This window comes from Brevundimonas sp. (assembly GCF_035627055.1).
In the GTDB taxonomy this organism is placed as follows: domain Bacteria; phylum Pseudomonadota; class Alphaproteobacteria; order Caulobacterales; family Caulobacteraceae; genus Brevundimonas.
Genome location: NZ_DASPMM010000018.1, coordinates 108,849 through 162,652 on the forward strand (window position 1 = coordinate 108,849; position 53,804 = coordinate 162,652).

At 70.3% G+C, this 53,804-nt stretch carries 58 protein-coding genes (1 of these 58 only partly in view); 27 read left to right on the plus strand and 31 right to left on the minus strand.

Annotation, left to right across the window (positions count from 1 at the left end):
* Positions 1–179, minus strand: partial view of an SRPBCC family protein gene (locus tag VEA98_RS08770; RefSeq protein WP_324813105.1) — the start only. It extends 391 nt beyond the left edge of the window; the window shows 179 of its 570 coding nt (coding positions 1–179); the start codon lies at positions 177–179; the stop codon falls past the left edge of the window.
* Positions 180–284: 105 nt separating this feature from the next.
* Here VEA98_RS08770 and VEA98_RS08775 point away from each other — a divergent pair, with 105 nt between their 5' ends.
* The 6 genes from VEA98_RS08775 (at position 285) to VEA98_RS08800 (ending at position 6,812) form a co-directional block, all read left to right on the plus strand.
* The gene (locus VEA98_RS08775; protein WP_324813108.1) at positions 285–1,091 is read left to right on the plus strand and encodes an SDR family NAD(P)-dependent oxidoreductase; all 807 of its coding nucleotides are present in this window, start codon (positions 285–287) and stop codon (positions 1,089–1,091) included.
* 130 nt (positions 1,092–1,221) lie between these two features.
* Entirely contained in the window at positions 1,222–1,491 is a 270-nt protein-coding gene (gene rpsT, locus VEA98_RS08780) for a 30S ribosomal protein S20 (protein WP_324813111.1), read from the plus strand.
* A 435-nt stretch (positions 1,492–1,926) separates the two neighbouring features.
* On the plus strand, positions 1,927–3,372 hold the full coding sequence (gene dnaA / locus VEA98_RS08785; protein WP_414642170.1) for a chromosomal replication initiator protein DnaA: 1,446 nt from the start codon (positions 1,927–1,929) through the stop codon (positions 3,370–3,372).
* Between the two features lie 482 nt (positions 3,373–3,854).
* Positions 3,855–4,973 (plus strand): DNA polymerase III subunit beta, encoded by a 1,119-nt coding sequence (gene dnaN / locus VEA98_RS08790; protein ID WP_324813115.1) that lies wholly within the window; start codon positions 3,855–3,857, stop codon positions 4,971–4,973.
* Positions 4,974–5,070: 97 nt separating this feature from the next.
* Positions 5,071–6,204 carry a DNA replication/repair protein RecF gene (gene recF, locus VEA98_RS08795; RefSeq protein ID WP_324813117.1) on the plus strand — a complete coding sequence of 378 codons (1,134 nt, stop codon included), beginning with the start codon at positions 5,071–5,073 and terminating at the stop codon, positions 6,202–6,204.
* Positions 6,205–6,431: 227 nt separating this feature from the next.
* On the plus strand, positions 6,432–6,812 hold the full coding sequence (locus tag VEA98_RS08800) for a GIY-YIG nuclease family protein (RefSeq protein WP_324813120.1): 381 nt from the start codon (positions 6,432–6,434) through the stop codon (positions 6,810–6,812).
* Between the two features lie 164 nt (positions 6,813–6,976).
* On the opposite strand, the gene prfA is transcribed toward VEA98_RS08800, so the two are convergent.
* Complete coding sequence (gene prfA / locus VEA98_RS08805) at positions 6,977–8,044, minus strand: peptide chain release factor 1 (RefSeq protein WP_324813122.1); 1,068 nt, start codon at positions 8,042–8,044, stop codon at positions 6,977–6,979.
* A gap of 136 nt (positions 8,045–8,180) precedes the next feature.
* Here prfA and VEA98_RS08810 point away from each other — a divergent pair, with 136 nt between their 5' ends.
* Positions 8,181–8,960 carry a sulfite exporter TauE/SafE family protein gene (locus VEA98_RS08810; RefSeq protein ID WP_324813125.1) on the plus strand — a complete coding sequence of 260 codons (780 nt, stop codon included), beginning with the start codon at positions 8,181–8,183 and terminating at the stop codon, positions 8,958–8,960.
* 3 nt (positions 8,961–8,963) lie between these two features.
* On the opposite strand, the gene VEA98_RS08815 is transcribed toward VEA98_RS08810, so the two are convergent.
* The gene (locus VEA98_RS08815; protein ID WP_324813127.1) at positions 8,964–9,563 is read right to left on the minus strand and encodes a glutathione S-transferase family protein; all 600 of its coding nucleotides are present in this window, start codon (positions 9,561–9,563) and stop codon (positions 8,964–8,966) included.
* Positions 9,564–9,694: 131 nt separating this feature from the next.
* On the opposite strand from VEA98_RS08815, the gene VEA98_RS08820 reads away from it, so the two are divergent.
* Positions 9,695–10,183 carry a hypothetical protein gene (locus tag VEA98_RS08820; RefSeq protein ID WP_324813131.1) on the plus strand — a complete coding sequence of 163 codons (489 nt, stop codon included), beginning with the start codon at positions 9,695–9,697 and terminating at the stop codon, positions 10,181–10,183.
* A 53-nt stretch (positions 10,184–10,236) separates the two neighbouring features.
* On the opposite strand, the gene VEA98_RS08825 is transcribed toward VEA98_RS08820, so the two are convergent.
* From VEA98_RS08825 to VEA98_RS08845, 5 genes are all read right to left on the minus strand, one after another.
* On the minus strand, positions 10,237–10,821 hold the full coding sequence (locus VEA98_RS08825) for a YajG family lipoprotein (protein ID WP_324813134.1): 585 nt from the start codon (positions 10,819–10,821) through the stop codon (positions 10,237–10,239).
* Positions 10,822–10,916: 95 nt separating this feature from the next.
* Positions 10,917–12,062 carry a flavodoxin-dependent (E)-4-hydroxy-3-methylbut-2-enyl-diphosphate synthase gene (ispG, locus tag VEA98_RS08830; RefSeq protein ID WP_324813136.1) on the minus strand — a complete coding sequence of 382 codons (1,146 nt, stop codon included), beginning with the start codon at positions 12,060–12,062 and terminating at the stop codon, positions 10,917–10,919.
* A 57-nt stretch (positions 12,063–12,119) separates the two neighbouring features.
* A complete protein-coding gene (locus VEA98_RS08835; RefSeq protein ID WP_324813138.1) occupies positions 12,120–13,256 on the minus strand; it encodes a helix-turn-helix transcriptional regulator in 1,137 nt (378 codons plus the stop codon).
* 161 nt (positions 13,257–13,417) lie between these two features.
* Positions 13,418–15,622: a phosphoenolpyruvate--protein phosphotransferase gene (gene ptsP, locus VEA98_RS08840; RefSeq protein WP_414642163.1), complete on the minus strand. Its 2,205-nt coding sequence runs from the start codon at positions 15,620–15,622 to the stop codon at positions 13,418–13,420.
* Positions 15,623–15,735: 113 nt separating this feature from the next.
* Positions 15,736–17,025: an aspartate kinase gene (locus VEA98_RS08845; RefSeq protein ID WP_324813143.1), complete on the minus strand. Its 1,290-nt coding sequence runs from the start codon at positions 17,023–17,025 to the stop codon at positions 15,736–15,738.
* 55 nt (positions 17,026–17,080) lie between these two features.
* Here VEA98_RS08845 and ubiG point away from each other — a divergent pair, with 55 nt between their 5' ends.
* Together ubiG and VEA98_RS08855 are read left to right on the plus strand one after the other, a co-directional pair.
* On the plus strand, positions 17,081–17,884 hold the full coding sequence (ubiG, locus tag VEA98_RS08850) for a bifunctional 2-polyprenyl-6-hydroxyphenol methylase/3-demethylubiquinol 3-O-methyltransferase UbiG (RefSeq protein WP_324813145.1): 804 nt from the start codon (positions 17,081–17,083) through the stop codon (positions 17,882–17,884).
* Positions 17,885–17,994: 110 nt separating this feature from the next.
* Positions 17,995–18,210 (plus strand): hypothetical protein, encoded by a 216-nt coding sequence (locus tag VEA98_RS08855; RefSeq protein WP_324813147.1) that lies wholly within the window; start codon positions 17,995–17,997, stop codon positions 18,208–18,210.
* A 7-nt stretch (positions 18,211–18,217) separates the two neighbouring features.
* On the opposite strand, the gene VEA98_RS08860 is transcribed toward VEA98_RS08855, so the two are convergent.
* The 6 genes from VEA98_RS08860 to VEA98_RS08885 all read right to left on the minus strand — a co-directional run bounded on the left by VEA98_RS08860 (position 18,218) and on the right by VEA98_RS08885 (position 21,935).
* Positions 18,218–18,670 (minus strand): DUF6265 family protein, encoded by a 453-nt coding sequence (locus VEA98_RS08860; RefSeq protein WP_324813150.1) that lies wholly within the window; start codon positions 18,668–18,670, stop codon positions 18,218–18,220.
* 30 nt (positions 18,671–18,700) lie between these two features.
* Complete coding sequence (locus tag VEA98_RS08865; protein WP_324813153.1) at positions 18,701–19,519, minus strand: helix-turn-helix domain-containing protein; 819 nt, start codon at positions 19,517–19,519, stop codon at positions 18,701–18,703.
* A 7-nt stretch (positions 19,520–19,526) separates the two neighbouring features.
* Positions 19,527–19,958 carry a DUF1178 family protein gene (locus tag VEA98_RS08870; RefSeq protein ID WP_324813155.1) on the minus strand — a complete coding sequence of 144 codons (432 nt, stop codon included), beginning with the start codon at positions 19,956–19,958 and terminating at the stop codon, positions 19,527–19,529.
* Positions 19,955–20,803 carry a carbon-nitrogen hydrolase family protein gene (locus tag VEA98_RS08875; protein ID WP_324813157.1) on the minus strand — a complete coding sequence of 283 codons (849 nt, stop codon included), beginning with the start codon at positions 20,801–20,803 and terminating at the stop codon, positions 19,955–19,957. The genes VEA98_RS08870 and VEA98_RS08875 overlap by 4 nt, the downstream gene beginning before the upstream one ends.
* Positions 20,803–21,060 (minus strand): glutaredoxin 3, encoded by a 258-nt coding sequence (gene grxC / locus VEA98_RS08880; RefSeq protein WP_324813159.1) that lies wholly within the window; start codon positions 21,058–21,060, stop codon positions 20,803–20,805. Before grxC ends, VEA98_RS08875 begins: the two co-directional genes overlap by 1 nt.
* Positions 21,061–21,128: 68 nt before the next feature.
* Complete coding sequence (locus VEA98_RS08885) at positions 21,129–21,935, minus strand: ComF family protein (protein WP_324813161.1); 807 nt, start codon at positions 21,933–21,935, stop codon at positions 21,129–21,131.
* Between VEA98_RS08885 and VEA98_RS08890 the strand changes: the two genes are divergently transcribed.
* A complete protein-coding gene (locus tag VEA98_RS08890) occupies positions 21,934–22,821 on the plus strand; it encodes a methyltransferase domain-containing protein (RefSeq protein ID WP_324813164.1) in 888 nt (295 codons plus the stop codon). The two genes, VEA98_RS08885 and VEA98_RS08890, sit on opposite strands and share 2 nt — an antisense overlap.
* Positions 22,822–22,839: 18 nt before the next feature.
* Here the strand turns inward: VEA98_RS08890 and VEA98_RS08895 are convergent, their stop codons facing one another.
* From VEA98_RS08895 to VEA98_RS08920, 6 genes are read right to left on the minus strand one after another with little or no spacing between them, the layout of a single operon-like run.
* A complete protein-coding gene (locus tag VEA98_RS08895; protein WP_324813166.1) occupies positions 22,840–23,022 on the minus strand; it encodes a Flp family type IVb pilin in 183 nt (60 codons plus the stop codon).
* Between the two features lie 18 nt (positions 23,023–23,040).
* The gene (locus VEA98_RS08900) at positions 23,041–23,448 is read right to left on the minus strand and encodes a (deoxy)nucleoside triphosphate pyrophosphohydrolase (protein ID WP_324813167.1); all 408 of its coding nucleotides are present in this window, start codon (positions 23,446–23,448) and stop codon (positions 23,041–23,043) included.
* The gene (locus VEA98_RS08905) at positions 23,445–23,714 is read right to left on the minus strand and encodes a type II toxin-antitoxin system RelE/ParE family toxin (protein WP_324813169.1); all 270 of its coding nucleotides are present in this window, start codon (positions 23,712–23,714) and stop codon (positions 23,445–23,447) included. The genes VEA98_RS08900 and VEA98_RS08905 overlap by 4 nt, the downstream gene beginning before the upstream one ends.
* Positions 23,711–23,944 carry a hypothetical protein gene (locus VEA98_RS08910; RefSeq protein WP_324813171.1) on the minus strand — a complete coding sequence of 78 codons (234 nt, stop codon included), beginning with the start codon at positions 23,942–23,944 and terminating at the stop codon, positions 23,711–23,713. Before VEA98_RS08910 ends, VEA98_RS08905 begins: the two co-directional genes overlap by 4 nt.
* Positions 23,945–23,963: 19 nt before the next feature.
* The gene (argJ, locus tag VEA98_RS08915) at positions 23,964–25,346 is read right to left on the minus strand and encodes a bifunctional glutamate N-acetyltransferase/amino-acid acetyltransferase ArgJ (RefSeq protein WP_324813173.1); all 1,383 of its coding nucleotides are present in this window, start codon (positions 25,344–25,346) and stop codon (positions 23,964–23,966) included.
* On the minus strand, positions 25,343–26,353 hold the full coding sequence (locus VEA98_RS08920; RefSeq protein ID WP_324813174.1) for a peptidylprolyl isomerase: 1,011 nt from the start codon (positions 26,351–26,353) through the stop codon (positions 25,343–25,345). Before VEA98_RS08920 ends, argJ begins: the two co-directional genes overlap by 4 nt.
* Positions 26,354–26,595: 242 nt before the next feature.
* On the opposite strand from VEA98_RS08920, the gene secA reads away from it, so the two are divergent.
* Together secA and VEA98_RS08930 are read left to right on the plus strand one after the other, a co-directional pair.
* Entirely contained in the window at positions 26,596–29,490 is a 2,895-nt protein-coding gene (gene secA / locus VEA98_RS08925) for a preprotein translocase subunit SecA (RefSeq protein ID WP_324813176.1), read from the plus strand.
* Positions 29,491–29,565: 75 nt separating this feature from the next.
* Positions 29,566–30,732 carry an aminotransferase class V-fold PLP-dependent enzyme gene (locus VEA98_RS08930; RefSeq protein ID WP_324813178.1) on the plus strand — a complete coding sequence of 389 codons (1,167 nt, stop codon included), beginning with the start codon at positions 29,566–29,568 and terminating at the stop codon, positions 30,730–30,732.
* A gap of 7 nt (positions 30,733–30,739) precedes the next feature.
* Here the strand turns inward: VEA98_RS08930 and VEA98_RS08935 are convergent, their stop codons facing one another.
* The 5 genes from VEA98_RS08935 to VEA98_RS08955 all read right to left on the minus strand — a co-directional run bounded on the left by VEA98_RS08935 (position 30,740) and on the right by VEA98_RS08955 (position 35,787).
* Positions 30,740–31,633 carry a hypothetical protein gene (locus tag VEA98_RS08935; RefSeq protein WP_324813179.1) on the minus strand — a complete coding sequence of 298 codons (894 nt, stop codon included), beginning with the start codon at positions 31,631–31,633 and terminating at the stop codon, positions 30,740–30,742.
* Between the two features lie 84 nt (positions 31,634–31,717).
* A complete protein-coding gene (locus tag VEA98_RS08940; protein WP_324813181.1) occupies positions 31,718–32,701 on the minus strand; it encodes a hypothetical protein in 984 nt (327 codons plus the stop codon).
* A 63-nt stretch (positions 32,702–32,764) separates the two neighbouring features.
* On the minus strand, positions 32,765–34,267 hold the full coding sequence (locus tag VEA98_RS08945; RefSeq protein ID WP_324813183.1) for a CoA-acylating methylmalonate-semialdehyde dehydrogenase: 1,503 nt from the start codon (positions 34,265–34,267) through the stop codon (positions 32,765–32,767).
* Between the two features lie 94 nt (positions 34,268–34,361).
* A complete protein-coding gene (locus tag VEA98_RS08950; RefSeq protein ID WP_324813641.1) occupies positions 34,362–35,252 on the minus strand; it encodes an alpha/beta hydrolase in 891 nt (296 codons plus the stop codon).
* 49 nt (positions 35,253–35,301) lie between these two features.
* Complete coding sequence (locus VEA98_RS08955) at positions 35,302–35,787, minus strand: Fur family transcriptional regulator (RefSeq protein WP_324813185.1); 486 nt, start codon at positions 35,785–35,787, stop codon at positions 35,302–35,304.
* Positions 35,788–35,867: 80 nt separating this feature from the next.
* On the opposite strand from VEA98_RS08955, the gene VEA98_RS08960 reads away from it, so the two are divergent.
* The gene (locus tag VEA98_RS08960) at positions 35,868–37,907 is read left to right on the plus strand and encodes a TonB-dependent receptor domain-containing protein (RefSeq protein ID WP_324813187.1); all 2,040 of its coding nucleotides are present in this window, start codon (positions 35,868–35,870) and stop codon (positions 37,905–37,907) included.
* A 97-nt stretch (positions 37,908–38,004) separates the two neighbouring features.
* Positions 38,005–38,799, plus strand: a complete 795-nt coding sequence (locus VEA98_RS08965) for a SapC family protein (protein WP_324813189.1) — start codon at positions 38,005–38,007, stop codon at positions 38,797–38,799.
* Between the two features lie 84 nt (positions 38,800–38,883).
* Here VEA98_RS08965 and VEA98_RS08970 read toward each other — a convergent pair whose 3' ends face one another.
* Positions 38,884–39,291, minus strand: coding sequence for an acyl dehydratase (locus tag VEA98_RS08970; RefSeq protein ID WP_324813192.1), 408 nt, complete (start codon positions 39,289–39,291; stop codon positions 38,884–38,886).
* A 10-nt stretch (positions 39,292–39,301) separates the two neighbouring features.
* On the minus strand, positions 39,302–40,324 hold the full coding sequence (locus VEA98_RS08975; RefSeq protein ID WP_324813194.1) for an NADP-dependent oxidoreductase: 1,023 nt from the start codon (positions 40,322–40,324) through the stop codon (positions 39,302–39,304).
* A 320-nt stretch (positions 40,325–40,644) separates the two neighbouring features.
* On the opposite strand from VEA98_RS08975, the gene VEA98_RS08980 reads away from it, so the two are divergent.
* Positions 40,645–41,028 (plus strand): hypothetical protein, encoded by a 384-nt coding sequence (locus VEA98_RS08980; RefSeq protein WP_324813196.1) that lies wholly within the window; start codon positions 40,645–40,647, stop codon positions 41,026–41,028.
* A 70-nt stretch (positions 41,029–41,098) separates the two neighbouring features.
* On the opposite strand, the gene VEA98_RS08985 is transcribed toward VEA98_RS08980, so the two are convergent.
* Entirely contained in the window at positions 41,099–41,893 is a 795-nt protein-coding gene (locus VEA98_RS08985) for a response regulator (RefSeq protein WP_324813198.1), read from the minus strand.
* 199 nt (positions 41,894–42,092) lie between these two features.
* Between VEA98_RS08985 and VEA98_RS08990 the strand changes: the two genes are divergently transcribed.
* The 6 genes from VEA98_RS08990 (at position 42,093) to VEA98_RS09015 (ending at position 48,180) form a co-directional block, all read left to right on the plus strand.
* Complete coding sequence (locus tag VEA98_RS08990) at positions 42,093–42,293, plus strand: NepR family anti-sigma factor (RefSeq protein ID WP_324813644.1); 201 nt, start codon at positions 42,093–42,095, stop codon at positions 42,291–42,293.
* A complete protein-coding gene (locus tag VEA98_RS08995; RefSeq protein WP_324774601.1) occupies positions 42,290–42,898 on the plus strand; it encodes a sigma-70 family RNA polymerase sigma factor in 609 nt (202 codons plus the stop codon). Before VEA98_RS08990 ends, VEA98_RS08995 begins: the two co-directional genes overlap by 4 nt.
* Before the next feature lies 1 nt (position 42,899).
* On the plus strand, positions 42,900–44,675 hold the full coding sequence (locus VEA98_RS09000) for a sensor histidine kinase (RefSeq protein WP_324813201.1): 1,776 nt from the start codon (positions 42,900–42,902) through the stop codon (positions 44,673–44,675).
* A 37-nt stretch (positions 44,676–44,712) separates the two neighbouring features.
* On the plus strand, positions 44,713–44,850 hold the full coding sequence (locus VEA98_RS09005; protein ID WP_324813204.1) for an entericidin A/B family lipoprotein: 138 nt from the start codon (positions 44,713–44,715) through the stop codon (positions 44,848–44,850).
* Positions 44,851–45,029: 179 nt separating this feature from the next.
* Positions 45,030–46,688, plus strand: coding sequence for an MFS transporter (locus VEA98_RS09010; protein WP_324813206.1), 1,659 nt, complete (start codon positions 45,030–45,032; stop codon positions 46,686–46,688).
* Positions 46,689–46,725: 37 nt separating this feature from the next.
* Entirely contained in the window at positions 46,726–48,180 is a 1,455-nt protein-coding gene (locus VEA98_RS09015) for an NAD-dependent succinate-semialdehyde dehydrogenase (protein ID WP_324813208.1), read from the plus strand.
* A 3-nt stretch (positions 48,181–48,183) separates the two neighbouring features.
* Here VEA98_RS09015 and VEA98_RS09020 read toward each other — a convergent pair whose 3' ends face one another.
* Positions 48,184–48,507 (minus strand): ArsR/SmtB family transcription factor, encoded by a 324-nt coding sequence (locus tag VEA98_RS09020; protein ID WP_324813210.1) that lies wholly within the window; start codon positions 48,505–48,507, stop codon positions 48,184–48,186.
* Between the two features lie 46 nt (positions 48,508–48,553).
* Between VEA98_RS09020 and VEA98_RS09025 the strand changes: the two genes are divergently transcribed.
* On the plus strand, positions 48,554–49,030 hold the full coding sequence (locus tag VEA98_RS09025; protein WP_324813213.1) for an SRPBCC family protein: 477 nt from the start codon (positions 48,554–48,556) through the stop codon (positions 49,028–49,030).
* 124 nt (positions 49,031–49,154) lie between these two features.
* Here VEA98_RS09025 and VEA98_RS09030 read toward each other — a convergent pair whose 3' ends face one another.
* Positions 49,155–49,622, minus strand: a complete 468-nt coding sequence (locus VEA98_RS09030; protein WP_324813648.1) for an Lrp/AsnC family transcriptional regulator — start codon at positions 49,620–49,622, stop codon at positions 49,155–49,157.
* Between the two features lie 155 nt (positions 49,623–49,777).
* On the opposite strand from VEA98_RS09030, the gene ald reads away from it, so the two are divergent.
* A complete protein-coding gene (gene ald, locus VEA98_RS09035; RefSeq protein ID WP_324813215.1) occupies positions 49,778–50,896 on the plus strand; it encodes an alanine dehydrogenase in 1,119 nt (372 codons plus the stop codon).
* Positions 50,897–50,902: 6 nt separating this feature from the next.
* On the opposite strand, the gene VEA98_RS09040 is transcribed toward ald, so the two are convergent.
* Positions 50,903–51,310, minus strand: a complete 408-nt coding sequence (locus VEA98_RS09040; protein WP_324813217.1) for a hypothetical protein — start codon at positions 51,308–51,310, stop codon at positions 50,903–50,905.
* An 84-nt stretch (positions 51,311–51,394) separates the two neighbouring features.
* Between VEA98_RS09040 and obgE the strand changes: the two genes are divergently transcribed.
* From obgE to VEA98_RS09055, 3 genes are read left to right on the plus strand one after another with little or no spacing between them, the layout of a single operon-like run.
* Positions 51,395–52,453 (plus strand): GTPase ObgE, encoded by a 1,059-nt coding sequence (gene obgE / locus VEA98_RS09045; RefSeq protein WP_324813219.1) that lies wholly within the window; start codon positions 51,395–51,397, stop codon positions 52,451–52,453.
* Positions 52,454–52,502: 49 nt separating this feature from the next.
* A complete protein-coding gene (locus tag VEA98_RS09050) occupies positions 52,503–53,498 on the plus strand; it encodes a DUF6624 domain-containing protein (protein ID WP_324813222.1) in 996 nt (331 codons plus the stop codon).
* Positions 53,499–53,549: 51 nt separating this feature from the next.
* Positions 53,550–53,738 (plus strand): hypothetical protein, encoded by a 189-nt coding sequence (locus VEA98_RS09055; RefSeq protein ID WP_324813224.1) that lies wholly within the window; start codon positions 53,550–53,552, stop codon positions 53,736–53,738.
* Positions 53,739–53,804: the final 66 nt, after the last annotated feature.

The window sequence follows — 53,804 nt, forward strand, 5'->3', positions numbered from 1 at the left end:
TTCTCCATGAAGGTCGGCAGGTTCCGGAAGTCGCGCCAGAAGTCGTACAGCTCCTGTCGCGGGCGGTTGATCATCACAGCGCGGACGCTGGCGGCCTCGTGCTCGCCCTCGACCCGGTCCTTGTCGGTGAAGGCGGTGGATTCGACCTCGGCGTCGGTCGACATCGGCTGTTCGGACATGACGGCTCCTTTCGGTCAGCCAACCCGTCGATGTCGGCCTTCGTTCCCGGGAACACCGCCCCGGCCGCGCGGTTATGCCGGCGATCACCAGCCGGGAGCCTGTCCATGACCGACCTGTCCGCCACCGCCGCCGAAGGCGTCCGTCCGCTTGCCGTCGTCACCGGCGCCTCCTCGGGCATAGGTTACGAACTGGCCCGGCTGCTCGCGGAGGACGGCTACGATCTGGTCGTCGCCGCCGACACGCCTCTGGCCGAGGCGGTGCAGACCTTCGAAAGCCTGGGGGCGAGGGTCGATGCGGTTCAGGCCGACCTGGCCACGGAGGGCGGCGTGACGACCCTGCATGAGCGGATCGGCGGCCGGCCGGTGGACGTTCTCGCCGCCAATGCCGGGCATGGGCTCGGCCATGCCTTCCTGGATCAGGACTTCGAGGACATCCTGTCTGTCATCAACACCAACGTCACCGGCACGCTGCGGCTGGTCTGGCTGGTCGGGCGGGAGATGCGGGAACGCGGACGGGGTCGGATCCTGTTCACCGGCTCGATCGCCGGCCTGATGCCGGGCACCTTCCAGGCGGTCTACAACGGCTCCAAGGCCTTCGTGGACAGCTTCTCCTTCGCCCTGCGCAACGAGCTGAAGGACACCGGCGTCAGCGTCACGGTGCTGATGCCTGGGCCGACCGACACCGAGTTCTTCGAGCGGGCCGGACTGGAGGACACCATGGTCGGCCAGGGCAAGAAGATGGACGCGGCCAGGGTCGCGAAGATCGGCTATGAGGCGATGAAGCGCGGCGACGGCGACGTGGTGGCCGGCATGGGCAACAAGCTGCAGGCGGCCATGGCCGCCGTGACGCCCGAGAGCGCCCTGGCCGAGATGCACCGCAAGCAGGCCGAGCCGGGATCGGGCAAGAGCTGAGCGGACCGGGGGGCGGCGGTGGATTCTTCGCCTTGAACCCCCCGCCCCTTTCGGCTATAGCCGCGCGCTCTTGAGATTTTCGCGCCGTGGACGTGTGCTCCGCGGCGTTTTCCGTTCGAAGGTTTGACTGATGGCCAACAACCCCGGCGCCAAGAAAGCGATCCGCAAGATCGCCGCCCGCACCGAAGTGAACAAGGCGCGCCGCACGCGCGTCCGCACCTTCCTGCGCAAATTCCAGGAAGCCGTCACCGGTGGTGACGCCGGCGCCGCCAAGGCCGCTTTCGTCGAGGCGCAATCCGAGCTGATGCGCGCCGTGACCAAGGGCGTGGTTCACAAGAACACCGGCTCGCGCAAGGTGTCGCGGCTGGCCGCCCAGCTGAAGAAAATGTCGGCCGCCTGATCTTTCGGCGCGGCCAGGCCTTTCCCCGGCTTGGCTCGACAAAATAGAGTGATTTCAACGGCGAGGGCGCAACCGCTCCCTCGCCGTTTGCACGTGCGCCGCTAACCTTCGCCGGGTGAAATCGTACTCGCCTCGGTGGCGAAACCGGGGATTCCGTTGACTGTGTTTGGCTTTATCGGAGTCAAACAATTTAACTGCATTCGGCGAATCGAATCAGCGTTGACGCCCCCCTCTCCCGGCGTAAGTTTGAGGGGCTAACGCACTTCCATCCCCACACGGATGAACACGGCGCGGGACCAGTTTCGCGTCGGCGTGAGATGTCTGATCGAGAGTACGACCCCACCCGGGCGGCGCCCAGCCGCACCGGACAGGAGAAGTCGTCCGCGATCCAGGCCGCTCGAAGGGCGTCGGTTGATGGAACTTCTACACGGGTGGCTGAACATGGCGGGGGGCGCGCAAATGGCGGGGATGACCGATCCGGATCGTATCTGGACCGAGGCGGCGGGTCGCCTGCGCAGCGAGATCGGCGAAGGGGCCTTCAGCTCCTACATCGCCCCCTCGGCGGTGCGGGCGGATGGCGCCGGCCAGCTGATCCTCGTCACCCCGACCGCCTATGCCCGCGACTGGGTGCGCAAGAACGCCCTGCGCCGCATGAATGAGCTGTGGCTGGGTCTCGACGGCCTGTCGCGCCGCCTCGAGGTGCGCTGCCGGGCCGAGATGGGCTCCGTCGCCCCGGCCTCGCAGGTCGCCGCGGGCCGCGCCGAGGCCCCCGCCGCCAATGTCGTGCCCATGCCGATGGCCACGGTGGCCCCGGTGGCCGACGGGGCCCGCGCGGTGCGCGCCGCCGGACTCCAGGAGCGGCTGACCTTCGACAGCTTCGTCGAAGGCCAGGGCAACGCCTTCGCTCTCGCCATCGCCCGCCAGGCGGCCTGCTGGGCCGACGGCCACTTCAATCCGATCTTCTTCTGCGGCCCCTACGGCTACGGCAAGACGCACCTGCTGAACGCCATCGCCTGGGAGGCCCAGCGCCTGCGCCCCGACGCCAAGGTGGTCTATCTGACCGCCGAGCGCTTCCTGTCGACCTTCGTGCGCGCCATGCAGGACCGCTCGACCGCGGCCTTCAAGGAAAGCCTGCGCGGCGCCGACATGCTGCTGATCGACGACGTCCAGTTCGTCGGCGGCAAGGCGAGCACCCAGGACGAGCTGCTGGCCACGCTGACCAGCCTGATCGAGGACGGCAAGCGCATCGTCCTGTCGGCCGACCGGCCGCCGATGGCCCTGACCGAGGTCGAGCCGCGGCTGCGCAGCCACCTGGCCTCGGGCCTGACCTGCCCGGTCGAGCCGGCCGATCGCGCTCTGAAACTGGCCGTGGCGCGTAACCGCATACAGGCCCTGGCCAATCTCGGCGTCGTCTCCGGCGAAGCCCGTCCGGATGTGCTGGAGCATCTGGTCGACCGCACCCCGGGCTCGATGCGTGAACTGGAAGGCGCCGTGAACACCCTGGCCGCCGTCGCCGGCGCGCGGCTGTCCGCCCTGACCGTGGACGAGGTCCAGACCCTGCTGGGTTCGGCCCTGCGCGGCGGGCCCGAGCGCCGCATCACCGTCGACGAGATCCAGAAGACGGTCGCCGAACATTTCACCCTCAAGCAGGCCGACCTGTTGTCGGAGCGGCGCACCCGCTCCGTGGCCCGGCCGCGCCAGATCGCCATGTGGCTGTGCAAACAGCACACGACGCGGTCCTATCCGGACATCGGCCGGCGCTTCGGCGGGCGCGACCACACCACGGTCCTGCACGGCGTGCGCAAGATCGAGGAGCTGATGGCCCAGGACGACCAGATCGCCCGGGACGTCGAGGCCCTGACCCGCAAGCTGCGGGGCTAGCCGACCGCGGCCGCAATAATATCCGGGTAAAATCGGAAAACGGCGTCCGTAGAGTGCATAGAGTCCGTAGAGGCCGTAGAGGCCGTAGAGGCCGTAGCGGCCGCCGCCCCGGTCGTACGCCTGTGTCTCCGCCTGCGTCGGCGGCGGAGCGGGGTTCGGTTGTCAAAGACCGGGCAGGCATGGCGCGCCCATTATGCCACCGCCCGTTCCTGCGGCGGGCTGAAGGGATCGAGAATTCGTCAGGTCACGGAGGCGGCGGGCAATTTCCGCCTGAACCCGACTATAATTCCGCCGATTGCCAGCCCAGCGTCACGGGCCGGCCGCCGGCGCCGGGCGTTTGTCCACAGAGAGCCGCCGGCTCATCCCTGATCGCCTGCGCCGAGACACCAGCCCCTTCCTTGCCCCGCGCCGTCAATCCGCTAGTGTCCAAGGCCCTCTATTCGCGGTGACGCCCTGAGTCGCCGCACCCCGGGCGAGACCACATGCAGCTGACCATCGAACGATCCGCGCTCCTCAAGGCCCTCGGGCACGTGCAGAGCGTGGTGGAGCGGCGCAACACCATTCCGATCCTGTCCAACGTCCTGCTCAGCGCCGGACGCGACAAGCTCAGCTTCGCCGCCACCGACCTCGACATGGAGATGGTCGACGAGGCCGAGGCCCAGGTGAACGTCGAGGGCCAAATCACCGCCCCGGCCCACACCCTGTACGAGATCGTCCGCAAGCTGCCCGACGGCGCCGAGGTGTCGCTGTCCTACTCCGGCGACGATCCGCGTCTGGTGGTCCAGGCCGGCCGGTCGAAGTTCAACCTGCCGGTGCTGCCGGCCGGCGACTTCCCGGTCATGTCGACCGACACCTCGGGCGCCCGCTTCACCCTGCCCAAGGAAGATCTGGCGCGGCTGATCGACAAGACCCGTTTCGCGGTCTCGACGGAAGAGACCCGCTACTATCTGAACGGCCTGTATCTGCACACCGTGGCCGAGGCCGGCATCCCGCTGCTGCGCGCCGTGGCCACGGACGGCCACCGTCTGGCCCTGGCCGAGACCCCGGCCCCCGAGGGCGCCGCCGGCGGCCCGGGCGTCATCGTGCCGCGCAAGACCGTGGATCAGGTCCGCCGCCTGCTGGACGACGGCTCGGGCGCGGTCGAGATCATGGTCAGCCCGCAGAAGATCCGCTTCGAGTTCGGCCAGGCCAGCCTGACCTCCAAGGTCATCGACGGCGCCTTCCCCGACTACATGCGCGTCATTCCCAAGGGCAACGACAAGCAGGCCGACATCGACAACGCCGTCTTCGCCTCGGCCGTCGACCGCGTCGCCACCATCTCGGCCGAGAAGAGCCGGTCGGTGAAGCTGGCCTTCGAGCTGGACCGCGTCACCCTGACGGTGCGCAACATGGAGGCCGGTCAGGGCGTCGAGGAGGTCGAGATCGGTTATTCCGAAGAGCCCTTCGAGATCGGCTTCAACGCCCGCTACCTGCTCGACGTCGCCGGCCAGATCACCGGCGAGACGGCGCATTTCAAGTTCGCCGACCCGGCCAGCCCGACGCTGGTCCTCGATCCGGGCGATCCGGGCGTGCAGTACGTGCTGATGCCGCTGCGGGTGTGATACGCGGCGCGAAAAGTGAACAGTGCTAGTGCTAGTGAGCGGTCCTTGAGATCGGCTCACTAGCACTAGCACTGGCACTCAGGTCCGCGTCTCCCCCTTGATCACCGCCCTCACCCTCACCGACTTCCGCTCCTATGCGGCGGCCACCCTGTCCATCGCGGCGGGGACGGTGGTGCTGCATGGGCCGAACGGGGCGGGGAAGACCAATCTGCTGGAGGCGCTGAGCCTGTTCACGCCGGGCAAGGGGCTGCGCGGGGCGACGGCGCCGGAGATGGGGCGGCGGGAGCCGGGCGAGACCGGCGGACGGGCCTGGGCCGTGGCGGCGGTGCTGACCGACAGCGACAGCGAGACGAAGCTGGGCACCGGGGTGCAGTCGCCGGGCGCGGCGCGGCGGATCGTGCGCATCGACGGCGAGACGGCCCAGCCGGGGCGGCTGCTGGATCATCTGCGGCCGGTCTGGGCGACGCCGGAGCAGGACCGGCTGTTCTCGGACGCGCGGGCGGCGAGACTGAAATTCTTCGACCGGTTGGTGTTCGCGGCGCAGCCGGACCACGCGGCCTCGGTGTCGGCGTATGAGAAAGCCCTGAAGGAGCGGCTGCGGCTGCTGACCGACGGCGCGGAAGGGCAGCCCGCCGACCCGCTGTGGCTGGATGCGCTGGAGCTGCGGCTGGGCGAGGCAGGCGCCGCCGCGGCGCTGGCCCGGGCCGAGGCCCTGGTCGCCCTGCAGGCCGCCATCGACGAACGCGGCGACCGGCCGTTCCCGCAGGCCGACCTGGGCCTGTCCGGCGAGGCCGAGGCCATGGCCGCCGCCGGGGCGGGGGCGGAAGCCATCGCGGCGGCGATCCGCGAGGGCATGGCCCGCAGCCGGGCCCGCGACGCCGGGGCGGGGCGGTCGCTGTACGGTCCGCATCGCTCGGATCTGACCGCCCTGCATCGCGAGAAGAACCGGCCTGCCGCCGACGGGTCGTCGGGCGAGCAGAAGGCTCTGGTGCTGAACCTGATCCTGGCCCAGATCGCCCGGCTGGCGGGTCAGGCGGCGGCGCCCATCCTGCTGCTGGACGAGGCGCCCGCCCACCTCGACACCCGCCGCCGCGCCGCCCTGTTCGACGAGATCGAGGCGCTGGGGTTGCAGGCGTTCCTGACCGGCACGGAGGCGGAGCTGTTCGCGCCGCTGCGCGGCCGGGCGCAGTTCGTGAAGGTCGAGGGCGGGGGGGTGGTGGTGGAGGGGTGAAGCCCTGCTACTCACACCCGTCATCCTCGGGCTTGACCCGAGGATCAGAGGCGAAAGGCGAGCTGTGCGACAGGGACGGCCCTTCGGCCGCGCCCGTGCGTCGTTCGACGGAGCACCGGACGGTCTGGCCCTCGGGTCAAGCCCGAGGGTGACGGGCGGAAATGGTGAGAAGCAACTTCCGGTTTAGCCGGCTTGCACCGCTCGGCCGCGGGGCGCAGCGTTCGGCGATGGACGACAAGCGGCCCCTGATCGCGACCTATATCGAGGCCAGCCGGCCGTTCGGCGTCGTTTACATCGGTATGACCAACAACCTGTACCGGCGGGGTTCCGAGCACCGCGCGGGTAAGGGCGGAGCGTTCACCCAACGCCACCGCTGCAATATTCTGGTCTGGTACCAACCGTTCGAGCGGGTGACTTCAGCCATCCGCCGGGAGAAGGCGCTGAAGTCCTGGAACCGGCCGTGGAAGATGCAACTGATCGAACAGAGGAACCCGGAATGGCAGGACCTCTTCCCATTTCTGCGCGGCGAGGCGCCCGATCCACGTCTGCCGGTGGACGACGAGTGCGGCGTGCAGGCGTTTCTGGCGCGACTGAAGGGTGGTGGATAGGCACGCCTTCCCACGTCCGTCATCCTCGGGCTTGACCCGAGGATCAGGGGCGAGAGGCGATCTGTGCCTCAGGGATGGCCCTTCGACCACGCCCGTACGCCGTTCGACGCAGCACCGGACCGTCTGGCCCTCGGGTCAAGCCCGAGGGTGACGGGGGCGGTGGTTCAACCGAACTCCGCCTCCAGATCGGCCAGCCTCGCCGCCTGGTCCTCCGCGATCAGGGCGTTGAGCATGGGGTCGAGGTCGCCCTCGAGGATCTGCGGCAGGCTGTGCAGGGTCAGGCCGATGCGGTGGTCGGTGACGCGCCCTTGCGGGAAGTTGTAGGTGCGGATGCGCTCGGAGCGGTCGCCGGAGCCGACCTGCGATTTGCGGGCGCTGGAGCGGGCGAGATCCTTCTCCTGGCGCTGCATGTCGTAGAGGCGGACGCGCAGGTTCTTCATCGCCTTGTCGCGGTTGACGTGCTGCGACTTCTCCGAGGACGTCACCACGATGCCGCTGGGCAGGTGGGTGATGCGCACGGCGGAGTCGGTCTTGTTGACGTGCTGGCCGCCCGAGCCCGAGGCGCGGAAGGTGTCGATGCGGATGTCCTTGTCGTGGATCTCGATCTCGACGTCCTCGACCTCGGGCAGGACGGCGACGGTGGCGGCCGAGGTGTGGATGCGACCGCCGGCCTCGGTGGTCGGCACGCGCTGGACGCGGTGCACGCCGCTCTCGAACTTGAGCCGGCCGAAGACGCCCTCGCCGGTGACGGTGGCGATGATCTCCTTGTAGCCGCCGGCCTCGCCCTCGGTGGCGCTGTCGACCTCGACCCGCCAGCCGCGCGACTGGGCGTAGCGGGAGTACATGCGGAACAGGTCGCCGGCGAACAGGGCGGCCTCGTCGCCGCCGGTGCCGGCGCGGACCTCCAGCACGGCCGAGGCGTTCTCGTCCGCGTCGCGCGGGGCCAGCAGCAGGGCCACGTCGCGCTCCATGTCGGGCAGGCGGGCCTTCAGGGTCTCCAACTCGTCGGCGGCCATGTCGGCCATCTCGGGGTCGGCCGCCATGAGCTCCAGATCGGCCATCTCGGCGCGCATCCGGGCCAGGGCCATGACCGCGTCGGCCACCGGCTTGATCTCGGCGTGCTCCTTGGACAGGCGCACGATCTCCTGGCCGTCGGTGGCCGCGCCCATGCGCGCCTCCACCTGGTGGAAGCGGTCGAGCACCTGATCGAGCCGGGCCTGGGGCAGTCGCAAGGGAGAGTGATCCTGTCTGGCGGGAGGCCTGCCTTAGCGCGACGGCCCGCGATCTGTCGATGGAGCCGACGGCAACCAATTGCATCGCCCCGCCTTTCATCGGACAAGCAACGCTTCGGGCCACGCCAGGGGGCGCATGGACACCTTTCTGCTCTTCCTGCTGGTCGGCTTCGTGGCGCAGGCCGTGGATGGCGCGCTGGGCATGGCCTACGGGGTCATCTCGTCGTCCGTCCTGCTCGCCTTCGGGGTGCCGCCGGCGACGGCCTCGGCGAGCGTGCACGGCGCGGAGGTGTTCACCACCGCCGCCTCGGCCGGGAGCCACATCTGGCACAGGAACGTCGACTGGCGGCTGCTGGCGCCGCTGGCCATAGCCGGCGTGATCGGCGGCTGTCTCGGAGCCTATGTGCTGACCGGGATCGAGGGGGCGGTGATCAAACCGTTCGTGATCGCCTACCTCGCCCTGATGGGGATCTATATCCTGTGGCGGGCGGGGCACGACTTCGGCGTCAAGCGCATCCCCTCCTGGGTGATGGGGCCGCTGGGCCTGGTCGGCGGGTTTCTGGACGCGGTCGGCGGGGGCGGCTGGGGGCCGACGGTGTCCTCGGCCCTGGTCGGCGCCGGGCAGGAGCCGCGGCGGGCCATCGGCACGGTCAACACCGCCGAATTCTTCCTCGCCGTGGCCATCAGCGCCGCCTTCGTCTGGGCCCTGCTGTCGGGACACTGGCGCGAGGCGGGGGCGCTGCAGAACCATGCGGCGGCGGTGGGGGGACTGGTGGTCGGCGGGCTGGCCGCGGCGCCCTTCGCCGGGCTGATCGCCAAGCGGGTGCCGCGCAAGATGCTGACCTATGCGGTCGGCGGCCTGCTGCTGGTGCTGGCCGGGTTCCAGGGGCTGCAGCTGGCCGGCCTGCTGGCCTGAGGCTCAGGCGTCGGGGCGGGTCTGGCGGAAGCTGGGGCGAGCCTCGAGCGCCGCCTGCAGGGCGACGAGGTTCGGCCGGCCGGCCTTCCAGTCGTAGTCCGGATGGCGGAAGCCGATCCAGGTCACGGCCACGCCGGCGGTGATGACGCCGACATCGAGCCGGGAGGCGTCGGGGGCCGCCGCCTCCAGCCCGTCGAGGGCGCGGCCCATATTGGTCGTCCAGCGCCCGATCCACGACGGCGAGCGCTCGTGTTCGGGGCGGCGCTTCTCCAGCACCAGCTTGACGCCCATCTCGAGCGCCCCGTTGGCGAGGGTCTCCAGCCGGCGCACGCGCAGCCGCTCGGCCCCGCCCTCCGGCAGCAGGCGCGGGCCGCTTCCGATGGCGTCGAGGTATTCGCAGATCACCGGGCTGTCGTTCAGCGGCAGGCCGTCCTCCGCGATCAGGGTCGGGACCTGCACCAGCGGATTGGCGGCCAGCAGCTCCGGCGCATTGGCGTAGGGATCGACGGCGATCTCCCCGATCCGGTCGGCCAGCCCCTTCTCGCGGGCGACGATGCGGCATTTGCGGGCGTAGGGCGACGGGACGGTGATGTAGAGCTTCATCCCTCCGGTTTATCCCGCCCCGACGATCTCCGAAAGCGCGCTGTCAACGTCCCCAGATTGCGGACACGGGGAGATCGCCTTTATCGTGTCCGGGCGAGGCCGATCACCGGCTTGCGCCTGGAGGGGTTCCTATGAAGTGGATTGTGGCGGCGTCGCTAGCGGCGCTGGGGCTGGCCGGCTGCGTCAATTCGAGCAGCGGCGACATCATCATGCCGCTGGCGCGGGACCGCGCCGCGACGGCCTCGATCGGCGAGATCGTGCTGACCGGCGCGCCGACGACGGTGTCGGACGGCTTCCCGGCCATCTTCCAGCGCGAGGCGCGCGAGCGGCTCGACAAATGCGCCCGCGGCGACCGTCCGCTGCGCATGGAGGTGCGGATCACCGAGCTGGAAGGCTCGAACGTGGCCAAGGCCTATCTCGTCGGCGATTCCAACGTAATCCGGGCGCAGGTCTTCCTGATCGAGCCGACGACGGGCCAGCGGGTCGGTGACTATGAGGTGTCCCGCTCGGTCGGCGGCGGCGGTCTGTTCGCGGCCCTGGCCATGGCCGAGGCGGAAGAGCAGATGAGCGCGGAGCTGGCGACCGACATCTGCGAGCGGGCGTTCGGCCAGCGCTCCTGAGAGCCCGACGCGAAGGTCGGCGCCGAGCGGTCGACGCCCGGCGCCGTTTTCCGTCAGCGGGCCAAGGCGGCCGTGAAGGCGGGGTCTTCCATCAGCGAGGCGACGGCCTTGGACAGGGCCTGCGACAGGGTCGTCGCGGCGTTGCCGCCGTTGGCGATCTGCACGGTGCGCTCGGCCTCGCCCGAGACGCGGCGGCTGTAGACTTCGGCGCCCGACCGGCTGGTGACCGTCACGGTCATGACGACGCTGGCCGTCGACTTGCCAGCGAACATGCCGGTCGAGAAGTCGTTGAAGAAGGTCTCGACCGAGGCGTTCACGCGGGCCCCGCTGTCGCCGACGCTGTAGCCGCGCTGGCTCAGCTCGGCGGCGATGGCGTTGCGGACGATGTCGGACACTTCCTCGGTGGCCCGGATGGCCGCCATGTCCATGCCGTAGCCGTTGATCTGCACGCCGATGCGGGCGCGATTTTCGGTGCGGGCGTCGGTTCCGACGACCGAGACGTTGATCGATTCCGCCCCAGGCACGCGCGCGGCCTGGCTGACGGTGTAGGGCACCGGCACGATGTCTTCGGACGTGGCGCAGGCGGAAACGGCCAGGGCGGCCGCGAGCGCGGCGCCGGCGAGGTAACGAGACGACATGACCCCCCCTAAGGGTTGAAACGCAGCCTCGACGGCTGCAACCCAAGCTGTATCAGGTCAGGCTGCCCCGGCGCCAGCGCGATCCACGCGGCCGTCTACTCTGCGGCCACGAGACGCGGATCCGCGGCGCGGGCGGCGTCGAGCTCGGCGGCCTTGGCCTCGACCAGTTCGACGAGGTGGTCGATCATGCCCTCGTTGGCCAGCTTGTGGGCGGTCTTGCCGTCGAGATAGACCATGCCCGAGCCCTTGCCGCCGCCGGTGAAGCCGACGTCGGTGTAGAGCGCCTCGCCCGGGCCGTTGACGACGCAGCCGATGATCGACAGCGACATCGGCGTGGTCACATGGGCCAGCTTCTCTTCCAGCACCCCGACCGTCTCGATGACGTTGAAGCCCTGACGGGCGCAGGACGGGCAGGCGATGATGTTGACGCCGCGGTGGCGCAGGCCCAGCGACTTGAGGATGTCGAAGCCGACCTTGATCTCCTCGACCGGGTCGGCGGCGAGGCTGACGCGGATGGTGTCGCCGATGCCGGCCCACAGCATGGAGCCCATGCCGATGGCCGACTTGATGGTGCCGGTGCGCAGCGGGCCCGCCTCGGTGACGCCGAGGTGAAGCGGGCAGTCGATGGCCTCGGCCAGCTGCTGGTAGGCGGCGACGGTGAGGAAGGGGTCGGAGGCCTTCACCGAGATCTTGAACTCGTGGAAGTCGTGGTCCTGCAGGATGCGGGCGTGGTTGAGGGCGCTCTCGACCATGGCGTCGGGGCAGGGCTCGCCGTATTTCTCGAGCAGGTCGCGCTCCAGCGAACCGGCGTTGACGCCGATGCGCATCGAGCAGCCGTGGTCCTTGGCCGCCTGGATGACCTCGCGGACGCGGTCGGGACTGCCGATGTTGCCCGGATTGATGCGCAGGCAGGCGGCGCCAGCCTGGGCCGCCTCGATGCCGCGTTTGTAATGGAAGTGGATGTCGGCCACGAGCGGGACGCGGGCCTCGCGCGCGATGGTGCGGAAGGCGGCGGTCGAGTCCTCGTCCGGGCAGGACACCCGGACGATGTCGGCCCCGGCCTCTTCCAGCCGGCGGATCTGGTCGATGGTCGCGGCGGCGTCCGAGGTCGGCGTATTGGTCATCGACTGGACGGTGATCGGCGCGTCCCCGCCCACGGGGACATCGCCGACCATGATCTGGCGGCTCTTGCGGCGCTCGATGTGGCGCCAGGGACGGACGTGCGTGTGATCAGCGCTCATGACGGCCGCAACATAGGCTCAGGATTGCGGCATGGCCACGACGCACGACGTCGCGGATCAGCCTCCGACCGCGCCGGAGACGACGTTCTGGACCGTGGTCGAGGCCTGGAGCTGGGCCTGCGCCTGGGCCTGGACCGCGGCGGTGCGGGCCGCCTCGGTGCGGGCGGCGACGGCGGCGGCGGCCTGCCGGGCCAAGGTCTGGGCGCGCAGGTTCAGCTGGTTCAGCGGCGTCTGCACCGCCTCGAGCGCCCCGCCATGCTCGCCGTTCAGATAGACGTCGAAGGCGGAGGTGTCCTGGACCTCGACCGTGGCCGCCACGCCGGCGGGCGCGCGCCAGGCGTCGCCGGCGGCCAGCTGGCGGGCGAACAGCACACGGCCGTCGGCCATGCGCACGATCAGATAGGCCGACTTGCGGGCCTGCAGCACGACCTGGGAGGCGCTGGCCGCGGCGCCGTAGATGGCTCCGCGCGGGTTGAAGGCCTTCTGCACCGGCGGCGCGCTGGCGGCGGCGGCGGCGAGGCCCTCGGGCGAGGCCGGATCGATGCCGGTCAGCTCGGCCTCGAGACCGGGTGTGATGTAGAGGGCGGGCACCGTCTGGTCCGGCGGGGCCGGGCGCGGCGCGGTCAGCCGCATGAACTGCGCCTGCCCCGGCACGGCGCCGAGGGTCCAGCTTTCCGGCACGGCGGCGATGTCCGACGGCTGCGGCGCGCGCATCAGGCTGACCCGCTGGAAGACGTTCCAGCCGACCACGGCCAGGACAAGGGCGAGGCCGGCGGCGATCAGGCGGGGCGAATAGCGCCGCACCTCCTCAAAGGCCACGCCGACCGGCGGCTGCAGCGGCACCGACGGATCCGGGCTTTCGCGCTTGAACCGCTCGACGGCGAGCTGCTCATCAAGGCCCAAGGCGCCGGCGTAGGCGCGGACGTAGCCGATCGAGAAGACGCGGTTGGGCAGCACCGAGAAATCGTTCTGCTCCAGCGCCGTCAGATAGCGGGCGGGCACCCGGGTGATGCTGGAAAGTTCGGCCAGGGAACGGCCGGAGTGGTTTCGGGCGATACGCAGGCCTTCGCCGAGAGTCGGCGCGTCCGTGACGGAAGGAACCACGTCCTTCCAGTCGGGATGATCCCGAAACTCGTCCGGGGTGTTCCCCGTATCCAGCGCCATCCGGCCTGACCCCATACTCGTGGCGCGCAAGGAGTCCTCGTGCGCCGTACTCGAACTCGGGGCCTGTATCATATCGGGATGACAGTTCGGGCCTGCCCCCGCAGACCACCCGGTTCCGGCTTGTGGATAACTCATTTGAGTTGACCGATCAACGATTTGTTAGCCGTACCGGCGCGTCAGGCCGGGACGTTTCAAACCGTGACGTTCAATTTCCGGGCCAGGGATTCCAGTTCGCCGCGGATCGAACCGGACGACGAGCCCAGCAGGTTGGCCATGCCGCGGCGGGCGGCGGGCAGGTCGGCGGACAGGATCATGCGCTTCACCGGGCCGATCCCGCCCGCCGGCGCGGACAGCCGGGTGTAGCCGAGGGTCAGCAGGGCGAAGGCCTCCAGCGGCCGCCCCGCCAGCTCGCCGCAGACCGAGACCGGCGTGCCGGTGTCGGCGCATTTCTTCTGGATCTCGGCCAGGGCCCGCAGCGCCGGCGGCGACAGCGGATCATAGCGGTCCGACACCAGCGGATTGGTCCGGTCGGCGGCGAACATGTACTGGAACAGGTCATTGGTGCCGATCGAGACGAAGTCGGTCAGCGGCAGCAGGGCGTCGAGGTGCCACAGCAGGCTGGGGCACTCGATCATCGCCCCGACCCGCAGCAGCGCCGGCAGCGCCCGGCCCCGCCGCCGCGCCCAGGCGCATTCGACATCGACCAGCTCGCGGGCGGCGCGGAACTCGTCGACGGTGGCGATCATCGGGAACATGACGCGCAATTCGCGCCCGGCGGCGGCGGTCAGCAGCGCCCGCAGCTGCAGCCGCAGCAGGCCCGGCCGGTCGAGGCCGAGACGGATGGCGCGGCGGCCCAGCGCCGGGTTTTCCTCCCGCTCGGTGACCAGATAGGGCAGCACCTTGTCGCCGCCGATATCGAGGGTGCGGAAGGTCACCGGCCGGTCGCCGGCCGTGTCGAGCACCAGCTTGTACAGCGCCGCCTGGCTGTCGAGGCGCGGCAGTTCCTCGGAGACCATGAACTGGAACTCGGTGCGGAACAGGCCGATGCCCTCGGCCCCCGTGGCGTCGAGATTCTCCAGATCGACCGCGAGGCCGGCGTTGGTCAGCAGGGTGATCCGCGTCCCGTCGAGGGTGACGGCGGCGACGTCGCGCAGGCGGGTGAACTCGGCCTGGCGTTCGCTGCGCACCTCGATGCGCGACTGGACCGCCGAGAGCATGTCGGGCCGCGGGCGCAGATAGGCCTCGCCGGTCTCGCCGTCGACGATGACCAGGTCGCCTTCGGACAGGCGATCGCGCAGACCCATCAGCCGGCCGACGCAGGGAATCTGCAGGGCGCGGGCGACGATGGCGGCGTGGCTGGCCGCAGAGCCTTCCTCGAGCAGCAGGCCCCTGAGCTTGCGCCGGGGATATTCGAGCAGGTCGGCGGGACCCAGGTTGCGCGCCACCAGGATGGCGTCGTCGGGCAGGTCGCGCTCGCCCGGCCGGTCGCCGGCCAGCAGCCGCAGCAGCCGGTTGGCCAGGTCCTCGAAGTCGTGCAGCCGCTCGCGGATGTAGGGATCGCGGGCGGTGGCGAAGCGGGCGCGATGCTCGTTGCGCACCCGGTCGACGGCGGCCTCGGCGGTCAGGCCGGTGCGCACGGCCTCCTCCAGCGAGCGGTTCCAGCCTCGGTCGTCGGCGAACATCCGGTAGGTCTCGAGCACCTCGAACGAGGTCCCGGCCAGCTTGCCCTGGCCGCCTTCGAGAAGGCTGTCGATATTGGCCTTGAGGGCGATCAGGGCCTCGCGCAGGCGGATTTCCTCGACCTGCGGATTCTCCGCCAGCAGGTTCTCCGGCGGCACCGGCGCCTCGTGCAGGACGACGTGGCCATAGGCCAGTCCCTCCGCGAAACGCTGGCCCCTGAGCCGCTCGGGCCGGTGTGGCGCGACCTCGATGTCGCGCAGCTCGTCCTGGGCCAGCAGTTCGCCCGAGGCCACGGTCTCGGCGAGGACCATGGCGATGGTCTGGATGTCCTCGACCTCTTCCTCGTCGTAGCGCCGCTCGGAGCGGTTCTGGACGACGAGCACGCCGATGGCGCGGCCGCCGCGCAGCAGCGGGGCGCCGAGGAAGGCGTGGTAGGGGTCTTCGCCCGTCTCCGGGCGATAGGCGAAGCTGGGGTGCGACGGGGCGTCGGACAGGCTGATCGGCTCGGCCGTGCGCGCCACCTCGCCGACCAGGCCCTCGCCGGGGCGCAGCCGGGTGGTGTGCACCGCCTCGGGCTTCAGGCCCTGGGTGGCGAACAGCTCCAGTTCGCCCGAGGCGCGGCGCAGGTAGATCGAGCAAACCTCGGCGACCATCGACTGGGCGATGATCCGCACCACCGTGTCGAGGCGGTCCTGCGCAGGCGCCGCCCCCGCCATAGCCTCGCGGATCTGGCGAAGGAGGTTCCGCGGCCCCCTCGTCGTCAATCCGCCAACCGGCATGGCCCCTCCAAAAGATGCAGCGCGCAGATGGGCGCCGCCAAGCTTCGTTTCTAGACTGCTTCCAGTCCGTAAGCCGAATGAAGCGCACGAACGGCCAGTTCGGCATAGGCCGCATCGATCAGCACGCTGATCTTGATCTCCGACGTCGAGATGGCCTGGAACTTGACGCCCTTGTCGGCCAGGGCCCGGAACATGGTCTGGGCGACGCCGGCGTGGCTGCGCATGCCGACCCCGACCACCGAGACCTTGGCCACGTCCTCGTCGACGCGGATTTCCTCAAAGCCGATCTCCGCCTGCGCCGCGCGCATCAGCTCGGCGGCCCGGGGCGCGTCGCGCCGGCCGGTGGTGAAGGTCAGGTTGACCGCCCCCTCGCTGCGGGCCTGCGACTGGACGATCATGTCGACGTTGACGTTGGCGTCGGCCAACCGGGTGAAGACGTCGGCCGGCGCCTCGATCCGATCCGACAGGCCCAGCAGGGTGATGCGGGCCTCGTCGCGGCTCATGGTCACGCCGGATACGATGCGTTTCTCCACGATTTCCTCCTCGTCGCAGATCAGGGTGCCGGACTCGGCGGGCAGTCGACCGTTCTCGTCGGGTTCGATGAAGCTGGACAGGACCCGGACCGGGACCTGTTTCGCCATGGCCAGCTCGACCGAGCGGGTCTGCAGCACCTTGGCCCCGAGCGAGGCCATCTCCAGCATCTCCTCATAGGAGACCTTTTCGAGGCGGCGGGCGCGGGACTCGATGCGCGGGTCGGTGGTGTAGACGCCGTCCACGTCGGTGTAGATGTCGCAGGAACAGCCCAGCGCCGCGGCCACCGCCACCGCCGAGGTGTCCGAGCCGCCGCGGCCCAGGGTGGTGATCCGCCCGTCGCGGGTGACGCCCTGGAAGCCGGGCACGATGGCGATCTCGCCCTTGTCCAGCGCGGCGCCCAGCACCTCGCCCGGCACATCCTCGATGCGGGCCCGACCGTGGGCGTCGTCGGTCAGGATCGGGATCTGCCAGCCCATCCAGCTGCGCGCGTTCAGACCCATGTTGCGCAGCGTCAGCGCCAGCAGGCCCGAAGTCACCTGCTCGCCCGAGGCGACGACCACATCGTATTCGTCGTCCGACAGCACGACGCCCCGGGACGCAAGGGCGGGGGCCGGACGGCCGGCGCCGTCGGTCCAGGCGACCAGCTCGTTGGTCTTGCCGGCCATGGCGGAAACGACCACGGCGAGCTTCTTGCCCGAGGCGGCCTCGGCGGCGACGATGCGGGCGGCGCGGCGGATGCGCTCGAGGTCGCCCATCGAGGTGCCGCCGAACTTCATCACCAGCCGATCAGACTGTGGCCGCGTCATCGTGGCGTAGCGCTCCGTCTTGCAAGGAGAACCGTCCGGGTTCATCCCTCGGCCCATGGTCGCTTCTAACGACACGCTATCGGCGCGCAAACCCCAAAGCGGCGGGGATTTCGGCGACCGCGCCGCCGGGCCCTCGATCGATCCCGCCGACGTGGCGCGGTTCTCGACCCAGGCGGCGGAATGGTGGGACGCGCGCGGGCCGTTCGCGCCGCTGCACAGGTTCAATCCGGCGCGCCTGACCTTTGTCCGCGACCAGGCGGCGGAGCGGTTCGGGCGCGACATCCGCACCCGCGCGCCCTTCGCCGGCCTGACCCTGCTCGACGTCGGCTGCGGCGGCGGGCTGATCGCCGAGCCGATGCGGCGGCTGGGCTTCAAGGTGACGGCCATCGACGCCTCGACCGAGAACATCGGCACGGCCCGGGTGCATGCGGAACAGCAGGGCCTCGACATCGCCTATCGCGCCGCCACGGTGGAGCAACTTGAGGCGGAAGGGGCCGGCCCGTTCGATGTCGTCCTGACCCTGGAGGTGATCGAGCACGTCGCCGATCCGGAGGCCTTCGTCCGCACCTGTTCGCGGCTGGTGAAGCCCAGCGGGATGATGGTCGTGGCGACGTTGAACCGCACGCTGAAGTCGCTGGCCCTCGGCAAGGTCGCGGCGGAGTACGTGTTGCGCTGGGTGCCGGCCGGAACGCACGACTGGAACCAGTTCCTCAAGCCGGACGAGATCCGCCTGATGCTGTCGGAAGAACCGCTCGCCGTCAGCGGGCCGTACGGGTTGGTCTACAATCCGCTGACGGACCGCTGGAGCGAGAGCGACGACGCCGGGATCAACTACATGATGGTGGCGACGCGGGACTGAGGCCGGTTCATCGGGGGTTCATCGACCTGACGTCGATGTAACGGGACAGCCAAGCTTGGCGGTGAGATGAGAGGGCCTTCCTCAACCTCCCCCCTTGCAGGAGCTTCCCAATGAAACGCCTTCTGATCCTCGCCGCCGTCTCCGCCAGCCTGATGGCCTCCGGCTGCGTCACCGTCATCGACGCCTCGGACAGCGACGACGCGTGGCACGGCAATAACGCCCAGCCGTTCGACGCCGCGCGCGACGCCTGCCGCGCCGAGGCCGGCCACGGGCACGGCGACGCCTTCCGCGACTGCATGGCCGCCAAGGGCTGGACGCGCAGCTAGGGCCGGTTCAGGCGGGGCAGCGCGTGTTCAGCGGGACGGAGCGGAAGTTCCACTCCATGCTGCGCGCCTGCCCCGCGATCTCGCCCTCGATCCGGGCTGTCAGGACGTCGCCCTCGCGCTGGTAGATGACCCGCGTCGGGAAGTCGTTTTCGGCGTTTGCGAAGACGGCGCGGCCCGGACCGCTCTCGGCCAGGACGAAGACCGTCGGCGGCGCCCCGCCCGGCTGGGCGACATAGGCGAAGCCCTGCGGCGTCGGGCCGATGTGTGACACCTCGAACGACGTCTCCCCGCCCGACACGGTCACCGCGTGACCGACGCTGACGCCGCCGCGCGGATCGCTCCACGTCTCCGACGCCTCGCGCCCGTCGGAACAGTCCAGCCAGTAGCCGGCCATCCACGATACGTCGGGCGCGGGCGCGGTCTGGATCAGGACGGCGGCGAGAACGGCGGCGGTCGGCATCGGTGAAATCCCTCTGGTTCGTCGGCCATCCTAGTGCGGCGACAGCGGCCCCGGCTTGTAGGATTGCGACGCCAGGCTGCGCGCCAGCCCGACCTGCTCCCGCGCCCATTCCGTGGCCGTGCAGCCGAGGAAGCGGCGGAAGTCCCGCGCCATCTGCGGCTGATCGAAGAACCCCGCCTCGAGGCCGGCCTCGAGCCAGCCGAGCGACCCCGGGCCTTCGAAATGGTCGAACACGCGGCGGAAACGCAGGATGGATCGCAGCAGGCGCGGCGGCACGCCCACCCGGTCGCGGAAGCGGCGCTGCAGGGCGCGGCGTTCGGCCGGCGAGCGCGCCGGGCACGGGCGGTCCTGGCCGGCCGCCTCGATCTCCGCCCGGACGAGCGGGTCGACGGACCAGTCGCCGGCCCGGCGCTGAGCCTCGATCCAGTCCGTCATCAGCGCCGCCTGGGCGGCAGGGTCGCCGGCGGGAGGTTCCAGCCCGGCCAGTCGACCGGTCATGTCCAGACGGCGGTCGGTCGCCCCGGCGAGCGGCAGGCCCAGCCAGTCGCGCGCCCCGTCGGGCTCGAAGCGGACGGCGACCAGTTCGACCGGCCCGGCGGGCCGCAGCGCCAGCGGGCGGGTCATCTGGCCCGCGAACAGGGCGGGCGGCTGCAGGCGGAAAGCGCCGTCGAGACCCTGCTCCTCATAGGGAGAACCGATGTCGAGGATCAGTTCGGGACAGCCGTCCGGGGCGATGCGCTGCACCGTCGGCGCCGGCGCGGGGGCGGCGTAGGTCCAGATCGTGCGCACGAAGGGGCGCAGCGACGGCGGCGGTTCGAACTCCTGATAGCGCTCCCCCTCCCCAGGCATGGGCGCGTCAGTTCAGCTTGGCGGGATCGGGCGGGGCTGGCGGCAGGGGCGCGCAGGGCACGCCGTCCTCCTTCAGCTTCCTGACCTCGGCGGGGGTGGCCTCGCCGTAGATTTCCCGCTTCTCGGACCGGCCCTCGTGGATGTCGCGGGCCTCGCGGGCGAAGGCGTCGCCGACGTAGTCGAAATTCTGCTCGACGTGGCTGCGCACCTCGCGCGCCATCTGCATCATCATGCCCTGCATCTTCGCCGGATCGGGCCCCACGGCGGTCTTGCGGGTCCCGGCGACGGCGGGAGCCATGATCTGCTTGCTCACCGCGCGGGAACCGCAGACCGGGCATTCGACCAGACCGCCCTTGGCCTGATCGTCGTAATCGGCGGAGGTCCCGAACCAGGCTTCAAAGCCATGGTCCCGGTCACACTGAAGGGCGTAGCGGATCATGACGGCCGCATCGTCGGGAGGGCGAAGTCGCGGTCGTGGGTCAGCTGCGGCACGGCGCTGCGGGCGCGGGTGACGGCATCGAGGTCGAGCGTGGCGAGCAGCACGCCCGGCTCGTCGTGGTCGAGTTTCGCCACCACCTCCCCCCACGGCGCGACGACCGTGGAGCGACCCCAGGTGCGGCGGCCGTCCTCATGCGCGCCGCCCTGGGCGGGGGCGAGGACGTAGCAGCCGGTCTCGATGGCCCGGGCGCGCAGCAGCGTCTCCCAGTGGGCCTCGCCGGTCGGGACGGTGAAGGCGGCGGGCACGGCGATCATCACCGCCCCGGCCCTGGCCAGCGCCCGGTGCAGCTGCGGGAAGCGGATGTCGTAGCAGATGGTCAGGCCCAGCCCGCCCCAGGGCGTCTCGGCCACCACGGCCTGGTCGCCCGGCCGCACCGTGGCGCTCTCGCGCCAGCGCTCGCCGGTCGGCAGGTCGACGTCGAAGACGTGCAGCTTGTCGTAGCGGGCGACGACCTCGCCCGCGTCGTCGATCAGCAGCGAGCGGTTAGCGGCGCGCTCGTCGCCGTCGCGGCCCGAGCGGACGATGGCCGAGCCGATCAGCAGCCAGACGCCGAGCTCCCGGGCCAGAGCCTGCAAACCGCCGACCACCGCGTCCCGCTCCTGCGTCTGCAGCGCCGCCTGGCGCGCGACCCGGTCCTGGATCAGGAAGTTCGTCGCCTCGGGCGTCAGGATCAGCCTGGCCCCGCCGGCCGCCGCCTGACGGATCAGCGGCCCGACATGGGCCAGGGCGGCGGCCGGACTTGCGGGCGTGCGCGTCTGGATCAGGGCGACGGGAACGGAGGTCATCAGGCCGCGAGCAATGGGTCCAGCTCGCCCCTGCGGTCAAGCGCGTGCAGGTCGTCGGAGCCGCCGACGTGCTTTCCGTCGATGAAGATCTGCGGGAAGGTCATGCGTCCGCCGGAACGCTGGATCATCTCCTGCTTCTTCGCCGGATCGTTCGAGGCGACGATCTCGGTGTAGTCCGCGCCCTTTCCGTCCAGCAGGGCCTTGGCGGCGTAACAGTAGCCGCAGCCGGGTTTGGTGTAGATGACGATGTCGGCCAAGGGGGTCTCCGGATCAAGAACGCGCCCTGACGCCGGGAACCGCCGGGCGGCGAGCGACAGGGCAAGGGTCATGTAGGCAATTCCCGCGCCGTCCGCACCCGGGCGATGACCGCCAGATCGACGGCGCGGGCGCCGGCCTCGATCAGCGCGCGGGCGCAGGCCTCGGCGGTGGCGCCCGTGGTCAACACGTCGTCGACCAGAAGGATGCGCCGCCCCCTGATCCTGCGGCGCCCCGCCTCGGTCACCGCGAAGGCCTTCTTGACGTTCAGCCGCCGTCCGCGCGCCGACTTGCCGCCCTGGCTGGTCGTATGGGTCTGCCGGACGAGGGCGTCGGGCAGATAGTCGAGCCCGGCTCCGCGGGCCAGCGGCCGGGCGATCTCCGCGGCCTGGTTGAAGCGGCGCGACAGCAGCCGCAGGCGGTGCAAGGGCACAGGGATCACCGCGTCGGCGTCGTCCAGCAGCGGCGCGGCCGAGCGGCTCAGCCAGCGGGCGAACAGCGGCGCGAACGGCTGGTGATCGCCGTGCTTGAACTTGAGGATCAATCCGCGCGATGCCTCGTCGTAGACGCAGGCCGCACGGGCCCGGGCGAAGGCGTAGGGCTGGGCCAGACAGGCGGCGCAGCGCGGCGAGGCGAAGACGCCGCCGTCCATCTCGAAGCCTGCGCCGCAGCCGTCGCAGACCGGGTCCTCAAGGAAGACCACCCGGCTCCAGGCGTCCGGCGTCAGGCCCGCCGAGGCGGTGGCTTCCGGGCTGTCGTGGGCCAGCGGCGGCATCAGCAGGTCGGCCGCGCCCCGGCCCAGCGCGCGCAAACCGGTCGTGATCCGCGACCGGCCCGCTTCCAATCGGTCGCGCCAACCCCCATCCTGATGGACCATGAACGCCTCCCCCGGTCCTCCCGAGATTTTCGACAGCCGACGTCGCGCGGCCAAGCTGGCGCGGGGCGACAAGGCCTTCGCGGCGGCCGATTTCCTGCACGTCCGGGCCGCCGAGAACGCGGTGACCAGCCTGGAAGTCATCCTGCGCGACTTTCCGGACGCCGTCGACCTGTCAGCCCGTCCGGGTCCCTTCGCCCGTTTGCTGGCCGGCAGCGCAGCCTCCCCACGGGTCGGAGCGGTGCGGGTTTCCGGCGACGCGGCGGCGCGGGCGGCGCCCGGAGCGGCCCCGCTGGACCTGCCGGACCAGTCGCAGGACCTGATCGTCTCGCTGATGAGCCTGCACTGGGCCAACGACCTGCCCGGAGCGCTGGCGCAGATCCGGCGCGCGCTGCGGCCGGACGGCCTGTTTCTCGGCACCCTGCTGGGGGCCGGCACGCTGAAGGAGTTGCGCACGGTGCTGACCGAGGCGGAGCTGGAGGTGCGCGGCGGGGCCCAGGCGCGGGTGTCGCCCTTCGCCGACGGCTTCGACGACGCCGCCCTGCTGCAGCGGGCCGGCTTCGCCCTGCCCGTGTCGGACGTGGACCGGCTGACCGTGCGCTATCCGGACCTCTACGCTTTGGTGCGCGACCTCCGCGCCATGGGCGAGACCAACGCGCTGTCGGGCGCGATCCGCCCGATGACGCGCGGCCTGCTGGCGCGGACGGCCGAACTCTACGCCGAGCGCTTCGCCGACGCCGACGGTCGTATCCGGGCGACGTTCGAGATCGTGCACCTGGCCGGATGGGCCCCGCACGAACGTCAGCAGAAGCCCCTGCCGCGCGGGTCGGCCAAGGTCCGGCTGGCGGACGCGCTGGGGGTCAGGGAATGGACGGGCGAGGAAGACTGATCGCCGGATCGGCCGGCGTCAGTCGCCGCCGATGGCTCCGGCCAGCTTGCCCATCGCCGCGTTGAACGTGCCCGTCCCGGCGCTGGCGAAGGCGGTGATGCCCGCGAGCGCCACGAGGAAGACCAGGGCGATGATCAGGCCGTACTCGAGCGCGGTCGCGCCGCGTTCATCGGCCAGGAACCGGGAGAGCAGAGCACGCATGGCCCCCTCCTTCGGCGGCTAGAGCAGGTCGCGCAGCCAGGCGACCAGGGGTTCGTCGGCCGGAGGCATCGGGTAATCGGCCAGCTGGTTCGGCCGCACCCATTTCAGAGCCGCGTGCTCGCGGTTCCGAACCACCCCCGACCAGCGTCGGCACAGATACAATGGCATCAACAGGTGAAACGAATCGTAAGCGTGGCTCGCGAAAACGAACGGGGCCAGGCAGGCCTCGTTCACGTCGATGTCGAGCTCTTCCTTCAGCTCCCGGATCAGCGCCGCCTCGGGCCGCTCGCCCGGATCGACCTTGCCGCCCGGAAACTCCCACAGGCCGGCCAGTTGCTTGCCCTCGGGCCGCTGGGCGATGAGCACCCGGCCGTCGGCGTCGATCAGGGCCACGGCGACGACGAGGACGGTGGGGAGTGCGGTCATTGCTGGCCAAGGTAACGGAACTGGGACACCTGCAATTCAGAGTCGGTCACGGCATAAATGACTCGCACCCGACGGTCGAACGTGAACTCAAACAGGTTGTCGATCATCGGGCGGCCCATGCCCGGGAAGTCCGCAAAGGCTTCGCAGCGACGTTTCAAGTCCTCAACGAAGCGGATGGCCGCGGAGGGCGAGTCGGCTGCGATCACATCGTAGATGGCGCCCAGGTCAAACTCAGCGTCCGGCAGATAGACGAGAGCCAGTCTCACTCCGCGGCGCGCTTGAGGCGAGCCTCATGCCGGGCGCGAAGGTTCTCGCCAACCTGTTCCGAGGTGAGGCGCGGCCTCGGATCGGCCATTCGCGTCTCATGGACCGACCGGAGCCACTCCAGCGCATCGGCCGACGGGTTGTCGCTGTCGAGGTCGGCGCTGAGCTCCGCCCCCAGGAATGGCGGCGTCTCGTAGGCGTACCGGTTCGCCGATTTCGGTCTGGCGCTCATGGCCGTGACCGTAGCACGATCAACTGCGGTAGTCCCCGTTGATCTCGACGTAGCGCTTGGTCAGATCGCAGGTCCAGACGGTCGCCGACGCGCGTCCCGAGCCGACGTCGACGGTGATGTCGATCTCGGCGTTCTTCATATAGGCGCTCATCTTCGCCTCGTCGTAGTGCGGCGAGGGCGCGCCCTCGATCGCCGCCACATGAGGGCCGAAGCGAATGGCCAGACGGTCGCGGTCGACCGGCTCCTCGGTCTTCCCGACGGCCATCACCACCCGGCCCCAGTTGGCGTCCTCGCCGGCGAGCGCCGTCTTGACCAGCGGGCTGTCGGCGATCGACTTGGCCAGCTTGCGGGCCGAGGCGGGGCTGGCGGCGCCGTCGACGGTGATCTTGACGAATTTGGTCGCCCCTTCGCCGTCGCGGACCAGCTGATGGGCGAGGTCGAGCATCACCCGGTCGAGGGCGCGAGAGAAATCCTTCAGCCGCCGGTCGCCGACCCGGCCGATGCGCGGCGCGCCCGAGGCCCCGGTGGCGAACAGCAGGCAGGTGTCGTTGGTCGAGGTGTCGCCGTCGACGGTGACGCTGTTGAAGGTGGTGCGCACGTGCAGGCCCAGCATGGCGCGCAGCACGTTCGGATGGATGTCGGCGTCGGTGACGATGAAGGCCAGCATGGTGGCCATGTCCGGCGCGATCATGCCGGACCCCTTGGCGATGCCGGCGATGCGGACCCTGTGGCCGTCGATCTCGCACTCGGCGAAGGAGCCCTTGGGGAAGGTGTCGGTGGTCATGATGCCCTGCCCGGCGCGCAGCCAGGCGTCCGCGTCCAGACCGGCGTCGATTTCGTTCAGCCGCGCCGCGATCTTGCGGTCGTCGAGCACCACGCCGATGACGCCGGTCGAGGCCAGCATGACGTCGCGCTGGCGGCAGCCGAAGCGTTTGGCGACCTCGGAGGCGGTGCGGCGCGCCGCATCCGCTCCCGCCTTGCCGGTGAAGGCGTTGGCGCAGCCGGCGTTGACGACCAGCGCCCGAACGTCCGAGCCGCCGCGATCGGCGTCCAGATGCCTCCGGCACCAGTCCACCGGCGCGGAGCCGACCTTGTGGCGCGTGAACACGCCGGCGCAGGTCGTGCCCGGGGCGAAGCGGAAGACCACCAGATCGTCGCGGTCGTGCTTGTAGAAGCCGGCGCGGGCGGTGGCGATCTCCACGCCGGCGATGGGCGGCATGGCCGGGAAGGGCACGGCCAGGGGCGAGACCTGCAGCCCCGGCTTGCCGGGCGCGGCCGGGGCGGGTCGGGCCGGAGCGGTGGCGCGTTTCAGGGCCGTGGCCAGCGGGTCCAGCGCCTTCTCCAGCGCCTGTTCGATCTTCTGTCCGGTCGAGCCCCGGCCGCCCTCGAGCGCGCGGCTCATGAAGCCTTCGCCCGGGCGGGGGCGGCGGCCGGACGGACCGGGGCGGCGGCGGGCGCGGCCGCCGGGGGCGCGGCGGCAGCCGGCGCCGGGGCTACGGTCGGACCGGGCTGCGCAGCCGGCGCCGAGGCGGGCTCCGGCGAGGCGGCGTCGCCGTTCAGCAGCACCTCGACCTCGGCCTTGCCGCGCAGCTGTTCCAGCAGCTGGCGCACGCCCTCATAGGTCAGATAGCGGACGATCTGCGGCCGGGCCTGCTCCAGGGTCGGCGGCGTTTCCTTGCGGCGGTCCTCGACGCGCAGCACGGCCCAGCCGCCCTCGGTCTGGAACGGCCCGACGGTCGAGCCCGCCGGCTTGTCGCGCAGGGCGTTGGCGTAGGCCTCCGGCATGACGTCGAGGGTGCGATAGCCGAGGTCGCCGCCGGAATAGCGGGTGGCGTCGTCGATCGAGCTCTGGGCCGCCACGGCCTCGAAAGCCGCGCCCTGGGCCAGGATGCCGACGACCGCCTCGGCCTCCTCGCGCGTGCGCGACAGGATCAGGCGGGTGCGGATTTCCTCCGAGGTCTCCGCCAGGCGCAGCTGCTCCTGGTAGAGTTCGGCGACCTTGCGGTCGGTGATCTCGCCGTTGACGACCGTCTCGACCAGCATGTCGCCGAGAATGCGCTCGCGCGTCGCCGCCAGCCGCCTCTGGGCCAGGGCGGAGTTGTCCAGCCCGCGGCGCTCGGCCTCGCGGGCCAGCAGCTTCTGGTCGATGACCTCGTCCAGCACCCGGCGGAACAGGTCGGAGGTGACGTCGAGCGGCTCGCCCTCGCCGACCAGACCCTGGGCCACGGCCTCACGCTTGACGTCGGACGCCCAGATGGTCTCGTCCTGGACCTTGGCCACGGCGCGGTCGCCCGGCTCGGGCGGACGGTCGGAGCCGCCGCCCTGGCCGCAGGCGGCCACGGTCAGGACCGCCGCGAGCAGCGCCGGGAACAGGGCGCGGACCAGAATCCGGGACGGGATGAGGTTCATTTCGGGCGGACTCCGTCACGGGCGGCAAAGGCCCTCGCGTTGACAGGGATAAGGCCGGTGCTTAAGTCCCGCCTGCGCCCAAGTCGAGGGGTTTTCGAACGTTCGCGCGGCCCTTGCGCGCGCCTGAGACAGGCGCACCGGGCCGCCGCCGCCGAGGCCTCGCCCGGCGCATCATCGCCGCCGCTCCTTCGGGACCGTCCCAGTACCAGAGCCCCAGTCGCTCGCCCGCCTTCGGATCATTCATGCTCGGCATCGCCAAGAAGATTTTCGGCTCCTCCAATGACCGCAAGGTCAAGGACTTCATGGGCCGGGTGCAGAAGATCAACGCGCTCGAAGCGAAGTTCGCGGCCCTGTCGGACGACGAGCTGCGCATGATGACGGACACGTTCCGCGACCGGCTGGCGGCGGGCGAGACGCTGGACAAGCTGCTCAACGAGGCCTTCGCGGTCGCCCGCGAGGCCTCGAAGCGCGTCCTCGGCCAGCGTCAGTACGACGTCCAGCTGACCGGCGGCATGATCCTGCACGACGGCGGCATCGCCGAGATGCGGACCGGCGAGGGCAAGACCCTGGTCGCCGTGGCGCCAGTCTATCTCAACGCCCTGGCCGGCAAGGGCGTGCACGTCATCACCGTCAACGACTATCTGGCCAAGCGCGACGCCGAATGGATGGGGCGGGTGTACCGCTTCCTCGGGATGGACGTGGGCGTCATCGTCAACGGCCTGTCCTCGGGCCAGCGCCAGGCGGCCTATGCGGCCGACATCACCTACGGCACCAACAACGAGTTCGGCTTCGACTATCTGCGCGACAACCTGGTCTATGACCGGCGCGAGATGGTCCAGCGCCCGCACCATTTCGCCATCGTCGACGAGGTCGACTCCATCCTGATCGACGAGGCCCGCACCCCGCTGATCATCTCCGGCCCGACCGAGGACCGCTCGGACCTGTATCTGACGGTCGACGAGATCATCAAGGAGCTGATCCAGGACAAGTCGACCTTCGATCTCGACGAGAAGCAGCGCCAGGCCCTGCTGACCGAGGAAGGCTCCGAGAAGATCGAGGAGATCATGGAGGGCCGCGGCCTGTTCGCCGCCGACACCACCGGCCTCTACGACGCGGCCAACATCAGCCTGGTGCACCACATCAACCAGGCCCTGCGCGCCAACACCCTGTACCAGAAGGACAAGGACTACATCATCAAGGCCGGCGAGGTGATGCTCATCGACGAGTTCACCGGCCGCATGATGCAGGGCCGCCGCCTGTCCGAGGGCCTGCACCAGGCCATCGAGGCCAAGGAAGGCGTCAAGATCCAGCCCGAGAACCAGACCCTGGCCTCGGTCACCATCCAGAACTATTTCCGCCTCTACGAGAAGCTGTCCGGCATGACCGGCACGGCGGCCACCGAGGCCCAGGAATTCCTCGACATCTACAAGATGGATGTCCTCGAGGTGCCGACCAACCGCCCGGTCCGCCGCATCGACCACGACGACGAAATCTTCCGCACCGCGGCCGAGAAGAACCTCGCCATCGCCGCCATGATCGCGGAATGCCACGTCAAGGGGCAGCCGATCCTCGTCGGCACCGTCTCCATCGAGAAGTCGGAGGTCCTCTCCGAACTGCTCACGACCTACGAGTACGAGGTCACGGTCAAGACGCTGAAGCCGCAGCACCAGCACCTGCTGGAGAAGGTGGGCAGCGATGACGAGAAGGTCCGGCGCGAGGCCAAGAAGGCCTACCAGGCCCTCAAGGACGAGGACTTCGACATCGAGGTCAAGCGCGGCAAGGGCATTCCGCACAGCGTGCTGAACGCCCGCCAGCACGAGCAGGAAGCCTATATCGTCGCCGAGGCCGGCCTGCCCGGCGCTGTCACCATCGCCACCAACATGGCCGGCCGCGGCACCGACATCCAGCTGGGCGGCAACCTGGAAATGAAGCTGCAGAAGTGGCGCCTGGAGCAGCGCAACCTCGGCGTCGAGGTCACGCCGGAGATGGAAGCCGCCATCGAGACCGAGTTCAAGGCCGAGATCGCCGTGCAGAAGGCGAAATCGCTCGCCGCCGGCGGCCTGTTCGTGCTCGGCACCGAGCGCCACGAGAGCCGGCGCATCGACAACCAGCTGCGCGGCCGCACCGGCCGTCAGGGCGACCCCGGCACCTCGAAATTCTTCCTGTCCTGCGAGGACGACCTGCTGCGCATCTTCGCCGGCGACCGTCTGGACGCCATCATGCGCAGCTTCGGCGTGGCCGAGGGCGAGGCGATCAGCCACCCGTGGCTGAACCGGGCCGTCGAGACGGCCCAGAAGCGGGTCGAGCAGCGCAACTACGACATCCGCAAGAACCTGCTGAAGTACGACGACGTCGTGAACGACCAGCGCAAGGCCGTGTTCGAGCAGCGCCAGGAGTTCATGGACTCCGAGGACCTGTCAGAACTGGTCGCCGAGTTCCGCAACGACGTGATCTCCGACCTGATCGAGAAGCATATGCCGCCCAAGGCCTATGCCGAGCAGTGGGACATCGACGGCCTCGACGAGAAGGTGAAATCGCTTCTCGGCCTCGAGCTGCCGCTGCACGACTGGGCCGCCGAGGAAGGTGTCTCGAACGAGGAGATCGAGGAGCGGCTGATGGCCGCCGCCGACGCCCGCGCGGCCGAGCGGCTGGCTCTGATCGGGGCCGAGCAGACGCGCGGCCTTGAGAAGCAGTTCATGCTCCAGATGATCGACATGAACTGGCGCGAGCACCTGGTGCACCTCGACCACCTGCGCGGCGTCATCGGCCTGCGCGGCTACGGTCAGCGCGATCCGCTGAACGAGTACAAGGAAGAGGCCTTCAACCTCTTCGAGACGCTGCTCTACGAGCTGCGCCACAACGTCACCCGCTGGCTGATGACGGTCGAATTCCGCTTCGAGGCCCCGCCGCCGATGGAGCTGCCGGAGTTCCAGGAAATCCACCTGAACCCAGGCACCGGCGAGAACGAGATGGCCGACCCGATGGCCCAGCTGCCGGAGGGCGTGCTGCAGGGCGAGGATCGCGCCCGCCTTCCCGTCGGCGCCCTGCCGGTCAACTGGGAGCGCACGCCGCGCAACGCCGACTGCCCCTGCGGCTCGGGCCGCAAGTTCAAACACTGCCACGGCAGTCTGATCTAGCGGGCGCTCGCTGCTTGAGCGCGATGTGAGGGACCGCTATCGACCGTCGGTGGTGTTCGCCGACGGGAGACGCTGATGGCCGCTCGCAAGGACCTGTTCTCCCGCGCCCTGTCGCTGGACCCGGAGCGGCTGCATTTCGCCGCCCACAGCCATCACCTGTGGCCCGACGCCTCGTTCGACGGCCAGGTCGGGGCCTGGCTGGAGGCCAACAGGTTCGCCGACCGCAAATGGGACCGGATCTTCGACGAGGTCGTGCCGGAGGCCCAGGGCCACGTCGCCCGCGAGCTGAGCCTGCCGTCGCCGGACAGCGTGGTGTTCGCGCCCAACACCCATGAGCTGCTGCTGCGCATCGTCTCCGGGCTGGAGCGGAAACCGGTCCGCATCCTGTCCACCGACGGCGAATTCCATTCCTTCCGCCGCCAGTCCCAGCGCTGGGAGGAGGCGGGGGAAGCGGTGGTCACCCGGGTTCCCCTCGATCCGTTCGACAGCTTCGCCGATCGGTTCGTCGAGGCGGCGCGCGGCGGCGGGTTCGACCTGATCCTGATCAGCCAGGTGTTCTTCCGCACCGGTCAGCTGTTCGACCGCATCGAGGATCTGGCCGCCTTCGCCGACCCGGCCGGACCGTGGATCATCCTCGACGGTTACCACGGCTTCATGGCCGCGCCGACCGACCTGTCGGCGGTGGCGGACCGCCTCTTCTACGTCGCCGGCGGCTACAAATACGCCATGTCGGGCGAGGGCGTCTGCTTCCTTCACGCGCCGCCCGGATTCTGTCCGCGTCCGGTGATCACCGGCTGGTTCGCCGAGTTCGGCGATCTGGAAGGCCCGCCCGGCGGCGTCCAGTACCGGGCCGACGGCGGCCGCTTCTGGGGCGCGACCTTCGACGCCAGCGCCCTGTACCGCTTCAACGCCGTTCGCCGCATGCTGGACGAGGCGGGCCTTTCGACACGCGACATCGCCGCCCATGCGCAGGGCCTGATGCAGGGGTTCCAGGACGCCGTGACGGCGGGCGCAGCCGGGCGGCTGTCGGAGGCCCGGCTGATCAACCCCGTGGCGGGCGAGCGGGCCCGGGCGCGCTTCCTGGCCTTCCGCCACCCCGACGCCCAGGCGTGGCGGGCGCGGCTGCTGGCGGCCGATGTGATCGCCGATGTGCGCGACGACACCATCCGCTTCGGCTTCGGCCTCTATCAGGACGAGGCCGACGTCGCCCGCCTGGTCGAGGTCTGCAGACGGACGCTCTGAGCGCCGGTCAGAAGAAGGTCGTGTCTTCCGTGCGCTTCGCCTCCGGGGCCTTGCGCGGCGCCTGAGGCGCGGCCCGGCGAGCCGGCGCCGGCGCATTCCCGGGGACCGGCGCCGCGCCCGGTGGGGGCGCCGCCTGTCCGTCGGCGGGCGGGATCGGCGGCAGGGTCGGATAGGGCAGGCTCTCGGGGCTGCCGTCGCCGGGATAGGCCATCGGCGCCGGGACGCCGTCCGCCGCCACCGAAGGCGGCTCGACCCGATCGGGCGCATCGAGATCGTCGCGCACGAAGGCCCACGACCGGCTGTCCGAGCAGGCGCAGGCCTTCATATAGCCCTCGCGGTCGCGCCAGATGATCAGCGGGTAGCGGGTCTGCAGCCCCGCGCCGGCGAGGTTCTCGCTCAGGCTGGCGGCGAAGGCGCGCCCGGCGTCGACCACGGCGGTGCGGGCCAGGCTGCCGTCGGCGGCCGGGATGCCCGCGGCGGTCCAGTTGTTGGACGGGGTCGCGGTCCAGCGCTGGTACAGGGTCCAGTCCCGCGTCAGCCACAGCTCGGCCACGGTCGCCCGCTCCGCCGCCGTCGACTGGGCCAGTCCCTCGCGGTCGGCGCGGGCGAAGACGACGATGCGCACCTCGACGCCGGCGGCGCGCAGCTTGGGCGCCTCCTCGCGCTCGTAGCGCTGCATGGCCGCGGAATCGCGATAGCCGATGATGTAGAGCGGCTCGCCGCCGCCGCCGGCGGACAGCCACGACGACTCGTCCAGCAGCCTCTGGATGGCGGCCTGGTTCTGGGTCACGGTCACCGGCTGGAAGCGGGCGTAGAAATGCTGGTAGGCCCAGAAGCCGCCGATCGCGAGGATCAGACCCAACAGGGCCGCGAGAGCCGACCAGACGAAAAAGCGACGCATGCGGGGGAGCGCTCCAGCTTCACTGTTCAGACAGTTTAACGCCTAGCACCGAATTGCGATGCCGCGCACGCCGGAGAGGCGAACTCACCGCCCCTGGCGCTCGGCCACAGCCACTTCCCGACTGACAAGCGCCTGATAGCGCTGCTCGAAGGCGGTGGTCCGCTGGGCGAATTTGGTCAGCGACTCTGCGGTGTCGCCGCGGACAAGGGCGCGGCGCGCCTCGTCCAGCAGGGCGGCGGCGTCGTCCAGTTCCTTGAACATCGACCGGCGGATCGGCGCGACGCCGTCGCGCATGGCGGTCAGCCTGGCGTCGCTGAACTCGATAGCGCCTTCCCGTTCGATGGCGGCCATGCCCCGGGCGTTCTCGCCCGTCATGCAGGACACGGCGCGTTCCATGCCAACGCCCGCGGCCTCCAGCCGCACAAGGCCGACGATCCCGCGCTGGAAGTCCGCGAAGCCTTCGTAGAAGCAGGCCAGGCTGGTCACCTGGGCGAAGCCCGAACTGTCGGACGGCATCATCGGCAGTCGCGCCCGCAACATCAGCGACTGGCCTTCGATCACGGTGACCGAGCCCCTCATCAGCGCCCCGGCGGCCTGCTGAATCCGGGCCTCGTCGCCCGCCTCCAGCGCGTCGCCGAAATTTTCGACCGTGGCCAGCAAGCCGTCGACCTCGCCCGAAAACGCCGCGATGTCCGTGACCACCCGGTCGACCAGCCGCAACTCGACGGGTGCGTTTTCGCCCGCGATGCGCGGCAGGGCGTTCAGCCGCGCGACGATGCCCCTGATCTCGCGGCGCGAGGCGGCGAGGTCGCCGCGCATCCCGGCGATGGCGGCGCGCATCTCGTCGGCCGAGCGGGCCCCGGCGTAATCCGGGTCGCTCGAGACCTTGACGAGCAGGGCGGTGACCCGCTCCGCCGCGTCGGAGGCCTGGCGCATGTGCTCGTACGCCGCGTCGCCCTCCGCCTGGGGCACGATCACCTGCGCCGCGGTTGCGGACGGAGCGGCCAGCGCCGCCAGCGGGGCGAACCCCAAGGCCAGCGCGACGAGCGCCGGCGACAATTTACGCATGATCTTCCCCCCAGCTACCGGCGCAACCAGAACGCGCGCGGCGCGCCTGTCAAGGCCGCGGCGTCACTGCATCGTCGGGATGACGAAGCTGGAGTCCGCGTGCTCCAGTTCGCTGTCGGGCCAGCGGGCGGTGACGGTCTTGACCTTGGTCCAGAACTTCACGCCCTCCATGCCGTGCTGGTTGGTGTCGCCGAAGGCCGAGCGCTTCCAGCCGCCGAAGGTGTGGTAGGCCACCGGCACCGGGATCGGCACATTGATGCCGACCATGCCGACATTGACCCGGGCGGCGAAGTCGCGGGCGGCGCGGCCGTTCTGGGTGAAGATGGCGACGCCGTTGCCGTACTGGTGCTGCGACGGCAGGTGCAGTGCCTCCTCGAAGCTGGCGGCGCGGACGATCTGCAGCACCGGGCCGAAGATCTCCTCCTTGTAGGACTCCATCTGCGGCGTGACGTTGTCGAACAGCGACGGGCCCATGAAGTAGCCGTTCTCGTGGCCCTGCAGGCTGAAGTCGCGGCCGTCGACGACCAGTTCGGCGCCTTCCTGCACGCCCTTCTCGATCCAGCCGGCGATCTTCGCCCGGTGGGCCGCGGTGACGACGGGGCCGTAGTGGGCCTCCTTGTCGGTCGACACGCCGACCTTCAGGCGGGGGATTTCGGCGACCATCCGCTCGCGCAGTTCGTCGGCCGTCTGCTTGCCGACCGGCACCACCACCGGCAGGGCCATGCAGCGCTCGCCGGCCGAGCCGAAGGCCGCCCCCGACAGGTCCTTGATCACCTGGTCCATGTCGGCGTCGGGCAGGACGATGCCGTGGTTCTTGGCTCCGCCCATGGCCTGGACGCGTTTCCCGTGCTGGGCGCCCATCTGGTAGACGTAGTGGGCGATGTCCGAGCTGCCGACGAAGCTGACGGCGTGGACCGACGGATGGGTCAGGATGGCGTCGACGGCGGTCTTGTCGCCGTGGACCACGTTCAGCACCCCGGCCGGGGCGCCGGCCTCCATCATCAGTTCGCCCAGCCGCACCGGCAGGGACGGATCACGCTCCGACGGCTTGAGGATGAAGGTGTTGCCGACGGCGATGGCGACGCCGAACATCCACATCGGGATCATGGCCGGGAAGTTGAACGGGGTGATGCCCGCCACCACGCCCAGCGGCTGGCGCATCGAATAGACGTCGATGCCGGGGCCGGCGCCCCAGGTGTATTCGCCCTTCAGGGCGTGCGGGATGCCACAGGCGAACTCGATCACGTCGAGGCCGCGCGCCACGTCGCCGCGGGCGTCGGCGATGACCTTGCCGTGCTCGGCCGACAGCATTTCGGCCAGCTGGTCCATATTGGCCTCGACCAGGCGCTTGAACTCGAACATCACCCGCGCGCGGCGCTGCGGATTGGTCGAGGACCAGCCCTCGAAGGCGGCCTGCGCAGCCTGCACGGCCCGGTCCATCTCCGCCGCCGTGGCCAGCTGCACCCGCGCCTGCACCTCGCCGGTGTTCGGATTGAACACATCCGAGAAGCGGCCCGAGGCGCCGGTGAACGAGGCGCCGCCGATGAAGTGGTTGATCTCGCGCATGCTGAAGCGGGTCCTCGGCTGGTTTGTTGTGGTTGGCGGCGGTTTAGACCGATGATCCGGCCGGCGCCAGTGGCGGCCGGGACGACCGGGCGTGTCAGACCGACGCGTCGAACAGGGCGTCGCGCGCGACGTCGGCCTTCAGCATCGGGAAGAAATGCGTCCCGCCCTCGACGGTCTCGACCGAGACATGGGGCAGGCCGCGCGGCCGGTCGGGCACGCTGCAGGTCGATCCCGCCTCGCCCTTGAGGATGCGCACCGGCCGGTCGAGCCGCTTCAGCGCCCGCCACGGGTCGTGGCTCTGGGCGGCGTAGTTGGAGGCCTCCCAATCCGGCGGGCAGGCCAGGCGCAGGCCCTCGTCCGTCTCCACGAGGCCGTCGGTCAGATAGTCGGCCAGCATCATCTCGGGCCAGCCGCGGAAGGCGCCGCGTCCGCGATAGGCCGCCATGGCCTGCTCGCGGCTGTCGAATGCGGCGCGGCGCCGGCGGGCGTTCCTGACCAGCGGAATGCGCGAGGCCAGCCGGTCCAGCAGCGGCAGCTGGAAGGCCAGAACGGTCCAGCGCCGCCAGATCACCGGGTCGAGCAGCACCAGTTTCGAGGTCCGCTCCGGCCGTTCGGCCGCGGCCAGCAGCGCCGCCGTGCCGCCCATGGAATGGCCGGCCAGCACCGCCGGCGGGCCGTCCAGCGCGTCGAGCACGGCGATCAGGTCGTCACGGTGATCGATCCAGCCGCGCCGGCCCCCGGGATCGGCCGGCAGGGTGGTCAGGCCGTGGCCGCGCAGGTCGGGCGCCCAGATGCGCAGCGACCCCGACAGCGGCGCCAGCAGGCTGCGGTAGGTCATGGCGTTGAAGCCGTTGGCGTGGACGAAGATCAGGTCGACCGGCCGTTTGGCGTCGCCGAAGTCCAGCACGTTCATCTCGCCCGCGCCCCATCGGTTGTCCACCGGCAGGCTCAGGCGACGGGGCGGGGAGAGCCGGATCGCATCCATGCGGGCGAGATAGGCGCCGCCGCGCGCCCGCGCCAGACGAAGGCCGCGATCAGTCGGCGACGCGACAGGCGGGGCAGCGGCCATGGGCCTCGATGGTGGTGCGCTCGATGGCGTAGCCGGCGGCGTCGGCGGCCCGGCCGAGATCGCCGGCGACGGGCGAAGAGACCTCCTGCGTCGCTCCGCAGCAGTCGCAGATCAGGAAGGCCGCGGCGTGGTCGCGCGCGGCCGAACTGCAGGCGACATAGGCGCTGATCGAGGCGATGCGGTGGGCCAGGCCCTTGCGTTCGAGAAACTCGAGGGCGCGATAGACCGTCGGCGGCTTGGCCGGCTGACCGCCCTCGCCGAAGCGGGCGATCAGGTCGTAGGCCTTGACCGGTTCGCCCGCGCCCAGCAGCAGCTCCAGCACCCGGCTGCGGGCCGCCGTCATCCGCTCGCCCTCTGCCGTCAGGCGGGCCCCGGCCGCGCTCAGCGCGCTTTCGACCTCGGCCTCGCCGGGCGGACCGTCGTCGTGGTGATGCTGGCAGGCGTCGCCCATGGGTCACAGCTAATGGCTTGGCGGCCCAGCCGCAACGGCGGGGTTGACGCGCTGTGATGTTATTTCATAACACTCACGCCATGACCCTGCGCCCGACGCTCTCGCACGCCGCCCTCCTCCTCGCCGCCGCCGGATGTTCCGCTATCGCAGGAGCCGCCGCCGCGCAGGACCGGCCGCAGGAGCGCGACGTCATCGTCGAGGACGTGATCGTCACCGGCGCCCCGTTCGGCGTCACCGACCGCGCCAGCCTGCTGGCCGTCGATGTGCTGGATGAGGAGGCCCTGGCTGTCGCTCCCGCCGCCACGCTCGGCGATCTGGTCAATGGCATGCCGGGCGTGCGCAGCACCAGTTTCGCCCCGGGCGCCAGCCGGCCGGTGATCCGCGGCCTGTCCGGGCCGCGCGTGCAGGTGCTGACCAACGGTCTCGGCATGATCGACGCCAGCTCGGTCTCGCCTGACCACCAGGTGGCGGTCGATCCCGGCGAGGCGCGGCGCATCGAGATCGTGCGCGGGCCCTCGACCCTGGTGTTCGGCGGCTCGGCCATCGGCGGGGTGGTCAACATCATCGACGACCGCATCCCGGCCGAACGCGCCGAGGGGGTCGACGGCCATGTCTCGGCCCAGGCGTCGAGCGTCGATCACGGCTCCAGCTTCGGCGCCCGGCTGAAGGCCAACGCCGGTCCCCTGACCCTGACCCTCGACGGCTTCACCCGCGACTCCTCCGACTACGACGTCCCGGTGTTCCCGGAGTCTCGGGCGCTGCTGGACGAGGACGGCGAAACCGCCGGCGAGGACCGGAGCGTCCACAACACCTTCGTCAAGCTGGACCAGTATGGCGCCGGGGTGAGCTGGATCGGCTCGCGCGGCTTCATCGGCGTCTCGGTCAAGCACGTCGAGACCACCTATGGCGTCCCGGGGCATGCGCATGAGCCCGATCCGCTCGACCCCGACGCGGACGACGGCGTCTCCATCGGCCTCGAACAGACCCGCTACGACGTGCGCGGCGAGCTCGATTTCGCCGCCGGTCCGTTCAGCGCCGCCCGCCTGTCCGTCGGCGCCGCCGACTACGCCCATACCGAGTTCGAAGGCGACGCGGTCGGGACCCGCTTCTTCTCCGAGGGCGCCGAGGGCCGGTTCGAGCTGATCCAGCGCGAACGCAACGGCTGGCAGGGCGTGATCGGCGCCCAGTTGCTGGAGCGCACCTTCGACGCCGTCGGCGACGAGGCCTATGTGCCGCGCACCGAAATCGCCGAGCAGGGTCTCTACACCGTGCAGCGCTTCGATCGCGGCGGCCTCGGCTTCGAAGGCGGCCTGCGCCTCGACAACCGCTCGCTGGAAGGCGCCGCGGCGAAGCGCGACTTCTCCAACGTCTCCGCCTCGGCCGGCCTGTTCTTCCGCCCCGCCGCGCCCCTGTTCCTCGGCCTCAGCCTGGCCCGCAACGAACGCGCGCCCAGCGAGGTCGAGCTGTTCGCCGGGGGAGCCCACGTCGCCACCGGCGCCTTCGAGGTCGGCGATGTCGACCTGGGCGCCGAGGTGGCGACCTCGGTGGAGGCGACCGTGCATTTCGCGCGCGGTCCGGTCGAGTTCGACCTGCACGCCTACGCCGCCGACTACGACGGCTTCATCGACCTGCGGCCCACGGGCGTGGACGATCCCGACTCCGGCCTGCCGGTGTTCGAATACGTCCAGACCAACGGCCAATTCCGCGGCCTCGAGGCCGAGGCCGAGTATCGGCTGTGGGAGAGCGGCGACCGGAGCCTGACGATCACCGGGGCGGCCGACCGGGTCCGGGCAAAAACGGATCTCGGCCCGGCTGCGCGAATCCCGCCGTGGTCGGTCACGGCCGGCGTGGACTGGGCCTCGCGCCGCTTCGACGCCGGGCTGGAGGTGCGTCACGTCGGCGAACAGGACCGCACCGCCGCGTTCGAGCGCCCCACCGACAGCTACACCATGGTCAATCTGACCGGCGCCCTGCGGCCGTTCAGGGACCGCAACATCACCGTCTTCGCCGAAGCCTCCAACCTGACCGACGCCGAGGCGCGCGAACACGCCAGCTTCCAGAAGGACATCGCGCCGATGCCGGGGCGCAGCCTGCGGGCGGGAGTCACCTGGCGTTTCTGACCGCCTTGCACCGGGGAGGGGAGCCGCGTTTGCCGCCCGGCGCCGTCTGAGCTAGAAGCGCCCTTCCCTTTTTTCATCCAGAGCTCGTTTCGCGTCCATGACCGACACCACCGCCAACGCCGCCCCGCTCTCGGGCAATGTCCTGTTCTACGGCAAGCCGGAACCGCTCTCGGTCGAGGCGCACGGCAAGCTCGGCGTCGAGGGTGTCGATCAGCCCTATGCCTTCGTCGCCAAGACCAACATCGTGCCCCTGACGGTCACCGAGTTCGCGCCGGCCGCGCTGAGCTATCCGGTGATCTTCGTCGGCGAGGCGCGCCAGCCGGTCGCCGTCATGGGCCTGCGCCAGGATGAAAACCTGTTCGTCAGCGAGGCGGGGTCGTTCCGCCCCGAAGCCTACATCCCGGCCTACGTCCGCCGCTATCCGTTCGTCTTCGCCAACGACGACGTCCAGAAGCGCCTGATCCTGTGCATCGACCGCGACGCGCCCTTCATTAAGGAAGGCGGCGCCACCCCGCTGTTCAACGAGGGCCAGCCCTCGCAGTACACGCAGCAGGCGATGGAATTCTGCAACAATTTCGAGCAGGAGCGCCAGCGCACCGAAGCCTTCGTCAAGCTGCTGACCGACCTCGACCTGCTGGAGACCCGCGAGGCCGTGTTCACGCCGCGCAACCCCGACGGCAGCCCCGCCGCGCCGCAGAAGATCGCCGAATATTTCGCCGTCTCGGAAGACAAGCTGAAGGCCCTGCCGGCCGAGAAGCTCGTCGAGCTGCGCGACAACGGCGCGCTGGGCCAGATCTACGCCCACCTGGTGTCGCTGCTCGGCTGGGACCGCCTGATCGCCATGGCTTTCCAGAAGGCCGCCGAGGCCCAGGGCGTCGCCGGCAACGCCTAGGAAGGCGGCAGGCCGAAAGCATCAGGGCGGCCCGCTTCGGCGGGCCGCCCTTTCGCTATGCGCCATGGTCCTGCCGCCTGCCGCCTATCTGCGCGCCAGGAGCGCCCGGGTCAGACAGGAAAACACCAGCCGCCCCGCCTCGTCGAGCAGGTCGTGCTGGGCGATGACGATGCCCTTCTCGTCCCCGACCGGGTCCTTGCCCATGATTGTCAGCCGGCCGCGCATCAGCTCCCCCGACGGGGGATTGCGCATGTAGCGCAGCCCGTCGACGGCCAGCACCTTGGACTGGGCCCAGCCCGAGACCTTGTCGGCGAACAGCCGGCTCCACAGGGCGTAGACCATGGCGTCCGGCGCGCCGTAGGACACGTCCCAGCCCGGCGAGAACCGCTCGACGAAGACGTCCATAGCCGCGGCGTCGACCATGCAGGCGCCCAGCGGCACGACCTCGCCCACGGCCAGATCCTCGAAATGGACGTGGAGCGGTTCGCTCATCGATGGCCCCTCAGACCGCGGGCTCTTCGGAGACCCGGACCAGCAGCTTGCCGTCGTGGTCGCCGGTGAACAAGCGGTTCAGCGAATCCAAGGCGTTCTCCAGCCCATCGTCGACGTGGACCTTCCACTTCACCGCGCCGTCGTTCAGCCACGGCCCCATCTCGGCGGCCATCTCGCGGCCGCGGTGAGCGTAGTCGAGCACGAGGAAGCCCTGCACGCTCAGACGGTGGGTGATGATCCGCGCGAAATTCGGCGACGGCGGCGCCTTGGTGGCGTTGTAGGCCGAGATCAGGCCGCAGACCGCCATCCGTCCGTGGGTCTTCAGCCGGTTGAACACGGCGATCATGATGTCGCCGCCGACGTTCTCGAAATTGAGGTCGATGCCGTCCGGCGCGAGTCGGTCCAGCGCCTCGCCGACATCCTCGTTCTTGTAGTCGACGGCGGCGTCGAAACCGAGATCCTCCGTCAGCCAGCGGCATTTCTCCGGCCCGCCGGCGATGCCGATGACGCGGGCGCCGCGCGCCTTGGCCACCTGGCCGGCGATCGAGCCCACGGCCCCGGCTGCGGCCGAGATCACCAGCGTCTCGCCTTCCTTCGCCTTGAGCACGTCGGTGACGCCGAAATAGGCGGTCATACCGGTCATGCCGAGCACCGACAGATTGGCGGTCAGCGGCAGGCCCGGGGCGCGGTGGACCTGGCGCAGCTGCATCTCGGGCACGACCGCATAGTCGGCCCAGCCGCCCGACAGGGGGGTGACGATGTCGCCGGCGCGGAACCGGCTGGACCGGCTCTCCTCGACCACGCCCAGGGTCAGGCCGCGCATCACCCCGCCCAGCGGCACGGGCGGCAGATAGCCCTCGGCGTCGTTCATCCAGGTGCGGTTGGTGGGGTCCAGCGACAGATAGACGGTGCGGACCAGCACCTCGGACTCGTTCAGCGCCGGGACCGGCGCCTCGACCAGCTCCAGATCGCCGGGCTTGACCAGACCCCGCGGCCGCTGGCGCAGCACCCACTGCCGATTGACGCGAGCCATGATCTTCTCCGCAGGTTTTCTTTCAGGACGGGCCATCTTGACCGGGCGGTGCCGACTGTCCAGCGCGAGGCGAAGAAAAAGGCGGGCCGCAAAGGGCCCGCCTGAAGTGGCATCATCGAGAATGAGGCGCGGAGGCGACAGACTGGTTTTCACCAGTCTCAAGTCGGGGGGGCGTCGCCGCCTCCGCAGACCGATAACGGCGCGCCGGGCAGGCGGTTCCACCGCCCTGGAAGTTTTTTCGCTCAGGGGGCGAGCGCCGGAACGGCCGCGCTGGCCGGGGCGTTCATGGCGCATAGCGCAATCGCCGTCGGAGGCCCGCCATGACCCATGAATCTCCCCACGACAAGGCCGCGGACGCGGTCCACGAGGGCCGACCCGTCGAGGCCCAGTACGTGCGCGGCGGGCGCGGCGGCGTCCGCATCCTGACCCTGCTGCTGGTCTCGCTCGCCGCCGTGGCCATCCTGCTGCTCGGCATGTGGTTCGTCAGCCAGGGCGGTTTCGCCCAGACCAACGCCAACGACGGCGACCAGGCCGTCGACGCCGCCGCCTTCCAGGCCGACGCGGTGGAGATCCCTGCCGCCGACGCGCCGACCACGGCCACCGGCCAGCCCACCCGCCCGCCGACCGGCGAGGCCGCCAACGTCAATGCGCCGACCGTCTCGGCGGAGCCCACGACGGCCCCGGCAACCGCCCCGGCCCAATAGCCGCCGGCGCCCGGCCATGCAAAAAGCCCCGGTCCTGCGACCGGGGCTTTTCACGGTTCGGGGAGAAAGGTCAGGCCGCTTCGCGTTGCCGCGACGGGTGGAAGAACAGCGCCTGGCTGATCGCCGCCTTCACCGTCTCCGGCTGGAACGGCTTGGTGATCAGGAAGGTCGGCTCGGGCCGTTCGCCGGTCAGCAGCCGCTCGGGGAAGGCGGTGATGAAGATCACCGGCACGTCGATCCGCTTGAGGATGTCCTTGACCGCGTCGATGCCCGACGAGCCGTCGGCCAGCTGGATGTCGGCCAGCACCAGGCCCGGGCGGTGGCGGGCGACGGCGTCGACCGCCTCGTCATGGGTGGTGGCGGTGCCGGTGACGCGGTGGCCAAGCTCCTTCACCAGGCTTTCGATGTCGGCCGAGATGATCGCCTCGTCCTCGATGATCAGCACGTCGGTGGCCAGTTCGGCGTCGATGTCCGACTGGGCCTCGGCGATCAGCCGCTCGACGTCCATGGCGTCGGCGTCGAGGATCTGCGCGGCCTCGGACGGCGTGAAGCCTTCCAGGGCGGTCAGCAGGAAGGCCTGGCGCGAACGCGGGGCGATCTGCATCAGGCGGCGCGAGGCGTCGTCGCGCCCCTCCAGGCCGCTCTTGTCCTCCAGCTGGGCGCCGGTCGAGGCCCAGATGGCGTGGAACACATGATAGAGGGCGACCCGCGGGGTCATTTCGGGCGGCAACTGGCGCTCGCCCGCGGCCAGCGCTTCCAGCGCCACGCGGACGTAGTTGTCGCCGGTCGTCTGGTCGCCGGTCAAGGCGCGGGCGTAGCGGCGCACATAAGGCAGATGCGGCGCGAGACGGGCCAGCAGGCTCATGAAAATCTTCCCCGACAAAAAAGCGGTTCCGCTCGGAACTTGGAACCTAGGCAGGTCCGGTCAACGTATCAAATCGGTCACGGTTCCCGCCCGCAGACCAAAGCTTGAGCATTAATCGTACGTAACCTAGGAACCGTCCTCGGGCGCTGGCGTTTTCGGCAATCGCAGCAATAGCGTCAGGGTGGCGGCCGTTTATTCAATGACAGACAATTCGAACCCTTCCCGCAAGGCGGCGCCCCCGGGCGGGCCCGCAATGGAGGAAGCGCGCCTTCGTCAGCAGGCGATCGGGGTCAAACTCCGGCACATGTTCGACGAGGTCGTTAACGAACCGGTTCCGGACGAGTTCCTGGACATCCTTCGCCGGGCCGATGAGCGCTCGTCGGGCGGGAGCGGCGCATGAGCGGCGCCTCGACTCCGCCGCCCAAGCCTCCCTCCGCCGACGACAACGCCTTCAAGAGGGAGCTGGTCGCGCTGATCCCGCACCTGCGGGCGTTCGCGCGCACCCTGACCGGCGACCCGACGGCGGCCGACGACCTGGCCCAGGACGCCATGATGAAGGCCTGGGACGCCCGCGCCAGCTACCAGATGGGCACGAATATGAAGGCCTGGACCTTCATGATCCTGCGCAACCAGTTCTATTCCGAGAAGCGCCGCTCGTGGCGCCAGTCCCAGCTCGACCAGGAAGCCGCCGAGCGCACCCTGGTGGCGGTCGACGATCCGGAATCGCCGGTGGCTCTCGATGAACTGCGTCTCGCCCTGGCCACCCTGCCCGAGGAGCAGCGTGAGGCGCTGATTCTCGTCGGAGCGGGCGGCTTCGCCTACGAGGAGGCGGCCGAGATCTGCCAGTGCGCCGTCGGCACGGTGAAGAGCCGCGTCTCGCGCGCCCGCAAGGCGTTGCAGGCCACGCTCGAACGCGGCGGCTACGCCCGCGACGGTCGCGCCGCCGGCGACGCCATGCGCTCCATACTCGCCGACGCCGATCGCCTGAGCAGCGTTCGGGGCTGAGGTGGTCCGTATCGGGCGAGCGCTCGGTCGGGGTCTGGCTCCACCGCAATTCCAGGGCATCCGCTTTCGCCTCGGCGCGGCCCTGGCGTTCGCCCTGCTGCCGGTCCTGGCGCTTGGAGCCTTCCAGGCCGACGCCCAGTTCCGCGTGCAGGACCGGCAGCGGCGGGACGACCTGCAGCTGGCCGCCGAGCGCACCGCCGCCAATGTGAAGGGCCGGCTCGACAGCACGACCATCCTGCTCCAGGCCCTGCGCCCGGAAGCCCTGGAGCTGTTCTGCGAGCCGCGGCTGACCTCGCTGGTGCAGCGCATCGAAGGCCTCGACGGCCTGGCCCGCCTGACGCCCACCGGCCAGACCACCTGCGCCTCGCGGCGGCTGGAGGCGGCGGCCCCCGCCTGGCTGGACCAGGCCCGGGTCTCGCCCTGGTTCGAGCGGCTGCGCGGCGGCGAGGACACGGTGCTGGCCCGCGCGCCGGTGCGGGCCGGCGAGGCCCCCGGCCTGATCGTGGCCATCCGCCTGGAACGGCCGCTCGGGGCCTTCGACGGCGCCATGATCGCGGTCATCCCCCTGTCCGCCCTGCAGCCGGACATCGCGGACCGCGCCCTGCCGGAAGGGTCCCAGGCGGCGCTCACCGACGGCGAGGGCCGCATCCTGACGGCGACCGATTTGGACGCCTTCACCCTGGCGCGGGGCGGCAGCATCACGGGCTGGGTCGACCGGGCCCGCCGCGACGCCTCGGCGATCTTCGAGGCCGACGACGCGGACGGCCGTCCCCGCGTCTACGCCGGCGCGGCCCTGGCCGGCCGGGACGTCTACGCCCTGCTCTCCGCCCCCGCGCCGGGCCTGCTGTCATGGGCCCGGCTGAACCCGGTCGGCGCCTTCCTGGTGCCGCTGCTGGCCTGGCTGATCGCCTTCCTGTCGGTGATGTGGGTGTCCGAGCGGATCGTGGTGCGCTGGCTGGTCTATCTGGAGCGGGTGGCCGCCATCTACGCCCGGGGCCGGTTCTCGGTGCGCCCGGTGCAGGCGATGAACGCGCCGGCGGAAATCCGCGTGCTGGCCCGCACCCTCGACGAACTGGCCGAGACCATCACCACCCGCGATTCCGCGCTCAACGCCTCGCTCGAGGAGAAGGACGCGCTGATGCGCGAGATCCATCACCGGGTGAAGAACAACCTGCAGATCATCTCGTCGCTGCTGTCGATGCAGCAGCGCGCCCTGACCGACAAACAGGCCAAGGCGGCGGTCGGCGACACGCGCCAGCGCATCTCGGCGCTCGCCCTGATCTACCGCACCCTCTACCAGAGCGCCGACCTGCGCTACGCCGACGCGCGCATCTTCCTCACCGAACTGGTGGGGCAGCTGGTCTCGAGCGAAGCGGGCCGCGGGACGACGGTGACCTCCTCGGTCGAGGCCGACTCCCTGGTGGTCGATCCGGACAAGCTGGCGCCGCTGGCCCTGTGGCTGGTCGAGGCGGTGACCAACGCCCAGAAGCACGCCTTCGCCGGCCGCGGCGGTTCGCTCAGGGTGCGCTTCAACGTCGAGGGCGAACGGAGCGTGCTGGAGGTCGAGGACGACGGACCCGGCGTCAGCGAGACCTTCCGGGCCGGGGTGGGGCGCACCCTGATGGGGGCCTTCGCCAAACAGCTTCGCGGCGAGGTCGAACTCGTGCCTGCGCCGGGCGGCGGCACGATCGCCCGCATGACCTTCGCCACCCCCGAGGCCGTGACGCCGACGGACCCGGCCGACCTTGGAACCCGCTCCGGTTCGCGACGTTCTTGACCTGTACGCCGCTCCCCCGGCGCCAGGAGATCGCAACATGCGGAAGATATTCATTCTGTTCGCCGCCGCCGCCGCCCTGACCACGGCCGCGTGCAACACCATTTCGGGCGTCGGCCGCGACGCCTCGGCCGCCGGCGACGCCGTCACCGACGCGGCGGAAGACGCCAAGACCTGAGTTCGAGTTCCCGGCCGCGGCTCTCCCCCGACACGCGGTTCGGTTGAAGAAGGCCCGCCTGGCTCCCCCCCGCCGGCGGGCCTTCGCTTGTCCGGGGCCCGGGCGGCTGCTTGCGCGTCGCCGGGGCGGCGCTAGCATCCGGTCCGGGCGTCCGTGGGACGACGCCGGGGGACGCGCGCATGACCGATCAGACCGCCGGGGCCTCGGGGCCGGGCCTGAAGACCGTGGTGGCAGCCTCGGCGGCCGGCACCGCCTTCGAGTGGTATGACTTCTTCATCTTCGGCTCGCTCGCCGGGGTCATCGCCCACCATTTCTACGCCGAGGTCAGCGAGGCCACGGGCTACATCCTGGCGTTGCTGACCTTCGGCGTCGGCTTCGTGGTCCGCCCGCTTGGCGCCCTGGTGTTCGGCTGGTTCGGCGACAGGACCGGGCGCAAGGCCACCTTCCTCGTCACCATCACCGTCATGGGCGTGGCCACGGTGGCCATAGGCCTGCTGCCCGACTACGGCGACATCGGCGTCGCCGCCCCGATCCTGCTGATCCTGATGCGGGTGCTGCAGGGCTTCGCGCTGGGCGGCGAATACGGCGGCGCCGCCATCTATGTCGCCGAGCACGCGCCGGCGGGGAAGCGCGGCTTCCTGACCGGCTGGATCCAGACCACCGCGGCGCTCGGCCTGATCGGCGCCCTGGGCGTCATCCTGATCACCCGCAATCTCGTCGGCGCCGAGGCCTTCGACGAATGGGGCTGGCGCATCCCCTTCCTGCTCTCCGCGCTTCTGCTCGGCGTCTCGCTGTGGATCCGCATGCGGCTGGACGAGAGCCCGGCCTACCGCCGTATGGAGGCCGAGGGCGGCGAGCGCCGCGCCCCCTATCGCGAGGCCTTCCTGCAGTGGAACAACGGCCGCTTCGTGCTGCTGGCCCTGTTCGGCATCATGATCGCGCAGGGCGCCGTCTGGTACTGCGGCTATTTCTACACCCGCTTCTTCATGGAGCGGATCCTCAGGGTCGAGACCGCCACGGTCGACATGATCATGCTGTGGCTGACGGTGGCCTCGGCCGGACTCTACGTCTTCTTCGGCTGGCTGTCGGACAGGATGGGCCGCAAGCCGGTGATGCTGTTCGGCATGATCCTGGCCCTCGTCGCCTTCTTCCCCGGCTTCCACGCCCTGACCAGGGCCGCCAATCCGGCCCTGGCCGAGGCCCAGGCCTCCGCGCCGGTGACCGTGGTCGCCGACCCCGCCGCCTGCGCCCTTCAGTTCGACCCCGTCGGCAAGACCGCCTTCGCCAGTTCCTGCGACATCGCCAAGAACGTCCTGTCCAACGCCGGCGTCTCCTACGCCAACGCCGAGGCCCTGCCCGGCGGCGTCGCCACCGTCCGGATCGGGGGCGTGGAGGTCGCCTCGGTCGAGGGCGAGGGCCTGTCCGGCGCGGCGCTGAAGTCCGCCCGCGCCGACGTCGAGACCCGCATCAAGGCCGCCCTGGCCGCCGCCGGCTATCCCGACAGGGCTGACCCCGCCCGCATGAACCTGCCGCTGATGTTCGCCATCCTGATGGTCTTCATCGTCGCCGCCACGGCCCTGTACGGCCCCCAGGCCGCCGCCCTGGTCGAGCTGTTCCCGACGCGGGTGCGCTACACGGCCATGAGCCTGCCCTACAACATCGGCACCGGCTGGGTGGGCGGCCTGCTGCCGGCCGCCAGCTTCGCCCTGGTGGCGGCGTCGGGGAATATCTATTTCGGCCTGTGGTATTCGGTCGCCTTCACCCTGTTCGCGGTCATCGTCAGCCTGATCTGGCTGCCCGAGACCCGGGGCCGGGACCTGAACACGATCCAGACCTGAGGCGTTTCTTCCGCGCCTCCCCAGCCGGATGAAGACCATGCCAGACGCCAACGGCCGCGCCGCCGGCCTCAACCTGTTGCGCCAGCACGCCCTGATCGCCGGAGAGCCGGTCACCTCCCGGAACCGCATCGCCGTCGATGATCCGGCCACCGGCGAGATCCTCGGCCACGTCCCCGACCTCGGCGCCGCCGAAACGGACCTCGCCATCCAGGCCGCCCACGGGGCCTTCCCCGCCTGGTCGCGGTCGGACCCGCACAAGCGCGCCGCCTTCCTGCGCGAGTGGGCCCGGCTGATCGACGACAACACCGAAGGGCTCGGGGCCCTGATGGCGCTCGAGAACGGCAAGCCGTTCGAGGAGGCGAAGGGCGAGGTGGCCTATGCCAACAGCTTCATCAAATGGTTCGCCGGCGAGGCCGAACGGCTGATCGGCGAGACCCAGGACAGCCCCCTCGGCCACGTCATCCTGACCTTCCGCGAGGCGGTCGGTCCCTGCGCCTTCATCACCCCGTGGAATTTCCCGGCCGCCATGCTGACCCGCAAGCTGGGCCCCGCCTTCGCCGCCGGCTGCACCGCCGTGGTCAAGCCGGCCAGCCAGACCCCGTTCACCGCCATCGCCCTGGCCGGACTGGCCTGTCAGGCCGGCCTGCCCAGGGGCGTGCTCAGCGTCGTCACCGGCGACGCGGCGACCATCGGCGGCGTGCTGACCGCCTCGCCGCTGATCCGCAAGCTCAGCTTCACCGGCTCGACCCCCGTCGGCCGTCTTCTGGCGGAGCAGTCGGCCCCCACGCTCAAGCGCGTCTCGATGGAGCTGGGCGGCGCCGCGCCGCTGATCGTCTTCGCCGACGCCGACATCGATCTGGCCGTCGCGGAAACCATCAAGGGCAAGTTCCGCAACTCGGGCCAGACCTGCGTCTGCCCCAACCGCGTCTATGTCGAGGCGTCGGTCGCCGCGACCTATGCGGACAAGCTCGCCTCCGAGGTCGCCAGAATCCCCGTCGGCCCGGCCTTCGAACCCGGCGTCAAGGTCGGCCCCCTGATCGAGGACAAGGCGATCGCCAAGGTCGAAGACCACCTGAACAGGGTGCAGGCCTCCGGCGGCCGCGTCCTCACCGGCGGCGCCCGCCATGCGCTGGGCGGCCGCTTCTTCCAGCCCACTGTCACCCTCGGCGGCGACGACGCCCTGTTCCGCCGCGAGGAGACCTTCGGCCCGCTGATCCCTGTCTTCCCGTTCGACAGCGAGGACGAGGTGCTGGACAAGGCCAACGACAGCGACTTCGGCCTCGCCTCCTATGTCTTCACCCGCGACCTCGACCGGGCGATGCGCATCGGCCGGCGGATCGAGGCGGGCATGTGCGGTGTCAACACCGGCCTCATCTCCACCGCCGTCGCCCCCTTCGGCGGCGTCAAACAGTCCGGCTATGGCCGCGAGGGCTCGATCCACGGCATCGACGAATACGTCGAAATCAAGCAGGTGACCCTGGCCCTGCGCTAGCGATCAGGGCTCCAGGTCCGCCTTCATCCGCTCCAGCACACCGACCGCCCGCGCGGCGTGCGGGCCGATCCAGCGGTCGTGGACCTGTTTGATCGGCAGGGGATTGAGGTGGTTCCACCGCTCCCGACCCCGGCGCTGGACGATGATCAGGTCCGCGCCCTCAAGCACCTTGAGATGCTGCATCACCGTGCACCGGTCCAGCGCGCTGAAGCGGGCGCACAGGGCCCCGGTCGTGGACGGCGCGTCCTTCAACGCGTCCAGAATCTCCCGCCTCACCCGTGCTGACAGGGCCTTGAACACGCGGTCCTGATTCGCTTCGGTTGACATGTTATAAGAATATAACATTATGGGGCCGGAACAAGGAGCACCCGCCATGGAACTGAAGTTCAAGGTGTCCGGCCGCATCGCCCGCCCCGTCGAGGACGTGTTCGAGGCCGTCGCCGACCCGGCGAAGCTGTCGGCCTATTTCACCACCGGCGGCGCCGTCGGTAGGCTGGAGACCGGGGCGACGGTGCAGTGGGACTTCGCCGATTTCCCGGGCGCCTTTCCCGTCGAGGTCGTCGAGGTGGAGCCCAACCGCCGCATCGTCCTGAGGTGGGAGGCCAACGACGGCCCGCCCGAAGACAGCCAGGCCACGGCGGGCGCCGCCTATATGACCACCGTGGTCTTCACCTTCGAGCCGCTGGACGACGGCCGCACCCTGGTCACCATCGAGGAGAGCGGCTGGCGCGAGACGCCGACCGGGCTCAAGGCCGCCTTCGGCAACTGCCAGGGCTGGTCGCAGATGCTGGCCGCGCTCAAGGCCTGGGTCGAATACGGCGTCAACCTGCGCGAGGGCTTCTACGTCTGAGCCGAACTGCGCGGCTCAGACCTTCTTCAGCGCCGCCTTGAAGGCGGTCACCTCCGGGTCAGGCCAGAACTTCCCTTCCCACCAGAAGCGCGCGAGCGCCTCGTGATTGAGACGGACCCCCACCCTAGACCGGCAGCGCCCCCCGCTTCACCACCGTCCGCATCGCCACGCTCGACGACACCCGCGTCACTCCCGGGATCCGCGTCAGCTCGCGCGAGTGCACCCGCTCCAGATCGTCGACGTCCCGCACCACCAGCCGCAGCAGATAGTCCGAGCCGCCGGTCATCAGATAGCATTCGACCACCTCCGGCACCGTGGCGATGGCCGTCTCGAACGCCGTCAGGGCGCTCTCCGCCTGCGACGACAGGGTCACGGTCACGAACACGCTGATCGGCAGGCCGACGGCGCGCTCGTTGATGATGGCGGTGTACCGGCTGATCACATCCGCCGCCTCCAGCGCCCGCAGCCGGCGCAGGCAGGCGCTCTCCGACAGGTTCACCGCCTTGGCCAGGTCGGCGTTGGTCATCCGTCCGTCCGCCTGCAGGGCGCGGATCATCTTGCGGTCGGTGTCGTCCAGCGCAACGGCGGAAATCGTCTTCACAGGCAGCCTCGTTCGCAGATTCTGCGACTGTACGTCGATCAGACGCTGAAAAGAACAGGAACCTGCGGCCGCACCGCCGCTAGATTGCCGCCCGACGCGAGGCGGCCACAGAGCCCGCCCGCACCCCGTCGGAAGAGGAACCTCCCATGCGCGTCGGCGTCCCCACAGAGATCAAGAAGAACGAACACCGCATCGGCCTGACCCCGACGGCCGTGCGCGAATACGTGGCCCACGGCCATGCCGTCTCGGTCCAGCAGGGCGCCGGCATGGGCGCCGGCTTCACCGACGCCGACTATGAAAAGGCCGGGGCGAAGATCGTCGCCACCGCTGCCGAAATCTTCGCCGGCGCCGACATGATCGTGAAGGTCAAGGAGCCGCAGAAGGTCGAGTGGGAAATGCTGCGCGAGGACCAGATCCTCTTCACCTACCTGCACCTCGCGCCCGATCCGGAACAGACCAGGGGCCTGCTGGCCTCGAAATGCGCCGCCATCGCCTATGAGACCGTCACGGATGCCCGCAACGGCCTGCCGCTGCTGGCCCCGATGTCGGAAGTCGCCGGCCGCATCGCCGTCTTCTCGGCCGCCGAGACCCTGCTCAAGCACAACGGCGGCATGGGCCTGCTGTTCTGCGGCGTCCCCGGCGTGGCCCCGGCCCGCGTGCTGGTGCTGGGCGGCGGCGTCGTCGGCTTCAACGCCGCCCGCATGGCCATGGGCCTCGGCGCCGAGGTGGTCGTGCTCGAACGCTCAATTCCGCGCATGGCCTATATCGACGAGGTCACCAACGGCCGCGTCATCACCCGCTATTCCTCGATCGGCGCGGTCGAGGAGGAGATGGTCAAGGCCGACGTCATCATCGGCGCCGTTCTGGTCCCGGGGGCCGAGGCGCCCAAGCTGATCAAGCGCGAACACCTGAAGCAGATGAAGCCCGGCTCAGTGCTGGTCGACGTCGCCATCGACCAGGGCGGCTGCTTCGAAACCTCGAAGGCGACCACCCACGCCGACCCGACCTATGTCGTCGACGGCGTGGTCCACTACTGCGTCGCCAACATGCCGGGCGCCGCCCCGCGCACCTCGTCGGAAGCGCTCAACAACGCCACCCTGCCCTTCGGCCTGGCGCTGGCGGACCACGGCCTCGACGCCCTGAAGAAGAACCCGCACCTGGCTCGCGGCCTCAACGTCCTCAAGGGCGAGATCACCTACCCCGCCGTCGCCGAGGCCATGGACCTGCCGTGGAGCGATCCGTTCGGCGTCTGGGCGAACGGCTGACCGGGGTCAGACCCGGCGGAGGCTGCGGGCGAAGTCGCTGACATCGCTTATCAGCATGGTCTCGCCCTCGAACCAGAAGCGCGTGAGCGCTTCATGGTTCAGGGCGACCCATTCCAGCGCCTTCGGTGCGATCCGGTTGAGATCGCGCTCATCGAGACTGCTGGCCAGAATGCGCGGCTGGGGTCCGATGGACACCGAGGCGCTGGGCTGACTGCGGCCCGGCTTCAGAAAGAGCTTCACCCGCGGGCCGTGCTGTCCCATCGCGGTCGAAATGAAGATGGTCGCGAGGACACCTGTCCAGTCGGGCGGCAGGTTAGCCATCTCGCAAACCGCCTCCTCGCCAAGCGCCGTCAGTTCCTCGTCGAGCGTCGTCTCGCGATCGGTCCAGACGGCGATGGTCTCCTGCAGGCCCATGGTTCGATCATCCGGCCGGCTCCCCCTTGAGTCAAACGCCCGCCCCGCCTGTAAATCGCCGCTCTCTTCCGGCATAAGCCGCCGATGAAGTTCCTCGACCAGGCCAAGATCTACATCCGCTCCGGCAACGGCGGCGCGGGCGCCGTCTCGTTCCGGCGCGAAAAGTTCATTCCGAACGGCGGCCCGGACGGCGGCGACGGCGGCAATGGCGGCAACGTCTGGATCACCGCCGTCGAGGGGCTGAACACCCTGATCGACTACCGCTACCAGCAGCATTTCAAGGCCCAGACCGGCGTCCACGGCATGGGCCGGCAGATGCACGGGGCCAAGGGCGAGGACGTTATCCTCAAGGTCCCCGTCGGCACCCAGGTCCTCGACGAGGACAAGGAGACCGTGCTGCTCGACATGGACACAGCCGGCAAGACCGAACTGCTGCTCAAGGGCGGCAACGGCGGCTGGGGCAATGTCCGCTTCAAGGGCCCGTCCAACCAGGCCCCGGCCTACGCCAACCCCGGCCAGGAAGGCCAGGAGCGCTGGATCTGGCTGCGCCTGAAGCTGATCGCCGACGTCGGCCTCGCCGGCCTGCCCAACGCCGGCAAGTCGACCTTCCTCGCCGCCGCCTCGGCCGCGCGGCCCAAGATCGCCGACTATCCCTTCACCACCCTCGTGCCCAACCTCGGCGTGGTCGACCTGTCGGCCACCGAACGGTTCGTCATCGCCGACATCCCCGGCCTGATCGAGGGGGCGCACGAGGGGGCCGGCATCGGCACCCGCTTCCTCGGCCACGTCGAGCGCTCCGGCTGCCTAATCCACCTGATCGACGGGACCCAGGAGGACGTCGGCAAGGCCTACCGCATCATCCGCCACGAGCTGGAGGCCTACGGCGCCGGCCTCGCCGACAAGCCGGAAGTGCTGGCCCTGAACAAGATCGACGCCCTGACCCCCGAGGCGCGCGAGGAGAAGGCCGCCGAACTCGAGGCCGTCGCCGGCCGCCGGCCGATGCTGGTCTCCGGCGTCTCGGGCGAAGGCGTCACCGAACTGCTCCGCGCCGCCTGGACCGAGGTCCGCAAGGACCGCGGCGAGGTCGCCCCGGCGGAGACGGACGAGACCGTGGTCGAAACCCCCGGCGGCTGGGCGCCTTGATTTCGGCGTGAAGCAGGGCTGTTCTTCCCGGCTAACGGGAGGGACGGCCATGCTTCGCTTCACCAGAGGGCTGGCCGTCGGCCTTGTGGCGCTGAGCCTGATGGCCTTCCAGGCCCGGCCGCCCGCCCTGCCGGAAGCCCTCGCGGCTCTGACCGAGGACGCCGCGGCGGCCCGCGCCTTCGACTACATGGCCTTCAAGGCCACCGGCGTCGACCTCAAGGCCCTGTCCAGCGCGGTCTCGATGCGCACCCGCATCGACGGCGACACCCGGCGGCCGCTGACGGAAGCCGAGACCATCCTGCAGGCCGAACTCGCCGCCGCCGCCGAGGCCCCCACCGCGGAGGTTTTCGAAGCCGACCGCGCCGCCGCCGCCGCGGCCTGGGATCGCTGGATCGCTTTCGGCGAAGCCGTCATGGCGGGGCGGCCGGTGGCGGATCCGCCTTTCAGCTACGTCGCCGACCGCGTCCGGATGGCCGAAGAGGCGACAGACCCCCGCATCCGCGAACTGCTGCGGCGCGCGGCCCGGGACCAGTTGCTGCGGCGCGGCTGGGACGTCACCGACGAGGTCTGGCCGGAATCGCCGACGCCCGGCGCCTGGAGCCGCTTCAACAGTCGCCTCGGCCAGCAGGCCTGGGAGGTCGACAGCGACAACACCGAATGGCTCAAGGCCGACGTCGCCGCCCACGGCTGGTACCGCATCTCGGTCCACGGCGAGGCCGCCTCGAGCGCCGCCTGGCTGATGGCCCAGCACGCCGACCGCGACCGGCCCTTCCAGCGCCACGTCCTCACCCTGCTTGAACCGCTGGTGGCGGAAGGCGAGGTCAGCCGCTCCAACTACGCCTACCTGTACGACCGCATCGCCGTCGGCGAGAACCGTCCCCAGCGCTACGGCAGCCAGGGCCGCTGCGTCTCGAAGGGCGTCTGGGCTCCCAATGACCTCGAGGACCCCGAGGGCGTACAGGCGCTCCGCGATGCCTTCGACATGGGCTCGCTCGCCGAATACGCGGCGCACATGCACCAGTACTGCGCCGACTTCGAAGGCTGACGGCGGAACGCATCGGGGCCGCGGCTCCTTTCCTCCCGAAAGGAGCCCGCCATGACCGATCAGAAACCCATCCAGACCGAAGGCCGCGACGACAACGGCGCCATTCCGCTGGGCCGGCCCGACGCCTCGACCTCCGACGCGGCGGTCAAACGCAACGCCGAACGCGAGCGCAAGAGCGCCGGCCCCGACGGCCCGGACGCTGCCGAGGTCGGCGACACCTTCAAGAAACAGCCCCACTGAGCGGCAGGCGACACTCCGGCCCGGGCGTGTTAGCTCCCTTGTGAGCATAAGTCCCCCAGAGCCCGG

What these genes read in the sequence shown, in the direction of transcription:
- VEA98_RS08775 (WP_324813108.1), top strand. Translation starts at nt 285, where the DNA reads ATGACCGACCTGTCCGCCACCGCCGCCGAAGGCGTCCGTCCGCTTGCC.
- rpsT (WP_324813111.1), top strand. Translation starts at nt 1,222, where the DNA reads ATGGCCAACAACCCCGGCGCCAAGAAAGCGATCCGCAAGATCGCCGCC.
- dnaN (WP_324813115.1), top strand. Translation starts at nt 3,855, where the DNA reads ATGCAGCTGACCATCGAACGATCCGCGCTCCTCAAGGCCCTCGGGCAC.
- VEA98_RS08800 (WP_324813120.1), top strand. Translation starts at nt 6,432, where the DNA reads ATGGACGACAAGCGGCCCCTGATCGCGACCTATATCGAGGCCAGCCGG.
- VEA98_RS08810 (WP_324813125.1), top strand. Translation starts at nt 8,181, where the DNA reads ATGGACACCTTTCTGCTCTTCCTGCTGGTCGGCTTCGTGGCGCAGGCC.
- VEA98_RS08815 (WP_324813127.1), bottom strand. Translation starts at nt 9,563, where the DNA reads ATGAAGCTCTACATCACCGTCCCGTCGCCCTACGCCCGCAAATGCCGC.
- VEA98_RS08820 (WP_324813131.1), top strand. Translation starts at nt 9,695, where the DNA reads ATGAAGTGGATTGTGGCGGCGTCGCTAGCGGCGCTGGGGCTGGCCGGC.
- VEA98_RS08825 (WP_324813134.1), bottom strand. Translation starts at nt 10,821, where the DNA reads ATGTCGTCTCGTTACCTCGCCGGCGCCGCGCTCGCGGCCGCCCTGGCC.
- ispG (WP_324813136.1), bottom strand. Translation starts at nt 12,062, where the DNA reads ATGAGCGCTGATCACACGCACGTCCGTCCCTGGCGCCACATCGAGCGC.
- ptsP (WP_414642163.1), bottom strand. Translation starts at nt 15,622, where the DNA reads ATGGCGGGGGCGGCGCCTGCGCAGGACCGCCTCGACACGGTGGTGCGG.
- VEA98_RS08845 (WP_324813143.1), bottom strand. Translation starts at nt 17,025, where the DNA reads ATGACGCGGCCACAGTCTGATCGGCTGGTGATGAAGTTCGGCGGCACC.
- ubiG (WP_324813145.1), top strand. Translation starts at nt 17,081, where the DNA reads ATGGTCGCTTCTAACGACACGCTATCGGCGCGCAAACCCCAAAGCGGC.
- VEA98_RS08855 (WP_324813147.1), top strand. Translation starts at nt 17,995, where the DNA reads ATGAAACGCCTTCTGATCCTCGCCGCCGTCTCCGCCAGCCTGATGGCC.
- VEA98_RS08860 (WP_324813150.1), bottom strand. Translation starts at nt 18,670, where the DNA reads ATGCCGACCGCCGCCGTTCTCGCCGCCGTCCTGATCCAGACCGCGCCC.
- VEA98_RS08865 (WP_324813153.1), bottom strand. Translation starts at nt 19,519, where the DNA reads ATGCCTGGGGAGGGGGAGCGCTATCAGGAGTTCGAACCGCCGCCGTCG.
- VEA98_RS08870 (WP_324813155.1), bottom strand. Translation starts at nt 19,958, where the DNA reads ATGATCCGCTACGCCCTTCAGTGTGACCGGGACCATGGCTTTGAAGCC.
- VEA98_RS08875 (WP_324813157.1), bottom strand. Translation starts at nt 20,803, where the DNA reads ATGACCTCCGTTCCCGTCGCCCTGATCCAGACGCGCACGCCCGCAAGT.
- VEA98_RS08890 (WP_324813164.1), top strand. Translation starts at nt 21,934, where the DNA reads ATGAACGCCTCCCCCGGTCCTCCCGAGATTTTCGACAGCCGACGTCGC.
- VEA98_RS08885 (WP_324813161.1), bottom strand. Translation starts at nt 21,935, where the DNA reads ATGGTCCATCAGGATGGGGGTTGGCGCGACCGATTGGAAGCGGGCCGG.
- VEA98_RS08895 (WP_324813166.1), bottom strand. Translation starts at nt 23,022, where the DNA reads ATGCGTGCTCTGCTCTCCCGGTTCCTGGCCGATGAACGCGGCGCGACC.
- VEA98_RS08900 (WP_324813167.1), bottom strand. Translation starts at nt 23,448, where the DNA reads ATGACCGCACTCCCCACCGTCCTCGTCGTCGCCGTGGCCCTGATCGAC.
- VEA98_RS08910 (WP_324813171.1), bottom strand. Translation starts at nt 23,944, where the DNA reads ATGAGCGCCAGACCGAAATCGGCGAACCGGTACGCCTACGAGACGCCG.
- argJ (WP_324813173.1), bottom strand. Translation starts at nt 25,346, where the DNA reads ATGAGCCGCGCGCTCGAGGGCGGCCGGGGCTCGACCGGACAGAAGATC.
- VEA98_RS08920 (WP_324813174.1), bottom strand. Translation starts at nt 26,353, where the DNA reads ATGAACCTCATCCCGTCCCGGATTCTGGTCCGCGCCCTGTTCCCGGCG.
- secA (WP_324813176.1), top strand. Translation starts at nt 26,596, where the DNA reads ATGCTCGGCATCGCCAAGAAGATTTTCGGCTCCTCCAATGACCGCAAG.
- VEA98_RS08930 (WP_324813178.1), top strand. Translation starts at nt 29,566, where the DNA reads ATGGCCGCTCGCAAGGACCTGTTCTCCCGCGCCCTGTCGCTGGACCCG.
- VEA98_RS08935 (WP_324813179.1), bottom strand. Translation starts at nt 31,633, where the DNA reads ATGCGTCGCTTTTTCGTCTGGTCGGCTCTCGCGGCCCTGTTGGGTCTG.
- VEA98_RS08940 (WP_324813181.1), bottom strand. Translation starts at nt 32,701, where the DNA reads ATGCGTAAATTGTCGCCGGCGCTCGTCGCGCTGGCCTTGGGGTTCGCC.
- VEA98_RS08945 (WP_324813183.1), bottom strand. Translation starts at nt 34,267, where the DNA reads ATGCGCGAGATCAACCACTTCATCGGCGGCGCCTCGTTCACCGGCGCC.
- VEA98_RS08950 (WP_324813641.1), bottom strand. Translation starts at nt 35,252, where the DNA reads ATGGATGCGATCCGGCTCTCCCCGCCCCGTCGCCTGAGCCTGCCGGTG.
- VEA98_RS08955 (WP_324813185.1), bottom strand. Translation starts at nt 35,787, where the DNA reads ATGGGCGACGCCTGCCAGCATCACCACGACGACGGTCCGCCCGGCGAG.
- VEA98_RS08960 (WP_324813187.1), top strand. Translation starts at nt 35,868, where the DNA reads ATGACCCTGCGCCCGACGCTCTCGCACGCCGCCCTCCTCCTCGCCGCC.
- VEA98_RS08965 (WP_324813189.1), top strand. Translation starts at nt 38,005, where the DNA reads ATGACCGACACCACCGCCAACGCCGCCCCGCTCTCGGGCAATGTCCTG.
- VEA98_RS08970 (WP_324813192.1), bottom strand. Translation starts at nt 39,291, where the DNA reads ATGAGCGAACCGCTCCACGTCCATTTCGAGGATCTGGCCGTGGGCGAG.
- VEA98_RS08975 (WP_324813194.1), bottom strand. Translation starts at nt 40,324, where the DNA reads ATGGCTCGCGTCAATCGGCAGTGGGTGCTGCGCCAGCGGCCGCGGGGT.
- VEA98_RS08980 (WP_324813196.1), top strand. Translation starts at nt 40,645, where the DNA reads ATGACCCATGAATCTCCCCACGACAAGGCCGCGGACGCGGTCCACGAG.
- VEA98_RS08985 (WP_324813198.1), bottom strand. Translation starts at nt 41,893, where the DNA reads ATGAGCCTGCTGGCCCGTCTCGCGCCGCATCTGCCTTATGTGCGCCGC.
- VEA98_RS08990 (WP_324813644.1), top strand. Translation starts at nt 42,093, where the DNA reads ATGACAGACAATTCGAACCCTTCCCGCAAGGCGGCGCCCCCGGGCGGG.
- VEA98_RS08995 (WP_324774601.1), top strand. Translation starts at nt 42,290, where the DNA reads ATGAGCGGCGCCTCGACTCCGCCGCCCAAGCCTCCCTCCGCCGACGAC.
- VEA98_RS09005 (WP_324813204.1), top strand. Translation starts at nt 44,713, where the DNA reads ATGCGGAAGATATTCATTCTGTTCGCCGCCGCCGCCGCCCTGACCACG.
- VEA98_RS09010 (WP_324813206.1), top strand. Translation starts at nt 45,030, where the DNA reads ATGACCGATCAGACCGCCGGGGCCTCGGGGCCGGGCCTGAAGACCGTG.
- VEA98_RS09015 (WP_324813208.1), top strand. Translation starts at nt 46,726, where the DNA reads ATGCCAGACGCCAACGGCCGCGCCGCCGGCCTCAACCTGTTGCGCCAG.
- VEA98_RS09020 (WP_324813210.1), bottom strand. Translation starts at nt 48,507, where the DNA reads ATGTCAACCGAAGCGAATCAGGACCGCGTGTTCAAGGCCCTGTCAGCA.
- VEA98_RS09025 (WP_324813213.1), top strand. Translation starts at nt 48,554, where the DNA reads ATGGAACTGAAGTTCAAGGTGTCCGGCCGCATCGCCCGCCCCGTCGAG.
- ald (WP_324813215.1), top strand. Translation starts at nt 49,778, where the DNA reads ATGCGCGTCGGCGTCCCCACAGAGATCAAGAAGAACGAACACCGCATC.
- VEA98_RS09040 (WP_324813217.1), bottom strand. Translation starts at nt 51,310, where the DNA reads ATGGGCCTGCAGGAGACCATCGCCGTCTGGACCGATCGCGAGACGACG.
- obgE (WP_324813219.1), top strand. Translation starts at nt 51,395, where the DNA reads ATGAAGTTCCTCGACCAGGCCAAGATCTACATCCGCTCCGGCAACGGC.
- VEA98_RS09050 (WP_324813222.1), top strand. Translation starts at nt 52,503, where the DNA reads ATGCTTCGCTTCACCAGAGGGCTGGCCGTCGGCCTTGTGGCGCTGAGC.
- VEA98_RS09055 (WP_324813224.1), top strand. Translation starts at nt 53,550, where the DNA reads ATGACCGATCAGAAACCCATCCAGACCGAAGGCCGCGACGACAACGGC.